The organism is Maribacter aquivivus (genome assembly GCF_900142175.1).
In the GTDB taxonomy this organism is placed as follows: Bacteria; Bacteroidota; Bacteroidia; order Flavobacteriales; family Flavobacteriaceae; genus Maribacter; species Maribacter aquivivus.
Window position 1 is genome coordinate 57,672 of record NZ_FQZX01000005.1, and the last position, 57,671, is coordinate 115,342.

The following is a 57,671-nucleotide window of genomic DNA, read 5'->3' on the forward strand; positions in this document are numbered from 1 at the left end:
AGTTTTGGTTTGCATTATGAGGGTAAAGATCGTTTTGTTGTTAGAAAAGAAATCTCTAAAGAATTAGAAGGTTTAGGTGTTCTTGTTAAGACCGAGACCCATATTAACAAAGTAGGTACTTCAGAAAGAACCAAGGCTGTTATTGAACCGAAATTGTCTGATCAGTGGTTTCTGAAAATGGAAGATTTGGCAAAACCGGCTTTAGAAGCAGTGATGGAGAGTGGTGATGTTAAGCTGCATCCAAAGAAATTTGAAAACACATACCGTCATTGGATGGAGAATGTGCGCGATTGGAATATTTCTCGACAATTATGGTGGGGACAACAAATACCTGCTTTTTATTTTGGAGATGGACAAGAAGATTTCGTTGTAGCGGCGAATCTCAAAGACGCATTAAAACTTGCTAAAGAGAAATCTGGAAATTCAAACTTACAAGAAAGTGATCTAAGACAAGATGCAGATGTGTTAGATACATGGTTTTCATCATGGTTATGGCCAATGAGTGTATTTGGTGGTATAATGGAGCCAGATAATGAAGAGATAAACTATTACTACCCAACAAATGATTTAGTTACTGGTCCGGATATTTTGTTTTTCTGGGTAGCTAGAATGATTGTTGCCGGATATGAATTTAGAGGCGAGAAACCTTTTGAAAATGTTTATTTCACCGGATTGGTTAGAGACAAGCAACGTAGAAAAATGTCTAAGTCGTTAGGTAATTCACCTGATGCTTTAAAGTTAATAGAAGATTACGGTGCAGATGGAGTTCGTGTTGGAATGCTAATGTCTGCCGCTGCAGGTAATGATTTAATGTTCGATGAAGATCTTTGTCAGCAAGGAAAGAACTTTGCCAATAAAATTTGGAATGGTTTCCGTTTGATAAAAGGATGGGAAATTGCAGATATTCCACAACCTGAAGCATCAAAACTTGGTTTGGAATGGTATGAGTCTAAATTGAATAAAACGTTATTAGAAATTGAAGATCACTTCAGTAAATTTAGAATTTCAGATGCGTTGATGTCTATTTACAAATTGGTTTGGGATGATTACAGTTCTTCATTATTAGAGATAATTAAACCAGCGTACCAACAACCAATAGACAAAACAACATTTGACAAGGTAATTCAATTGTTTGAACAGAACTTGAAACTGTTGCACCCATTTATGCCATTTTTAACAGAAGAAGTTTGGCAGCATATTGCAAAAAGAGACAAGAGCGAGGCATTGGTGATATCAAAATGGCCAACAGTAGGTAAGATTGATGAAGAACTTATAGCGCAATTTGATTTTGCTGCTGAGGTTATAGCAGGTGTAAGAACCATCAGAAAAAACAAGAATATTCCAATGAAAGAGTCGTTGGAATTATCAGTTCTAAATTCTGAAGAAGCAAGCAACCGTTGGGATGTTGTTATTTCTAAACTGACCAACATTTCAGAAATCAGTTATTTAGACGAGCAGCTAGAAGGTGCGCTAACGTTTCGTGTAAAAAGTAACGAATACTTTGTGCCTATGGAAGGTGCTATTGATGTAGAAGCTGAAATCATAAAAATAAAAGAAGAGCTGAAGTATACCAAAGGCTTCTTAATATCTGTTCAAAAGAAACTTTCTAATGAACGTTTTGTTAGTAATGCACCTGAAAAGGTAATTGCTATTGAACGCCAAAAATTGGCAGATGCTGAAGCTAAAATTGAAACTTTAGAGAAAAGTTTAGCTAGTTTAGGCTAACATTTCACTCTATAAAGTACGAAAGCCTCATTCCTATGTTATTAGGAGTGAGGCTTTTTCTATTGTTAAAAGTGTTTATGTAATCATGTTGTTTTCGTATTTTTAAATAGAACAAAAGAGCTATAAAAATGAAACCACTAAAGAAAGAAGATATCAAGCAAGAGGTATTTGACCTATATGATGCTTATGCCCATAATAAATTAGAACGTAGAGACTTTGTTCAGAAACTATCGGTATATGCCGTTGGTGGTCTCACAGTGCCTTCTTTAATGAGTTTTTTAATGCCTGATTATAAAAATACTTTTTTAGTGGCTAAAGACAATCCAGATTTAGATTCGGGTTTTATTACTTATGAATCTTCTAAAGGTGGCGGCGAAATAAAGGCATTACTTTCCAAGCCAAAATCTACAAAAGGTAAATTACCAGGCATTGTTGTGGTTCATGAAAATAGAGGCTTGAATCCGTATGTAGAAGATACAGCTAGAAGGGCAGCTTTGGCAGGTTTTATAACTATTGCACCAGATGCTTTGAGTCCGTTAGGTGGTTACCCAGGTAATGACGATGAAGGTCGTGCAATGCAGAAAACGCGAGATAGAGATGAAATGTTAGAAGATTTTATAGCAGCATTTGAATATTTAAAAAAACATGAAAGTTGTAGCGGTAAAGTAGGGGTTGTAGGTTTTTGTTTTGGAGGATGGATATCTAACATGATGGCAGTGAAAGTACCAGATTTGGCAGCTGCTGTTCCTTTTTATGGTGGTCAGCCAACAGAGGGCATAGAAGATATTAATGCACCTTTAATGTTGCAGTATGCGGGTTTAGACGAACGTGTAAACGCCGGATGGCCAGCTTATGAAAAGGCGTTGAATGAATTAGGTAAAGAGAATGTTGCCTATTTCTACCCAGAGGTAAACCATGGCTTTCATAATACATCTACACCAAGATATGATGAGCCTGCAGCGGAACTGGCTTGGTCACGTACTATTGGGTTTTTCAATGAGAAACTGGTGTAAATTACTGGTTATAAGTGTTTTTAATTGCGTGAAAGCTGATTGTTGTTCTGATTTTGAGCTAGTAATCAATTGATTTGAGTTAAGCATACAGAGGTAATCCCTTTAATTTTGTCATATAAACAATCTAAAAAAAAAAACACATTATGAGAAGTCTATTATGGTTAGTCGCAGTTATTTGTATAATTATATGGTTATTGGGAATGTTAGGTATTGTTCCTGGTCTTGCAACCGGTAGTTTAGTACACATTCTATTGGTGATTGCAGTTATTGTTATTCTTTACAATATCATATCAGGTAAGAAAGTCTTGTAAGTCAGGTTTAATAAACCATACATTAAAAAATATATGAACCCTTGATTAATTTTAAGGGTTTTTTTATGCTTTAATGTTATCTTTAATACTATGATTAGACCTTATGTACTTGCCGAAACCAACTGGGAGCATTTAAAAGATGAGCAAATAGAATTGGCAGTTCTGCCGTGGGGTGCTACAGAGGCGCATAATTATCATTTACCATATGGTACAGATAATTATCAGGCGCAAAGTATGGTTGAATCAGCTGCTAAAATCGCATGGGACAAAGGTAAGAAGGTGATAGTTTTGCCAACAATTCCTTATGGTGTAAACACAGGTCAGAGTGATATTTATTTAGATATGAATCTAAATCCGTCAACGCAATTGGCTATTCTTAAAGATTTGGTAACGGTGTTAAATAGACAAGGCATTAAAAAACTGTTGCTTTTTAATGGTCATGGGGGTAATAATTTTAAACCTATTGTTAGAGAGTTAGGCTTGTTGTTTCCTGATATGTTTATAAGCTTTTGCTTTTTTCCGCCAATGCTAGATAAATCTAAATATTTTCAAGAAGAAGGTGATCATGCAGATGAAATGGAAACAAGCTTGATGCTTTATTTAAGACCCGATTTGGTTCAGCCAAAAGAGAAGTGGGGTAGTGGTAGTGCTAAGTCATTTAAAATTGAAGCATTTAATGAAGGTTGGGCTTGGGCAGAAAGACAATGGTCTAAAGTAAGTAGTGATACAGGTATTGGTAATCCGGAGTTTGCTACTGCAGAAAAAGGAGAACGTTTTTTTAATGACGTTTGCCAAAAACTAAATGATTTGTTTTGTTCCCTTTGCGACGCCGACTTAAAAGATTTATATCATTAATTTTTAATGGCTACTAATTTATTTGAAGATGATGCTAGAGTGGCTTTTCTTCTTAGATTAATATCTAAATCAATTTTTAATGATATTAAAGCACTTAAAATAATGATGTTTTTAAAAATATACTGCCCTGCTAAGGTGAACACCAATTCGCCTTTGCCAAAAATTTCTTCAGGTAATAAGAATAGTGGACTAAATGTGAATAGTATATGAATTATAGCGATACCGATAAATAATCTAGGTTTCCAGTTTGCTATAAGAAAGATGCCTATCAAAGTTTCTCCTATAGCTAATGAAACCAAGCCTATCTGCGAGGGTAAAATTCCTAAAGTTAAAATACTAATTGTATCAGTGGCTAAATCTTCTGCCGGACTCAAGTGTGGAATAAATTTTATAAAGCCGAAAATTAGATACACAACACCGATAGAAATACGAAGAATATTGGTCTTTAACTTTTCTAATCTTTTCATCGAATGTTGGTCAATTGTTTACTAATTATTTTAAACCATATAGATACGACGTCAACTAATGTTTAGATAATCGATAATTATCATTTTAGTTCTTTGGCGACTAAATCAATATAAGATTGCATCGCTTTTTTCTTGCTCATGTTCTTTGCTTGAAACAATGCATTTGCTTTGAAAGCATTAATCAACGGAGTTTTACTACCGGGATTGTCAAAATTTGCATTGGCTATTTTGTAATAAGCATACAATTTCAAAAGTATATCTGCTGGGACCGGTTCGGTAAAGTTATTGACCAAAGCAACGGTTTCCTCAAATTCAATACGTAATTTCTTCATTTTCATTTGGGTCAACAAAAGTAGCTATACAAGTCTCTGCACCTTTAACCTTCTGGTTTAGCTTTACATTAATCTGGCAATCTAAGGGTAAAAATAAATCAACTCTAGAACCAAATTTTATAAACCCTGCGTCATCACCTTGTTGTACACTTTCCCCTTTTTCTGCGTAATTAACAATACGTCTAGCTAATGCGCCTGCTATTTGTCGATATAAAATTTCGCCAAATTTTGGAGTCTTTATAACTACAGTAGTTCTTTCGTTCTCTTCACTTGATTTAGGGTGCCATGCAACTAGGAATTTACCAGGGTGATATTTAGAAAAAATAATGCTACCACTAGCAGGGTATCTTGTTACGTGAACATTTACAGGAGACATAAAAATAGAAACTTGTCTTCTCTTTTCTTTAAAAAATTCTTTTTCAAAAACTTCTTCAATAACAACGACCTTGCCATCTACAGGAGACAGAATTTCGTTGAAATCTTTTGCAGTCACTCTTTTAGGGTTTCTAAAAAACTGAAGTATGATTATCAATAGTATTAAACCCAGTAATTGAATGGTCAGTTTTAACCAAGGTATATCAATGAAGAAATGAGCTAAGAGTACGCTGATTCCTACTAAACAAAAAGAAAACAATATTATTTTTTGTCCCTCTTTATGAAACATAACTAAATATATTTAAGGTTAAATATGCAAATGGAGCTGCAAAGACTAAACTATCTAAGCGATCTAACATGCCACCATGGCCTGGTAATATAGCGCCACTGTCTTTAACACCAGCTGCTCTTTTTAATTTCGACTCTATTAAATCGCCCAAGCTACCGGCAACAACAATAACAGTTGCAAGTATCATCCATTGAATTGGGCTAATTAAAGCTTCAAAGGTGGCCATTAAATATGCGGCTATTAGTGCAAATATAAAGCCTCCTAAGGTACCTTCAATGGTTTTCTTAGGAGAAACTGAAGGAAATAATTTTGTTCTACCTATGCTCTTACCTACTAAGTAAGCAAATGAATCATTTACCCATATTAGAATAAAGATACCCATGATTAACAATTTGGCAAATGCGTCGTTCTTATAAGGTATCATTGTTAGAAAGATGCATCCTCCTCCGATATAAAATAGACCAACTATAAACTTCATTGGCGTATTGAATTTTATTGGTTTTTTAGTGAAAAGGTTAATCAGAAGGTATATATCAACTACTATGGTAATCACCATTAAAATATTGATAATTTGTTGGTCTTTTACCAAATAAATAAAAGCCCACCATAGCGCCAAATACGCAGCAAAAATGTGATAGCCTTTTAAGTGTACCAATTTTTTATACTCGTATAAACAAGCCAAACCAAAAGTCATGAATAAAAAATCGAAAGCATCAGAACTTAAAAAGACTGCTGACAATAATAATATAATGTAGACAGCCCCCGTTAGTGACCTTCTTAAAATTTCTTTCATACTATAAATCTTCCAGAAGTAAAAGATAAAGATTTTTAGTACTACTACCATATGTTAGAAAATCATCTGAATTTTCTGCGGTAGCTTTAAAATGTTTTAATGTAGTGATATTGGCCGGTATTTTTTGACCATATTTTTTCTTAATGGTCTTTAGACCTTCTCCTATAGATTCTACCAGTTGACTGGTTGTAGCGAAAACTACAACATTACTAGGTAGCTCATTTACTTTTTTCTCATGTAGTTGATTAGAGCATACAAGAATACTTCCATTTTGAGCAATAAGATGCTCGCAAGTGGTAAAAAAAACTTCACTATCACGAGATTTATCTGTAAAAGTGATAGGCTCTTTTGAAAATTTTTGGGCTAGCCTTTCATTGAGAACAAAGAAAGGCTCACTCTCCCAATTATTTTCTGTAACAATATTTTGAATCGCTCTTGAAACTTCTACATCAGAATCGCAATATATAAACTTACCGCCATTTTGCTTAAAATGGATAGTAAATTTTTCATCAACAGGAATATTTAAATCTGGCATGTGGTCGCCACGCGTTTCCGCAGTTTCTTTCGAAACTTTCTTCTTACCACCACCAAATAAAATATCTAAAAACCCCATTTACGTTGTTGAAATAATTGCTAAACTAAAGTACTGCAATTTTATTTATTCTCTGTAATTTCTTCCTCTTCCGTTTTAGAATCTGTACCAGAGTCTGAATCTTTTAACTTTTCAAGATTTTTTTTATTTTCTAAGGCTAGGATATCTTTTTCAAAATTTCTTACACCAAATATTTTTTCTAAATCTTCTTTAAAGATAACTTCTTTCTCTAATAATCGTTCGGCCAAGGTCGTTAATTTGTCCTTATTGTCTGTAAGTACTTTAATAGCTCTTTGGTACTGCTCTTCTATTATTTTAGATATTTCAGCATCAATTTTTCTAGCGGTATCTTCACTGTAAGGTTTTGAAAAACCATAAGAATCTTGCCCAGCAGAATCATAATAAGTGATATTTCCTATTTCATCATTAAGACCATAAATAGTTACCATAGCTCTAGCTTGTTTAGTAACTTTTTCTAAATCACTTAATGCACCAGTAGATATTTTATTGAAAATAACTTTCTCTGCAGCTCTACCACCCATTGTTGCACACATTTCGTCCAACATTTGTTCTGGTCTAACTATTAAACGCTCTTCTGGTAAATACCATGCAGCACCTAAAGACTGTCCTCTTGGTACTATGGTCACCTTCACTAAAGGAGCAGCATGTTCAAGCATCCAACTAGTAGTTGCATGACCTGCTTCATGGTAAGCAATAGTTTCTTTCTCACCAGGTGTAATTATCTTATTTTTCTTTTCAAGGCCGCCAACTATTCTATCTACAGCATCTAAGAAATCTTGTTTAGAAACAGCCTTCTTCTCTTTTCTAGCGGCAATTAATGCAGCTTCATTACAAACATTGGCTATATCTGCACCAGAGAAACCAGGAGTTTGTCTTGCTAAAAATTCAGTATCTAAAGTTTCTGATGTTTTAATAGGTCTAAGGTGAACTTCAAATATTTCTTTACGTTCACGAATGTCTGGAAGATCAACATAAATTTGTCTATCAAATCTACCTGCACGCATTAATGCTTTATCCAATACATCTGCACGGTTGGTTGCTGCCAATACAATAACGTTTGTGTTGGTACCAAAACCATCCATCTCAGTTAATAATTGGTTCAATGTATTTTCACGCTCATCGTTAGAACCGGTAAAATTATTTTTACCTCTAGCTCTACCAATAGCATCAATCTCATCAATGAAGATAATTGCTGGCGATTTGTCTTTTGCTTGTTTGAAAAGGTCACGTACTCTAGAAGCACCAACACCTACGAACATTTCAACGAAATCTGAACCTGAAAGAGAAAAGAAAGGCACTTTAGCTTCACCTGCAACGGCTTTTGCTAAAAGGGTTTTACCTGTTCCTGGAGGGCCTACTAATAAGGCACCTTTAGGAATTTTACCACCTAATGAGGTGTATTTGTCTGGGTTTCTTAAGAAATCTACAATCTCTTCAACCTCTTCTTTTGCACCTTCTAAACCAGCAACATCTTTAAAAGATGTTCTAGTATCTGTTTTTTCATCAAATAATTTGGCTTTAGATTTACCTATATTAAATATTTGACCGCCAGCGCCGCCGCCGCCGCCGCCAGACATTCTACGCATTAAATATATCCATATACCAATGATTAGTACAAAAGGTAATAAGGATAGCAAGAAATCTAAAATGGCTGTAGATTCTTTACCAAATTCAATAATAGTATCTAAATTATTTTCTTTTTTGATTTCAGTTATTTCATTTTGAAATATTTGAAGATCACCATAGTCTAAAGTATACTGTGGTAAATTGCCTGAAGATGGAAGAAATGATTTTTCATTTAGATCTTTATGTACATCTTTAGCAATAGCTTCATCTTTTAAAAAGACCTTTGCTTGATTTGTATTCGTAATAATTAGAATCTTCTTTACATCACCATTTCTTAAGTACTGTTGTAATTCTGAAGTAGTCGTTTTATTGGTACTAGCTAAATCATCACTATTGAATAATTGAAATCCAATTAGTAAGACTGCTACTAATCCATAAATCCACCAAGAGCTAAATTTTGGTTTTTTCGGATTTGTTTTGTTTTCTTTTGCCATTTTAATTTTTTATTAGTTTACGCTACTTTCTATGGTTGTGAATTTTGCATCTCCCCATAAACCTTCTATATCATAGAATTCTCGTACTTGCTTTTGGAATACATGAACTACGACATTAACATAGTCCATTAATACCCACTCGGCATTGTCTTCGCCTTCTACGTGCCAAGGTTTATCTTGAATCGCTTTACTTACTGTTTTTTGGATAGAACCTACAATAGCATTTACATGCGTATTTGAAGTACCGTTACAAACTATGAAGTAATCGCAAACGGTATTCTCAATTTCTCTTAAATCTAATAGGTTAATGTTATGACCTTTTACTTCGTCAATTCCCTGAATTATTAATGCAATTAACTCATCTTGGCTAGTTTTACTTTCCTGCATTCAAAAATTTTAGTTTTTACAAAGTTATTATTTTTTTGTTCTTTTATGACTAGTTTTTAACAATAGATTATAGATTCACAATAAGAACAGTAAATGCAAATAATCAAACTTGATGCCACGCAATCTACAAACACCTATTTAAAGGAGTTGTCATTTGAAAAAGAATTGGAAGATTTTACTATAATTACAACTAAAGATCAAACTTCTGGTAGGGGTCAAATGAATGCAAAATGGGAGTCTGAGCCAGGTAAAAACCTAGCGTTCAGTGTATTGAAAAATAATATAGGTGTGCCTATTAAAGAGGTTTTTTTGGTAAGTGTTTGTGTGTCTCTAGCGATAATAGATGGTTTAAAACGTTTAGGAATACCTGATTTGAGTATAAAATGGCCTAACGACATTCTGTCAGGTAATAATAAAATAGGAGGCATTCTTATCGAAAATATTTTATCTGGCTCTAAAATAAAACGAAGTATAGTTGGTTTTGGCTTAAATGTGAATCAAGAAGTGTTTGAAAAAGCTCCGAATGCGTCTTCATTAAAAAATATTGTGGGTACTGTATTTGATCTTGATTCGGTATTTTATTCTTTAATAGAACAATTGCATAGCTATTTAAATAAGCCAATACAATCTTTAGAGAATGAATTGTACGCTCAATATCATTCTCAATTATTTAAAATAGGGGAGAGAAGTACTTTTAGGAACCAGAATGATACACTATTTACAGGAACAATAGAAAAAGTCTCTATCAGTGGTAAGCTTATAGTGAAACATGAAAATGGTGATTATGAGGAGTATGGGTTAAAAGAAATACAGCTTTTGTATTAAACAGCACCCAAATTGGTTGATAACGTATTTATAAAATTAGTGATAGGTTTTTTTATCATCATCGCCATCATAGCATTGAATTCACCTTTAAAACTTAAAACAACCTCACTTTTGCCGCTTTCTATTTCTATAATATCTGCAGTTAAGGTGAAAGGTAGTTTTTCACTAGCAGCACCTAAAACAATTTGGCTAAAAGGTGTCTGTTCTTTTTTCTCCAAAACAATTTCTGGCATTCCTTTTAAAGCAAAAAGAAATCTATTCTCGTTCAAAACTTCAAATTTGTCAATATTCTCTGGCATTAACTGTCTAAAATTAGGCAGGTCATTCAAAAAGTTGAAAGTATCTTCTGTACTTTTAGATACTTGTGTCTTTGGTGTTTCTATTAACATAACTATTTATTTGTCCATTTTGAAGGGTCTTTCCTCCATTCCATTAATGTAATTAACTGCTCTTCTTTAACGTAACCTGTATCAGATGCTTGTTCAATAAGATATTCGTAGCTACTTAAAGTGTGCAGCTCTGTATTTTTTTCTTTAAAGTTGTTTGCGGCGGTTTCAAAACCGTAAGTAAAAACGGCTAACATACCTTTTACTTTCGCATCAATAGCTCTTAAAGCATCTACAGCGTTTAAACTACTTTTACCAGTACTAATCAAATCTTCTATAACCACAACTGTTTGGTGTGCTTCTAAATGACCCTCTATCTGGTTTTGACGACCATGAGATTTAGGTTCAGGCCTTACATAAACGAAAGGTAAATTAAGTTTATCGGCTACTAGAGCTCCTATTCCTATTGCTCCTGTAGCAACCCCAACGATACAATCCGGCTTGCCATAAAGTTGTTCTACTTGCTTTGCCATTTCATCACGAATGTAGTTTCTGATGATAGGATAAGAGAGTAAAATTCTATTGTCGCAATATATTGGAGATTTCCAACCCGAAGCCCATGTAAAAGGATTTTCGGGTTTCAATTTTATTGCATTAATTTGCAAGAGAAGCTCTGCTGTTTTTTTTGCAGTGTTTTTGTCTAAAACCATGACGCAAATGTATAAAGTTTTTGTTAATGAATTGCCTTTGATTTTGACAAATAAACTCTCTGAAACCAGAAATGGGGAGTATTTTTCGTTAAATCAAGAATCTATTGAAGATGCAATAAGTTCATTGAGGAAAGGGAAGTTGAAAGAAGCGTTCATTTATCACCCTAACCACGATGAAATTTTAAAGAAGTTTACTAAAGAAATTCCTTTAGTCATTGCTGGTGGTGGCGTGGTTAAAAATAAGAAAGGAAAAGTACTTTTTATCTATAGAAACGATAAATGGGATTTGCCAAAAGGTAAGTTAGATAAGGGTGAGTCAATAGAAGAATGTGCCATTCGGGAAGTTGAGGAAGAAACTGGCGTAAGAAATCTTGTTATTGATAATTATATACGTACCACATATCACATTTTTAAACGTAACGGAGTCAATAAACTGAAGCAAGTATATTGGTATGCAATGAGCACCGATTTTGAAGGTAAATTAAAGCCTGAAAAAAAGGAAGGTATATTTAAGGTCAAATGGAAAGGACCAGCTAAAATCCAAAAAGCTCTTGAAAATTCTTACGTTAATATTAAAATTTTGTTTGGAGAAGATTAGGTTTTATTTTTTGATTCTATACACCGGATATTGTAAATGCGCCTTTTCATAAAGATCACTTTGTTTAAAAAGCCAGTCTAATTGCTTATACCAGTTTTCCTTGAAATCTGAATCAAGCATTTTTTTATCCTCAAACTTGGCTTTTAAAATAGAATCATTTTCTAACATCTTTAATGCGGTATCTTCAAACACATAAGGTGAGAACCCTTCTTTTTGCTGTAGTATGGTGTCAAAGAAATTCCAGTTAAAAAAGGAGTCAACTGCAGCGGGTTCTAATGTTTCTAAAAGATATCTAAAACCTGGTTGATTAGTCGGTATTATAATATCACCCGCGTGAAATTCTATAGTGCTATTTGTTGTATTTATGGTAGTATTATAATGCGGGTAGTGCCCCTCATAAGGCGATATATAAGTTTTGTAATCATTTATTTTATAAGATTCTACGGCAATTGTAGAATCTTTTTGAAGCGTGGTGTATGTAATTTTATTTAAATCTAATTTTTCAATCACATTTTGCCATTGTCTACCTAAAATATATGCTTCAGGAATTTTAACGGAATCTGATGGTGTATAATAATCTTGATAGGCAACTTCGGTTTCAATTGGCATATCTTGGTTGTACTTTAGTCTTTTTAAACCCGTAACGGCACTGATTATAGTATCTGCCTTGAAGCCTTTAAAAATATAATTAGAAACTTTGGTGGTATCAATTGTCCATGCCATGGGGTAATATTCCTCTTCGTCAAAAGATGATAAAGCGGCATCACGTAGATTTCTAATTTTACCACCATCTTTTTCAGTTATAGTAATCATTTTTTGCATCAATTCATAAGTACCCATAACACGCTTATCGTATGGTTTTAACATATGCGTCTCGACCATCATACCTACAGTATTAAATAGTGTAGTATAACCAGTAGAATATCTTGGGTGGTCTATAAATTGTTGAAATCCTTTTTCTGGGGGAGTATTGAATACATTCACGTACGGAGTAATATCCCAATTAGATTTCGCTAATGAATCTTGTAATTGTGGCATCAATGAATCATGAATATATTCACCTAATTTTCCGCCTAATTTATTATGCTGAGTAAAGAGATGGGTTAAGGTGTATTGGTAATCGGCACCATTGCTAACATGATTGTCTATAAATACATCAGGATTGATAAGATGAAATATTTCGGCAAAAGTAGCAGCGTTTTTGGTGTCGGTTTTAATGAAATCTCTATTGAGGTCATAATTTTTGGCATTACCTCTAAATCCGTATTCTAGGGGTCCGTTTTGGTTAGCTCTAGAAGTGCTATTTCTGTTTAATGCACCGCCAACGTTGTAAATAGGTATGGTAGCTATAATCGTCTCTTTCGGAGTTTCAATTTCGCTGCTTGCCAAATCGCGAAAAAGTAACATAGTAGCATCAATACCATCACTTTCACCTGGATGAATACCGTTGTTAATCAACATCATGGTATTGCTCTCGCCCAATTTTTTAAAATCAAAATCTCCCTTAGAACTATAGGTGACCACATGTAATGGTTTGCCACTATCAGTTGTGCCAATGGTTTGTATGTTTATTGTAGAGAACTCTTTTGACAGTTTAAGGTAAAAATCTATTACCTGTTCATAGGTCGCAGTTTCTGTCTTGTTCGAAGTTTCGAAAGGAGTGGGGAAATCGGTTTTGGTATCTTCAACTTTACTCTCGCATGAGAAAAATAAAAGAGCCAAAAAGAAAAGTGGTATATTTTTCATGTACAATCATTTAATGAGCTGATTAGTGCCAGTAATTGATTGTAAAAATAGGGATTACTTTATATTTTTAAGCCAGTTGAGTAATTTCTGCTATTTTATTTCTGTCGATTGGTTTTTGATTGAAAGTAATTAAATGGTGGCTTTTATTTTTAAAAAACTCCCATTGTTTATAATCACGTGGGTCTATTGATGATGTTACAATATTTATTCTAATAGTTTGGGTAATTGGAAGCTCAAGAAAGGCTTTTAGAAATTCCCATCCATCCATAATTGGCATGTTAATATCTAAAAATATTATCTGAGGTATTTGCTGGTTATTATTAAAAAAAGCTGTCATTGCATCTAATGCAATTTTACCATTGGCATAGGATTCAATAGTTTTGCATTCAACACTTGAAGCTATTAATTTACGTAAACCGAAGACCGTTATTGTGTCATCGTCAATAATAGTGATATCACTAATTTTTTTCATTAAAGAAAATTTTAAATTCTGTTCCTTTTCCAACTTTGCTCGTTACTTCTATTTTACCGTTCATAGCGTCTATTTGATTTTTTGTAAGGTATAGACCAATACCTCGCGCATCTTTATGATCGTGAAAGGTTTTGTACATTCCAAAAAGTTTTTCGCCGTATTTCTTCAAATCTATACCTAGCCCATTATCTGCAATGGTTAATATTGAATAACCTCCCTTTTTCTCTGCACTTAACGTCACAAGCGCTTCTCTATCTGGATGTTTGTATTTTACTGCGTTAGTGATGAAATTTGTTAATATGCTATCTAAATAAGCTGGTACCGATTTAATGTTGAAATTAGCCGGTATATTATTTTCAATTCTACCACTGTTAACTGAAATAAAAGGAGATAGATTATCGCATGCGTCTACTACCTTCTTATTTAAATTTATTTCTTTGATTTCTATATTTGTATTAGTATTTATTGAAACTACTTCATTTAAATTATCTAAGGTCTCTAACAAATTGTTCGAAGCTTTAGTAAGCATAGAAACAATACTTTTCTTTTCTTCTTCATCTTTTTCTGTTTCTAAAAAGTTTAATAGCATTGAAAAATTAGCTGAATGAGAACGAAGGTTATGCGAAACAATATGTGCAAAGTTTAAAAGCTTTTTATTCTGTACCGATGCAATGTTTATAATATTTCTAAGCTCTTTTTCTTTTTCTTTTAGTTTAGAAATATCTAGGCTAATACCCACAAGACCATATGCAATACCCTTATTATTTAACAATGGTATTTTAGAACTCAAAAAAGAAGTTTGTTTGCCATTAATAGTGGTTTTAACTGTTTCCTTTCCAATTACAGGTTTAAGAGTATTCATTACATTTAAGTCTTCTTCTCTAGACTTTTCTGCAGCATCATAAGGGTATAGTTCAAAATCACTTTTACCTAAAATTTCTTTTGGGTCATTAACTCCTAAATACTCACATTCTGCTTTGTTTATTAAAATTTTTCTAGATTCAGTATCTTTTATATAAACATTGACCGGTAAATTGTCAATTAATGTTCTTAATAGTTTTTCGTTATCAATAGTTTTAATATCAGCTTCTACCTGCTCGTGTATGTCTTGAAAAGTACCAATTAAACCAACTACTTTACCTTTGTTAAAGATAGGTTTACCGCCAGCCATAACCCACTTTTCTTTTCCGGTAGCGGTTATGATTTGAAGTTTTAAATTACTCCAAGATTTACCACTTTCCTGTGCTTCAAAAAGAGCCATTGATATAGCATTTCTACTATGACCTTCTTTATAATAAAAAAGAGCAGTTTCTATGTTGGGTTTAAAATCCGATGATACCTCGTGAATAGATTTTGTGGTAGAACACCAAAATAGTTGGTTGTCTTCCATATTATATTCCCACCTTCCAATTTTGGTGATTTCTGCTTGTTGTTGTAATAATAAATCTTTTTTATTGAGCTCTAGTTCATTATTAACGGCGTCAGTAATATTATTTAATTGAATAATTGCTCCTACAATATTCTCATTAGTATCATACCAAGGTGCATTGATCCATTCGAACCAAAGTTCATTGCTATTAGCATCTATGGTTTTATGAATACCCATAGGCTGAGGATTGCCTTTAAAACAATTGTCTAATACCATTTTCCATTTTTCACTTAAATTAGGAAAAACAGCAAATAAACTTCTAGAGTTAATACACTCGTCATTTTCATTAAAAATACTCGTCCACTTGTCAGATGTCTGAACAATGTTATAATTAGTGTCTACGAAAGCCGTTGGTGTAGGCAATTGTCTAATTAGGTACGAGGTATTAGATACCTGGGGAACTGTTATCATACCGATGTAATTTCTTACGAATGTAGTGGGATTGCTGTTTTTTAAAACATAATTGTTGTGAATGTTATCATTTACGTTGTAAAACAATCAATAATCTATTTATTCAATTAATTTTATTTTTTGTTGAAGTGAAACCTAAAAGTGGTTCCTTCATTTGGCTTACTCTCAACAGTTATATTTCCGTTCATAGCTTCCATTTGGTTTTTAGTAATGTATAGACCAATACCTCTAGAATCTTTATTTCTGTGAAAGGTTTTGTAAAGTCCAAATAACTGATTACCGTATTTTTCTAAATCAATACCCAAACCGTTATCTTCAACACTTAAAATAGTGTAGTTTTTGCTCTCTTCTATACTTAATATGATGATGGGTTTTTTATCAGGACTTCTATATTTAATAGAGTTGGTAATACAATTGGTTAAAATACTATTAAGATATGCAGGTAATGCCTTTACTTGAGTAGTCTCTGGTATTTCATTAATAATTTTTCCATATGTTTCTTTTAATAAGCCGGCCACGTTCTGTTCAACAACAAATAGGCTTTCATTTAAAGAAAGTAATTTTTTCTCCTCATTAATGCTAGACTTTACAGCAACAATCTCTCGAAGTCCTTTTATGGTTTCAGATAAATTATCAGAAGCGCTGAATAGCATATTCATGTATTTGTTACGCTGGTTTTTACCAGTCTCATCATTTAAAAAATTAAGTAAAAGTGAAAAATTTGTTGCATGTGTTTTTAGGTTATGAGATACCATGTGGGCAAAATTCAACAATTGCTCATTTTTCTCTCTTGCCGATGCAATGGTATTTTTTAAGTTCTTTTCTAATTTTGTTTGTGAGGTTATATTTTCAAAGGTGCATAACACACTTTTTATTCCAGAAGTACCTTCAACTAAAGTACCAGTCATCTTTATATTAATATTATGCTTTTTTTGGTTAGTGTAGGTGAACTTAACTGGTTTAAAAGAGCCATGTTCTTCTAGTTGAATTTTAAGTTCAGCACTTTTGCTTATGATATTGTCTTTAATAAATTTTTTAAAATTATGACCTATAAAATGTTCTTTGTTAAAAGAGGTAAGTTTTGTGAATTGTTCATTTACATCTAAAAGGTTGCCATTTTTAAAATCTACAATTGCTAGTCCAAAAGGCACCTTTTCAAATAGAGGATATTCAATTAATATGTTGTCATTAATCTCTGTATTTGGTTTGGTTTCATTTTTAATATGTTGAATAGTACCAATAATTCTAGTGCAATTACTCCCTTTAAATTTTGGTCTACCAATGGTATTTACCCATATTACTTCTCCGTCAGATTTTTTTAACTGTAATTTTTCATTCCAAGGTTTACCGGAATTAATTGCATCTGAAACTAGTTTTTTGATAATTTCTTGTGATTCTTCTACATAGAAATTAATAGAGTTTTCTAGTGTAGGTTTAAAATCTGAAGACAGCCCATAAATTTTGTTAACGATTGATGTCCAATTTAAAGTTTCATTTTGCACGTCATAATCCCAACTTCCAATTTTTGCGACCGAGCTTTTTTGATTTAAAATAAGTTTTGTCTTATTAAGTTCAATTTCAAGCTCTTGAGTCTTAGAAATAGATTCTACTTTAATAATTACACCTATAATGTTGCCGTAACCATCTTTCCAGGGGTTTAGATGCCAAACAGAATCTTTAGAAGAATACTTACAGTTTTTAGCATTATATTTAAACTTAATATCTCTTAAGCCCTCTAAGCTATATTTTAGTCTGGACATTAAATCTTGAGATAATTCAGGAAAAAGATCAAGAAAGTATTTCCCTTCAATATCATTCAAATTCAATTCAAAATTTGCTTGCCACCTAGGTGAAGCACTGATCAGTTTAAAATCTGTATCAATGATAACTATAGATGACGGAATCTGATTTATCCAATCTAAAGAAAAAGATGAATTATTTTGTGATTTAAACATAGGTGTGTTGAATTTTCCTACTAAATTATAGGAATATTCTAGTTTACGCTTAGCTTTTGTTGTGTTTTTACCTAAAAGTGTGGTTGAAGTGGCCTATATTGTTGTGAGGCCGATGAACTACATCTATTTTCTTACAGAATTGGGTACTAAACCCGTATAGTCACCACCGTTGCGTATTACGTCTCTTACAATAGATGAACTTATGTATGATTTGCCCGATGAGGTCAATAAAAACACGGTTTCTATCTCAGATAATTTACGGTTTGTATGTGCAATTGCCTTCTCAAATTCAAAATCACCAGGATTACGCAATCCCCTTAAAATAAAATTAGCGTCTTCTTTCTTACAAAAGTCAACTGTTAGTCCTACATATGATTTTACCGAAATAGAAGGCACATCTTTAAACGCTTCTTCTATGAATTGTATACGTTTCTCAAGACTGAACATATACTTTTTGTCGGCATTTTTACCGATTGCGATAATTATTTCATCGAATAGCGTTATGCCACGCATAATAATATCATGATGTCCCAATGTTAAGGGATCAAAAGAACCAGGAAAAATTGCGCGTCTCATAGGTGGGTTTTACGTTTTAAATATAGGTATTTTAAGCTAATGCCTCGGTAATTGCATACTCAAATAACATACCTAGCTCAATACCAGCTTCTTTAGCTTGTTGTGGCAATATACTCTCTGTGGTTAAACCAGGTGTAGTATTCATCTCTAATAAAAATGGTTCGTTGCCAATAAATATAAATTCACTTCTAGAAAAGCCCGTCATTTTTAGTACATCATATATTCTTTTCGATGCGATGGTTACTTTTTCTAATTGTTCAGGATTTATTCTTGCAGGAGTAATTTCTTGTGATTTACCTTCATATTTTGCTTGGTAGTCGAAGAAGTCATTTTCAGAAACAATTTCTGTAATCGGGAAAACCGTTGTTTTGCCATTTAGTTTTAGAACGCCCACAGATACTTCTGTACCGTCAAGAAAACCTTCAATAATAATTTCATCATCTTCTTTATAAGCAGTTTCTATAGCACCTTTTAGCTCCTCTGCTTTATAGACTTTAGTAATACCAAAACTACTACCAGACTTATTGGCCTTTACAAAACAAGGTAGCTTGACTTTATTTATTATTTCTGTTTCATTTATTTCATCGCCTAAGTTTAGATAATAAGAAGGTGCCGCTTTAATTCCGTAAGGTTTCAATACACTTAGCAAGTCTCTTTTATTGAAGGTAAGCGCTGCTTGATAAAAATCACAAGAAGTATGCTTTATTCCTAATAATTCAAAATATGCCTGCATGAGTCCGTCTTCACCAGGGGAACCATGAATGGCATTAAAAACACAATCAAATGTTATAGACGTATTGTTTAAAGGAATAGAGAAATCGTTTCTGTCAATAGGTGTTTCGTTACCGGCATCATCTACATAGACCCATTTGTTCTTAAAAATATGTATTCTGTAAAGATTAAATTTTTCTTTGTTCAAGTAATCATAGACCACATTTCCACTTTTAAGCGATATTTTATATTCACTAGAATACCCGCCCATTATAATTGCTATATTTTTTTTCATTTGTATGGTCTATTAAGAATGTAAAAGCAAAGATGAAGTATTGAAATAAAATAAAAAAGAAAACGAACAGCATTCATGCAAATTGAATTAATTTTTTAAGGTAAGATGTAACTATAAACCGAAGCTGCTAAAAGGTATGTGGGCATTTACTATATTTGTCGGGTCAAATAATATGTATGAAGAATTTTTTCAATTTTTTAAAAAGTAAGACTTTTTTAATTCAGCTTGGTCTTGCGTTGTTGGTATTGATAATTGTGATTTTTGTCACCTTAAGATACCTGAACAGTACCACCAATCATGGTGAGTTTGTAGTAGTGCCAGATTTTTCAAAAAAATCTGTCATGGATATGAGAAAATCTATTGAAGAAGCTGGGCTTAGGTATGAAGTACTTGATTCAGCAAATTACAATCCAGATTATCCTAGGTTTTCGATCATTGAGCAAAATCCTACGGCAGGTTCAAAAGTAAAGGAGAATAGAAAAATATATTTTACCGTTAATCCATCAGGATATAAAAAAGTAACCGTTCCTAAAATAATTCAAGTAACCAAGCGTAATGCCTCTTCTATGTTGAAGGCAGTGGGCTTAGATGTACAAAGGGTAACCTATGTAGATGAATTGGGTAAGGATATGGTATACCAAATAAAATTTAAGGGCAAGTATATTAAGCCTGGCGATAAGCTACCTAAAACTTCTAAAATAGAGCTGATTTGTGGTAATGGTAGTATTACAGAAAGAGCGGTAATTAAATCGGAATCTGAAGATTAGATGGAGGAGAATATTGTGCAACCAGAGAATGAAGATGGAGAGCTTTTTGAGCACCATAGGGTAGTAGCCTCAAAAGGGCAAGAGTCTTTACGTGTAGATAAATTTTTAATGAATTTCATTGAAAATGCTACAAGGAATAAAATACAACAAGCTGCAAAAGGCGGTCATGTTTGGGTTAATGATGAGATTGTAAAATCGAATTATAAAGTAAAAGCAGGCGATGAGGTGAAGGTGTTATTTGAACATCCACCACATGAGTTTCTTTTGGTGCCAGAAGATATTCCATTAGATATCGTCTATGAAGATGATGTTCTTATGGTAGTCAATAAACCTGCGGGTATGGTGGTTCACCCAGGGCACGGTAATTATTCGGGTACATTAATAAATGCCTTAATCTTTCATACCGATAATTTACCGGCAAATAGTAACGAGAGACCAGGTTTGGTACATCGTATAGATAAAGATACCTCTGGTTTATTAGTAGTAGCAAAGACCGAAGCTGCAATGACCCATTTGGCAAAACAATTTTTTGATAAAACTTCTGAACGAGAGTATGTAGCTTTAGTTTGGGGTAATGTAGAAGAAGACGAAGGTACTGTAGTTGGTCATGTAGGTAGAAACCCTAAAAACCGTCTACAGATGCATGTTTTTCCTGAAGGGGAAGAGGGTAAAGAGGCTGTTACCCATTTTAAGGTATTGGAAAGATTGGGCTATGTTACACTTGTGTCATGTAAATTAGAGACAGGTAGAACACATCAAATTCGTGTGCATATGAAGTACATAGGCCACACGTTATTTAATGATGAGCGTTATGGTGGTGAGAAAATTTTAAAAGGAACAACCTTTACAAAATACAAGCAATTTGTAGAGAACACTTTTAAATTATTACCAAGGCAAGCGTTACATGCAAAGACATTAGGTTTTGTACACCCAGTAACCGGTGAGCGTATGAGTTTTGATTCAGAAGTGCCAGAAGACATGACTAGTGCTATTGAAAAATGGCGTGGTTATACTAAGAACAGCACAGAATAAGTTTCTTCGATACCGCTATTTAAACTCTTTTTTATCTTTTGTAGGTCTTCCTATTTATCCTGTTTATTTTTGGGCATCTAAAATTGCACTATGAAAATTGTTATTTCTCCGGCTAAGTCATTGAATTACGAAAATGAGCTTCCGATGGCAAAATTTACTTCTCCAGAATTTATAGAAGATGCTGAAAAGCTGAATAAAATTCTGAAGAAAAAGAAGCCAGCAGCACTTTCAGAATTGATGTCTATTTCAGACAATTTAGCGCAGTTGAACTGGCAGCGTAATCAAGATTTTACAACACCGTTTACACCAGAGAATTCTAGGCCTGCAATTTATGCCTTTAGTGGTGATGTATATACGGGCTTAGATGCATATACCTTGTCTGAAGAAAAAATGGATAAGCTACAACAGACCCTAAGAATTTTATCTGGGCAATATGGTATTCTAAAACCCCTAGATTTAATGCAGCCTTATCGTTTAGAAATGGGTACTTCGTTAAAAATTGGTAGAAATAAAAACTTATATGAGTATTGGGGCAGTAAGCTAACGGATCATTTAAATGATGAAATGAGTGAGGGTGAGTTACTTGTTAATTTGGCAAGTAATGAATATTATAGTGCGCTACAACCAAAGAATATTAAAGCAGAAATTATCACTCCTATTTTTAAAGATTGGAAAAATGATAAATTGAAGATTATTAGCTTCTTTGCGAAGAAAGCCAGAGGTGCTATGGTGAGATATATTTTAGACTCAGAGGCAAAAACACTTACAGATATAAAAGGCTTTAATCTAGACGATTATGAATTTAGTCAAGAGCATACCTTAAAAGAAAATCAACCCGTATTCATCAGATAAAATATAATCTGCTCTTTTTCGTTCTTAGCTATATAAAATACGTCTATGAAAAGGGTTCTATTACTTTCTATAATTTGTGTTGTTGTACTGTTATCGTGTACAGATAGAGATGACGAGTTTAACTTAGTTAATATTCGTATTCTAAATAGTACAGAACTTTTGTTTACAGAAGTTCGTGTAGCAGATAAAGATACTGTTTATGAAAATGTAGAAGCTGGTAAGTTTTCTGAGTATATGGAATTTGAAACTGGTTATGCCAATACTACAATATCAATTCTAACAGATTCAACTAGTTTGAATTATACCCCTACAGAAGTATCTTCAGATTCATTGCCATTAGGTTTTTACACCTACGAGATTACTTTAGACGAAGAAAATCAAGTAGGGTTAACCCTAAGAATAGATGATTAAGATTATTTCTTTTTGCTAATTTTTATTTTTTCTTCTATAGTAGGTCTCTTTTTAATTTTACGTGGTCGTCTTGCTCCGTAAGAATTATTAGATATTTTTCCTTTTTTCGATTTCTTATCTCCTTTGCCCATATCTCGTTTTATTAGGTTTCTTTTAAAGTTAGTAATTTAGAAATCATTAGAGCATATAATATGCTCAAGAGAATAAAACTATAATGCAATACGTATTTAAGCATACACACCCTTACGAACCCTTTATTGACACTACTACTGAAAAACTAATAGTTGGTACTTTACCACCACCACGTTTTACAACAGGCGAGTTGAAGGAGGGCGATGTTAATTTTTGTTATGGTAGTAGAGATGGGCAATTGTGGCCAATTTTAGAAAAGATTTTTAATTTAAATCTTAAGTATGAAACAACAGCAAATGCAATAGAGCAGCGCAAAGTTTTTTTAAAATCTAGAGGTATAGGTGTTTGTGATATTGTAGCTTCAGCAGAACGCCAGAAAATAGATGCATCTGATATTGGAATGCAGAATGTAGTTTTAAGAAATGTATTATGTTACTTAGAAAAATATCCTAATGTAAATACACTACTTTTTACAGGAGGAAACAGCAAAAATGGTCCTGAATACTTTTTTAGAAAACATTTAAAAGAATACCAAGTATCATTACAACAGATTTCTAATGAAGTACCACGAATACATGAGTTTGTGCATCCAATTACAAAAACAATAATTAGAACAGTTTCTTTAATTGCACCTTCTGGAGCGGCAAATAGGGCGGTAGGTAGTCTTGAAAGTTATAAGAGAATTAAGAAAGAAAATCCTTCGTTTAATACGTTAGATTATAGAGTACTGCAGTATAAAGATTATTTCTAACCCGAAAAGATATTTTCAAAGCTTTTTGAAACTAAAAAGAGTCTTGCTTTTAAAACAAGACTCTTTTACGAGAACACTATATGAAAATGAAAATTTTTATTACTTATTTACACTGTAAAGATAGATAGCATATCACGTATTATGGAATATTTGTTGTCAATATGCATTATTTTGTGGTATACTTCTATGATTATGATATTTCACAAAAATCATTATCCAAATTCTCTAGGATTAGCGATATTTATATTCGAATTTTAGCAAGTTTGCCATAACGGTATGGCCCAAAGTTTTTAATATATGCAACAACAAGAAAGGTTGGCAGAATTTAAGAAATCTGTCCAAAATAAATTTAATGTCTATAACAGTCTGTTTTTAAATCTACCCTATAAGAATATTGAGAATGTGGGTATGTTGATTCCGTTATTGCTGAATCAATCTGAAAAGGGATTAAGTGATGGTCTTAATCCGAAAGAAATTCTAGAAAACTTTTTTGAGAACTTTGTAGAAATAAAATCAGAAAAAGAACAGATAGATTTTATGTTCCGTATAATTCAATACGTAGAACGTCAGGTAGTACTTTATGATAGTGTAGAAGATGCAGCATTCCCGAAGTTGCAAAAACATTCTAGTTCATTATCATTGAAAGATTATTTTCAGTTAGTTGAGAAAAATAATTCTTGGGATACTATTTGGGATAAGCTGAGTAATTTCAGTGCTAGAATAGTGCTAACAGCACACCCTACACAGTTTTACACACCTGCGGTTTTAGATATAATCACCAATCTTAGAACATTGATCTTAGAAGATAAAATAGATGAGATTGATGTTGGATTGCAACAGTTAGGACTTACCTCTTTAATAAACGCTAAGAAGCCTACACCTTTAGATGAAGCTAAAAACATTATTTATACATTAAGACATGTATACTATGACGCTATTGGTGAAATGTATGCATATATAAAAGGTAGTGTAGGATCAAAGGCATTTGAAAATCATGATATAGTAAAATTAGGTTTTTGGCCTGGTGGTGACCGTGATGGTAATCCGTTCGTAACGGCAGATATTACTAGAGATGTAATGAACGAACTTCGTTTAACTTTAATGAAGTGTTATTATAATGACTTAAAAGGGTTGGTTCATAAACTTACCTTCAAAGATGTACAAGAACCATTACAAAAGCTAAGATCTAATCTTTATACCGCTATGTTCGATAGTTCTAAAGATATTGGTTATGAAGATTTAATTATACCGTTAGAAGAAATTAGATTAATACTGATAGAAAAATATCAAAGCCTTTATTTAAAAGATTTAGAGCTTTTAATTGATAAAGTAAAAATCTTTAAAGTTCACTTTGCAACAATCGATATTCGTCAAGACCATAGTATGCATACTAAGGTGATAGTTGAGGTTTTGAAAAAGAATGGATTGATCAAAGAAGACCTTAGTGAATTATCTGAAGAAAAATTGATTGATATTCTTTTACATGAGAATTTGAATTTAGTTGCAGATGACTATGAAGAAGATATTGTAAAAGATACTGTTAAGAACATACTTCAACTACAGACCATACAAGATAAGAATGGTGAGGAAGGTTGTAATAGATACATCATTAGTAATTCTGAAGATGTCTTCTCTATTCTTTTCGTCTATGCATTGTTTAGATGGTGCGGTTGGGCAGGTAAGGATATTACTTTTGATATTGTACCATTATTTGAAACCATGAATGGTATGGATAATGCGCAGGCTACCATGCAATTTTTATTTAATTTACCAGAATATAAAGCACACATCAAGAATAGAAATGATAAGCAAACTATAATGCTTGGTTTTTCTGATGGTACAAAAGATGGTGGTTACTTAAAAGCGAACTGGTCTATTTTGAAAACTAAAGAAGAACTTTCAGAAGTTTGCGACGAACATGGCATAGCGGCTATTTTCTTTGATGGTAGAGGAGGACCACCAGCAAGAGGTGGTGGTAAAACACATCGTTTTTATGCAGCACAGACAAATAAAGTTGCGAATAACGAAATTCAACTTACCATTCAAGGACAAACCATTACTAGTACGTATGGTACAAAAGAACAGTTCATTTATAATAGTGAGCAGTTATTGACAGCAGGTTTGTCAAATACAATACTTGAAAAAGAAATTGTTATATCAGATTCAGATAGAGAACTGATAGAAGAATTATCTGAAATGAGTTTTAAAAAGTATGATGACTTAAAGCATCATGATAAGTTTATGCCATATTTAGAAAATATGAGTACGCTTAAGTATTATACAAAAGCTAATATTGGAAGTAGGCCAGGTAAAAGAGGAAATAAGGCTAAGTTGGAGTTGTCAGATTTACGTGCAATTTCTTTTGTAGGTTCATGGAGTCAATTAAAGCAAAACGTACCAGGATATTACGGTATTGGTACAGCTTTAAAAAACTTAGAAGATAGTGGAAGATTTGCAGAAGCTCAGAAGCTTTACAATGAGGTGCCATTCTTTCAAGCTTTAATGATGAATAGTATGATGAGTCTTTCTAAATGTTATTTTGAATTGACTAGTTATATGAAAGAGAATAAAGAATATGGTGCTTTTTGGGAGATTTTATTGGCAGAGTACCAGCTTTCTAAAGCAATGTTATTGAAATTATCTGGAATGGAAATTTTAATGCAAAAAGAAGCAATCTCAAGAGAGTCTATTAAGATTAGAGAGAATATTGTTTTACCGTTATTGGTTATACAACAATATGCACTTCAAAGAATAGGCGAGGGTACGGAGTATAAAGAGTTATATGAGAAAATTGTAACTCGTTCTCTATATGGTAATATTAATGCTAGTAGAAACTCGGCTTAATATTTTATAGTAAAATCAAAAAAGGCTCTGTAAGTTTAATTACAGAGCCTTTTTTATTGAATTCGTTTAGGTTTAATGCACTTTACGAACCACTTTTATATTGTTTGAAATATCAAAACAACCATTGAATTCATCAAATGTCCAGCCAGGTTCCATACCTGTTAATCCATCTTCATATCTAATATAGTAGATAAAACAAGTGCCTTCACCTGCGGCATTGAAATCAACCGATTTTAAATCTGCTAGCGTTGGTGGTAATCCAAGGATTTTACCAGATTCATCTGTTATGATCCAAGAACTATTTGCTCCAGAAGCATTTTCATTACTTAGAGAAATACCAGTTACAAAATCAGCGGTTTCATCAACAATAAATTCAAACGGACCTCCTGTAATTGTACCAGCTTCAGGTTTTGTTCTTACCACTGTCAATGGGTTAGATAGCGCAAAATTACCTGTAATGTTATTTGCATTCATATCTACTTCAAGACCTGTAATTTCACCTTCGTAACGGGCGTACCATATAAGACAAGTTCCAGCACCTGCTCCATCAAAGTTTACACCTTCTACAGCTTCAAGTGTTGGTGGTAGACCTAATATTTTTCCTTGGTCATCGGTAATGACCCAAGTGTTTTGGGTACCTGATGCGTTGGAGTTGTCTAGTGTAATACCATACACATTATCAACTTCACCGTCAACACAAAAGCTAAACGGACCTCCTTCTAAAGTACCTGCATTTACACCTTGGACTCTCTGAACTTCAATAGAGTTCGAAAGGTCAAAACATCCTTTTAAGTCTGCGGCATTATTGCCCATGGCAGCACCTTCTAAACCATCTTCATATCTTAAATACCAAATTAAACAAGTACCAACACCCGCAGCATCAAAGTTTACACCTTTAACAGCATCAATAGTTGGTGGAAGACCAAGAATATTCAATTCTTCATCTGTAATAACCCATGTGCTATTTGTTCCTGAAGCTTCAGAGGCATCTAGCATAATATTGGTTACATAATCAGCTTCACCATCTACATAGAATTTATATGGTCCACCAGTTAAAACTCCGGCTTCTGTTTTACTTCTAACCACTTCAATTGAATTAGATAAATTAAAATTACCCTGTAGGTCATTTGCATTCATATCAACAGCTAGTCCGTTCAATTCACCTTCATAGCGTAAATACCATATTAAGCAAGTGCCAGCTCCTGCTCCATCAAAATTCACCCCTTCTACTGCTTCCAATGTTGGTGGAAGACCTAAAATGTTACCTTGTTCATCCGTAATCACCCAGCTACTATTGCTGCCATTAGCTTCGGTGCTATCTAGTGTAATACCATACACATTATCAACTTCACCGTCAACACAAAAGTTAAATGGTCCGCCAGAAATAGTTCCTGCGTTTGCAGCATCTAAACGAGTAACTTGAATAGAATTAGACAAACTAAAACAGCCTTTAAGTTCTCCTGCATTCATACCTGCTTCAGCGCCAATTAACTCATCTTCATATCGTAAATACCAGATAAGACAAACACCCGCACCTGCCATGTCAAAATCAACTTCTTTTACAGCATCTAATGTAGGAGGTAATCCAAGAATATTTAGTTCATCATCGGTAATTACAAATGTACTATTGCTACCAATTGCATTTTCACTATCTAAAGAAATATCGGTAACGAAATCTGCTTTCCCATCTACAGTAAATTCATATGGTCCACCAGATAAAACACCTGCTATGGTTTCATTCCTTTGTACCTCAATGGAGTTCGATAAATCAAAAGAACCTTCAAAACCATTAGTGTTCAGACCCATTTCAAGTCCGGTTAGTCCTTCTTCATATCTTAGGTACCAAATAAAACAAGTACCTGCACCGGCAGCGTCAAAATCAACACCCTGTACTGCTTCTAAAGTTGGAGGAATACCAAGAATATTATTTTGGTCATCAGTAATTACCCATGTGCTGCTACTACCTGTAGTGCTTTCACTGTTAAGGGTTATGCCACTTACCATATCAGGTACACCATCTACACAAAAGGTAAAAGGTCCGCCAGCAATGTCACCAGATTCTGGTATGATTACGTTGGATACGGCATTGTCGTCATCTGAGCAACTTGCAAAAATTAGCAAAAGCATTAAAATTGATAAAAAGTTGAAATTTTTCATATGTTCTGTTTTTTTGGTTACAGACAAATGAATAAAAATCATATAACAAGGTAATCACAAGAATATCAACTTATTGTGATAACTCTTGTGATAGTTTCGTGATATTTATGAAGTATTACCTATTTTGACAGGTTTCACGGTAATATGTTGATTAGTTGAGAGTTGGTTGCTTTTACTTTATTATCTATCTAAAATATGGCTAGTAGTGATTTATAACCTTGCCAGCTACAAGTGCCATCGCTAATTGTAAAAGTTTCGTAATCATTATTGATGCTATAGGTGTCTATAGTCGTGCAACCACCTAATGGAATTTCTCTGAGTTGAAGTTCAAAATGAATGAGTTCATTAACATTGGATGGAGATAGAATTTTTCTTTTATTATTTAAGCTAGCAGTTAAAATGCCTTCTTTATTTAAAACAGTAATGGTTTGGCGTTTACCATGAAAACAACCAATAGATGTAATTTGAATGGTGTAATGTTCGCCATGTTGCAATGATTCAACCATGGTCGGCAATCGCTTTGTTGTGTATGTATAGTTTTCTGTCCTTTTAAAATCTTCTTTCGAAAAACTTGTAGTTAATATAAAAATAGAAAATAGGAATAGCCAAAGGTGATTTTTAAATATCATAATAGTCTTAATTCAATTATTATGCCGATAATTTTGCAGGTTGAAGGCAGAAGAATCGGCATTTATATAAAAGACTGTAAATAATTTCTAATGTGGCAGAATATTACATTTTAGAACTTAATAACGCATAAAATGTTTCGATACCATAAGCAATCTGACCAATTTTTAAATTCTCGTTCGGGCTGTGTTGATTGTTATCTGCGTTCACCATTGGTACAATAAATGCCGGAATCTTTAATTCATTGATAAAAGGAGAAATAGGAACCGTACCACCCATTATTCTTATTTGAACGGGCTTTTCTCCGAATTTAGTTTCCATGGTTTTTACAATGCTATTACCAAACGGATTATTCAAATCTGTACGGAAGGCATCTGTAACCGAACCTTCTTTAATGGTAACTATCTTATCATATTTTAGTCTGTCTTCCATAGTAGGCTCGGTACTCATCACATGAAAGCCTTGATTTTTAATATGCTCTTTTACTAATTTTTTAAGTCTGTTACCATCAGATTCAGGCACTAGCCTTAAGTCTAATTCTGCTGTAGCTGTAGCTGGTAAAATTGTTCTAGCTTGATCACCGATCCATCCAGAACCTAATCCGCGTATATTCAAAGAAGGGTATTGCAAAGCTTCTTGATAAAAGCTTCCTACCTTTTCAGGATTAGAAATTGCTAAATTTGTATTGATCTCTTCGATATTATCAGGTACACTTTTTAATATTTCTAATGTAGCTTCATCTAAGGTTATTCCGTCATAATATCCTTTAATCAAAACTCGACCATCAGCATCTTTCATAGTTGCTAAAAGTTGCGCTAATTGAAAACCAGGGTTTGGAGCGTAGTTTCCGTAATGCCCACTGTGTTGAGGTTTTATTGGACCGTGAGTTGTAATTGATAACGTAGTAATGCCTCTACAACCATAAACAACGGTAGGTTTACCAGAAACATGTACCGGACCATCATTAATAACTAAGAAGTCAGCTTTAAGTAAATCTTTATATGTACGTACAGCTTGCGGTAAAGGCGCACTACTTTTCTCTTCTTCACTATCTAAAATGACCTTTACATTATAAGGTATTTCAATACCGTCTTTTTTAAGTGCATCAATAGCATTTAAAAACATAACAATAGGTCCTTTATCGTCAGATGTTGATCTTCCAAAAAGTCTCCAGTCATAATTAATATCATCTTCTAAATCTGAAAATGCTTCTTTTTTCCAGCCATCACCGGTTTTAGATTTCAGTACTACTTTATAAGGGTCTGGTTGATCCCATTTTTTAGCATCAACAGATTGACCATCTAAATGCATGTAAAATAAGATGGTAGGTTTATTGTCATCCATCGGTAGGGCAGCAAAGAAAAGTGGTAAACCCTCTGTTTCTAATATGGTACTATTGAAGCCTCGTTCGGTAAATTTTTTTCTAAGCCAATATAGGTTAGTATCTATATCATCTGCGTTTAAGGCATCATTTGGTATAGCAACAAATTCTCTTAATTCTACAATAGCATTGGCAACTTTAGATTTAATAAGTATAGAGTCTTGTGAGTAGCCAGAATAAAGAGATATAATTAATAGAAGTGTAAGTGATTTTTTCATGTTCGTTCTCGTAGATATATTCTTTAAATGTAAGCAAAATGCGGGGAATTGAGCTCTATTTAGATTTTGGCAGTTGTTAAGGTTTTCTTTATACAAAATTATTATACTTAAAAATTAAGTATGATTGTTGTGTGTCATTTGTGGTAGCGATACTAAGTCAGTTAGTTATATATTTTTTGAACATAGATTTTAATAAAAAAGGTTGCCAACTTTGGCAACCTTTTTATTTTTTGATGTATTGAATAATACTAAATTGTTATTTAAGATATTAAATGTCAATAGAATTGATATTGTAGATTTATTTGCTCGCTTTTACGTTTACTATTTTAATAATAATAACACGGATTAAAAGTATATAAGGAAATCCATGTAATATAACATCAAACCAATCCATGAAGACCATTCCCTTAGCGCCATCAAAAATCCATTTCAGTTTACCCCAAATATGAGGTTCAGGAAAAAACGGAGCTAAACCTAAGGTAAGGCATAGTAGAATAATTAGTTTCCAATTGTTTATGAACTCTTTCAAATTAACGTATTAGTTTGGTGAACTCAGCAGTTTTATCAGTTCCATTAGCAGTCAAATGCTTAATAAAAGCAGAGCCTATTATAGCACCTTTAGCAGTTTTCGTAGCTTGTTGAAATGTTTCTTCATCTTTAATACCGAAACCTACTATTTGTGGGTTCTTTAAATTCATTGCCGCAATACGCTCAAAATAACTTTCTTGTTCTTGACCAAAGCCCGATTTTGAACCTGTAACACTAGCTGAGCTTACCATATAGATGAATCCGTTTGAAGCATCGTCAATTTGGCGAATACGAGTATCGCTCGTTTGTGGTGTAATTAGAAAAACATTTATGAGTCCGTATTTCTTAAAAATAGCTTCATAATCTTCTTGGTAAACATCTAACGGAAGGTCTGGTAAAATGAGTCCGTCAATACCAATCTCTTGACATTTTTTACAGAATGCCTCAACACCATATTGCAACATTGGGTTAAAATATCCCATGATAATTAAAGGGATAGAAACCGTTTTACGAATATCTTTTAATTGGTTGAAAAGTATTTCGGAGGTCATTCCATTTTTCAATGCAGCTGTTGAGCTTTCTTGAATAGTAGGTCCGTCTGCTAATGGGTCACTAAATGGTAGACCTATTTCAATCATATCAACCCCATTCTTTTCCAAATCTTGAATGATTTGTACGGTATCGTTCAATGCAGGGTAACCAGCGGTGAAATATATAGAAAGAAGCTTTTTGTCTTCTTGTAATTTTGTTGTAATTCTATTGCTCATAATAAGGTTATGCTAACTTAAAGTAATCAATATAAGTGTTCAAATCTTTATCTCCACGACCAGAAAGACTGATAACGACAACGTCATCTTTTTTGAATTTTTTATGTTCAAAAATTGCAAATGCATGTCCCGTTTCAATAGCGGGTATAATACCTTCTAATTGTGATAGTTCTAAACCTGCTGCCATAGCTTCATCATCAGTAGCTGAGTAAAATTCAGCACGACCAGATTTAAATAAATGTGAGTGCATTGGCCCTACGCCAGGATAATCTAATCCGGCAGAAATAGAGTAAGGTTCGGTAATTTGACCATCTGTGGTTTGCATCAACATGGTTTTGCAACCATGAATAATACCTACTTTACCAAGAGCAGATGTTGCTGCACTTTCACCAGAATTAACACCTTTACCAGCAGCTTCAACAGCAATAATGCCAACCTCAGGTTCATCTAAGAAGTGATAATAAGTACCAGCGGCATTACTTCCACCACCAATACAAGCCACTACATAATCAGGATTTTCTCGCCCTTCATGTTCTTTCAGTTGCCATTTTATCTCTTCAGATATTATAGATTGAAAACGAGTAACCATGTCTGGGTAAGGATGCGGACCAATTGCAGAACCAATAATGTAATGTGTATCTACAGGGTTATTGATCCAATCTCTAATAGCTTCGTTGGTAGCATCTTTTAATGTTCTACTCCCAGATTTTGCAGGTCGTACTTCAGCACCGAGCATTTTCATACGGGCAACATTAGGGGCTTGACGCGCAATATCAATTTCACCCATGTAAACGATACATTCCATGCCCATTAAAGCGCAAACAGTAGCTGTAGCCACACCATGTTGACCAGCACCAGTTTCAGCAATAATTCTAGTTTTACCCAATTTTTGCGCCATAAGAATTTGACCGACTGTATTATTGATCTTGTGGGCACCAGTATGGTTAAGGTCTTCTCTTTTTAGATATATTTTACATCCGTGCTTTTCAGAAAGACGTTTAGCAAAATATAGGGGAGAAGGTCTACCAACATAGTCTTTTAAAAGCTGATTAAATTCTTTCTGAAAAGAATCTTCATACATCAGTTTTAAATAATTCTGTCGTAGCTCTTCTACATTTGGGTACAACATTTCAGGTATAAAGGCACCACCAAATTCACCGTAGTATCCTTTTTCATCAGCATTATAATTCATAGCGCTTCTTTAAACTTTTGTAATTCTTCAATATTTTTTAATCCTGGTGCTATTTCAAAGCTGCTATTTACATCAATGGCAAAGCAGTATTTAGACTCAGGTGTTTTCATAAACTCATTAATCTTATCAAGATTATTTAAACCAATACCTCCACTTAAAAAATATGGTTTGGTAGAGGGGTAATTCTTTAGAACAGACCAGTCAAATGTATACCCATTACCACCAGGTAATTTTCCTTTAGTGTCAAAAAGGTAATAGTCGCACACATTTTCATATGGTTTCAATACATCAAAGTTAAATTCCTCTTTGATTGAGAAGACTTTTATGATGTCGACTTTATGATTTTGTTTTTTTAATTCAGATGCAATTTTAGTACAGTATTCCGGGGTTTCATGACCATGTAATTGTAAGCCTTGTAACTGATGTTTGCTTACCATATCAATAACATATTCAAGCTCAGCATCAACAAAAACTCCTACTTTACTTATGGAATGCGGAAGTTCAGGGATTTCACCTTCAAAAAACCGAGAAGAAGGTTCCCAGAAAATAAAGCCTAAATAGTCTGGTCGCAATTGCGCAACTTCAGGCGTATTCAGTTTCATTCCACAAATTTTAAGTTTCATTAGTTCTTTAGGTTTTTAATGAATTCAATAGCACTTTTACCGGGGTTGTCCGTTTTCATAAAATTTTCTCCAATTAAAAAGCCTTCATAACCATATGGTTTTAATTCTTTAATAGCATCTACAGAACTAATACCACTTTCAGAAACTTTTACAAAATCATCTGGTATCAGTTTTGATAACTTTTTACTTGTTTCTAAACTAACTTCAAAAGTCTTCAGATTTCTATTGTTTACACCTAGCATATCTAAACTGGGCATTATAGATTTATGAAGTTCTTCTTCGTTATGTACCTCTAATAATACATCTAAACCTAAACTTTTAGCCAACTCAGAATACGTTTTAATTTCTTGTCTTGTAAGTATGGCAGCGATGAGTAAAATAACATCGGCACCATTTGCTTTAGCTTCAATTATTTGATATTCGCTAATGATAAATTCTTTACGTAGTAATGGAAGATTGACCGATGCGCGTGCCAATATTAAATCTTCAATAGAACCACCAAAATATTTAATGTCGGTTAAAACACTCATGCCACATACGCCGGCTTTCTCGTAACCTTTAGCAACCTGACCTACGTTTGCATTTTGGTTGATACTTTCCTTGGACGGAGACCTACGTTTAAATTCAGAAATAATTCCCGTATCACTATTTCTTAGTGCTTGAGCCAAAGAGTTTGTTTTTCTTTCAAAAAGCACAGAAGCTTCATATTGAGAAACCGAAATAATTGATTTTTTCAATTCGACCTCTTTACGTTTGTCAGCTACTATTTTATCTAGAATGTTCATGCAATTTAATTTATTAATCCTATCTCTAAGTTTTTATTGTTGATTGGTTCTTTTAATAGATTTAAAATTGGCAACCTTGATCTTTTAATTAAAACCTGTTCTGGTTTTATGAATTCTATTAAATACTCACCAGGTTCCATAATGTCTATATTAAAAATTCTAATAGATCTTTGATTAAATAGATGCCATGATTTTACTTTTATGCAAACTCTTCTAAATTTTTTTATTTCTAATGTCTTTAAGTTTTTTAACATTATTAAAAAATCACCTAATTGAACATAAAATCCTCCAATAATATCAACTTTACAATCTCCTACAGTTAATATTACTACTTCACCCTTATTATGAATATTAATTTGTTTAAGCATAAAACATGAACTCCATTTAAATACTCAACTCTTGTATTTTCTTCAATGCTACCAATCCTTTTCCACTTAACAAAGATTCTTTGGCTTTTTCAAAACCTTGAAGTGGTGTCAAATCTTCTACCGTAGCAATAGCAATACCTGCATTGGCACAAACCACATTATTCTGAGCTTCGGTACCTCTGCCTTGTAAAACATTTAAAAATATTTGGGCAGAAGTGTCAATAGAATCTCCACCAACTATTTCACTTTGCTTTATTTGTTTTACACCAAAATCTGAAGGTTTAAGCATACTCTCTGTATGGTTAGATATAGTTTTGGTATTTCCTGTCAAGGAGATTTCATCATAACCATCTAATGCATGAAGTACGGTAAAATTTTTATCGGTCTTTTGATATAAATATCCGTACATACGAGCCAGTTCTAAGTTGAAAACACCTACCATTTGGTTCTTAGGAAACGCAGGATTCACCATAGGACCAAGCATGTTGAAGAATGTTTTAACACCTAAATCTTTACGAATAGGAGCCACATTTTTCATAGCTGGGTGAAATAGGGGAGCGTGTAAAACACAAATACCAGCTTCATCTATACATTTTTCTAGGAAGCCAGCTTCGTTACTGAATTTTATCCCTAGAAATTCCATCACATTACTACTACCACATTTAGAAGAAACTCCGTAGTTACCATGTTTTGTAACTTTTACGCCCGCACCAGCGGTAACGAAAGATGCTAAAGTTGAAATATTAAATGTGTCTTTTCCATCACCACCAGTACCACAAAGATCAATAGGATTATAAGCAGATAAATCTACAGCCAAACATAAATCTAACAGTGCATCTCTAAATCCCTCTAGCTCTTCTATAGTAATACTACGCATCATATATACGGTTAAAAATGCCGCAATTTGACTTGTATTGTAATCACCTTTAGCAATATTTACCAAAATGCGTTTCGCATCTTCTTTGGAAAGTATTTCGTGATTTATAAGTTTATTTAGTGTCTCTTTCATTCTCTTAGTTGTATTAAGTGAAACCTTAATGCTTATTATATGGTAATTAAGCTTAAGCCGTCAACCAATTTTCTAACATCTTTTTTCCTTGTGGAGTAAGCACGGATTCTGGGTGAAATTGTACCGCACGAACATCATAAGTTTTATGACGAAGCGACATTATTTGTCCGTTTTCATCTAAAGAAGTAGCTTCTAATACTTCTGGCAAATCAGGATTCACCACCCAAGAATGGTACCTGCCTACTTCAATCTCTTTAGGCAGGCCTTCAAAAATAGTATCATCTTTTATAATTTGTATTTTGGTTGCAATACCATGATACACTTCGTCTAAGTTTATTAGTGAACCACCAAAAACTTCGGCAATAGCTTGTTGTCCCAAACAAACACCGAATATACTTTTGGTAGGTGCATATTTTTCGATAATCTGTTTTAATAATCCAGCTTCATCAGGAATACCAGGACCTGGAGAAAGTACAATTTTATCAAAAGCATCAACCTCTTCTAGAGTAAGTTGGTCATTACGTTTTACAATAACCTCGCAACCTAATTCCTCTAAATAATGCACTAGGTTATAAGTGAAACTATCGTAATTATCTATAACTAATATTTTCTTCATCTTATATTTCTTCAGCTATTTCTAATGCCTTGGTCAAAGCGCCTAGTTTGTTATATGTTTCTTGTAGTTCGCTTTCTGGGTTTGATGCAGCTACCAATCCGGCGCCAGCCTGATAATGTAGTTTATGATTTTTACTTAAAAAAGTTCTGATCATGATGGCATGGTTGAAGTTTCCTGAGAAATCCATGAAACCGATAGCGCCACCATAATACCCACGACTCGTTTTTTCATATTTTTCAATAAGTTGCATTGCCATATGTTTTGGCGCGCCACTTAAGGTACCAGCAGGAAAAGTGTCAGCTACCACTTTCATGGTAGGTATATCACTTTTTTTCATTCCTGTAACCTTAGAAACTAAGTGAATTACATGAGAGAAGAACTGTACTTCTCTATAGTTTTCTACCTGTACTACGCTACCATTTCTACTAAGATCGTTACGAGCAAGATCTACTAACATTACATGCTCGCTGTTTTCCTTATCGTCGGTCTTTAATTCTTTTGCAAGTTGCGCATCTTTTTCATCGTTTCCGGTTCTTTTAAAAGTGCCAGCTATAGGGTGAATTTCAGCTTTACCATCGCTCACAATCAATTGCGCTTCGGGCGAGCTGCCGAATATTTTAAAATCTCCATAATCAAAATAGAATAGATATGGTGAAGGATTAACAGAACGTAACGCTCTATAGACATTAAACTCATCACCTTTAAAACCTTGAGAAAAACGACGACTTAACACCAATTGAAAAACATCGCCACGTTGACAATGTTTTTTGGCTAAAGCTACCTGTTCTCTATATTCTTCATCTTCTAAATTAGACTCTCTATTGCCTTCTATTTTAAAATTATAGGTAGCAAAATTCCTAATACTTAACAGTTGCTCTAATTCAGGAATATTATTCTCTGTGTTATAACAATGGGCAAAAAGATAAGCTTCATTCTTATAATGGTTTATAGCAATAATGTTTTGATATACCGCGTAGTAAATATCTGGAATATGAACTGAGTCATCTTTAACCGATATATCTACATCTTCAAAATACCGAACGGCATCGTAAGCCATATAGCCGAACAGACCATTATTTATGAATTTAAAGTCGTTAGTATCTGCCTTGAACGTTTTGCTGAACGTATCAATAATATCAACAACATTGGTGCTTGCCGTAATTTGAGTCTCTTCAACGGTACCATCGGGAAACTGCTTTGTAATAATCTCATTCTCTACTTTAATAGATGCAATTGGGTTGCAGCAGATGTACGAAAAGCTATTGTTATTAGCATGATAGTCACTACTCTCTAATAAAATACTATTAGGAAAGCGATCTCTAATTTTCAAATAAACACTTACCGGCGTCATGGTATCGGCAAGAATTTTTTTATGATATGTCTTAAATTGATAGGTCATAGGTACTTTTATAAAATAAAGAAGGCTTGTCGTGATGACAAGCCTTTATATAGTTTTACTACAATGATGCTTTGCTCACGATGTTTTTCGTAAGTTGTTCCACCACCAAGTATTTGCGATTAAATTTTTCATTGAGCATCAAATATAAAGAGGAATTTTAAACTATCAAACTTTACCTAGTCAAAAATAAAAATCCCTTTGAAATTTATCAAAGGGATTTTAAATTGTTGTAATTCGATTGTTTTAAAACGATTATAGTGCTAAATCTACTACCAAATCAAAATCATCGTAGATTGCTTTATCGCCAAGGTTATCAAAAAAGCTACCTGAACCATATTTAATATCAAATTTAGTTCTATCAACTTTTACAGTAGCAGTAGCTTTATTTTCAAACATAGAAACTACTAAGGTTACTGGCTTGGTAATACCTTTAATAGTTAAATCTCCGGTAACTGTATATGAGTTATCGTTCATAGCTTTAACTGATGTAAAAACCAATTTAGAGGTTGGGTTGCTTTCAACACCAAAAAAATCTGCAGACTGTAAATGACCTTCTAATTTTTCTTTTCCTTGTCCTGCTTCTAAGTCACTAACGCTAATTGAAGTCATATCAACGACAAATTCACCGCCAGTTAATTTTTTTCCGTTCATTTCTAAATGACCAGATTTTAGGTTGATGCTACCATTGTGTTCTCCAGTAACTTTGTAACCTTTCCAGGTAACAGTGCTTTCGCTAACTTTTATTTGTTTTTTCTCTCCATCAATTGGGGTAGATGCTGTTGCGCTAAATCCAAAAACGGCTACAAATGCTAAACTTAATAATGATTTTTTCATGTTTCTAATTTTAAATGATTGTGTTTAATTTATATATGTGTAATAATTTGTTCTTTAGAATATCTGACCTTAGGGTAATTTTGGGTGTCATCTTCAGACGATCTATAGCCAACAGCTAAAACTACTGCAGCATTTAAACCTTTGTCGGTAAGACCTAAAATTTCATTGTATTGCGCTTTGTCAAAACCTTCCATTGGGCAGGTATCGATTTCCATTTCGGCGGCTATAGTCATTAAATTACCTAATACGATATAGGCTTGGTTAGATGTCCAGGTGTTCTTATGAGCATCAGGTAAATCTAATAATGTAGATTTCATAGTTTGAGAAAAACCTTCAAGGTCATCTTTTGAAACTCCACGTATAGCCATAATATTAGCTATGTAGTCGTCGATCATAGTTTCATTAAATGTTGGTTTATTAGCAAGAACTATTAAATAAGATGCATCTGTTATTTGAGGCTGGTTATAAGAAGCTTTTCTTAAATTTTTTCGTACATCTGTATCTTTAATAACATAAATTTCATATGGTTGTAAACCATAAGAAGAGGCAGTTAATCTAGCAGCTTCTAAAAGAGTTTCTAAATCTTCTTTGCTTATCTTTTTTGAGCTATCGAATTTTTTGGTGGCATAACGCCAATTCAATTTATCTACTATTGGGTTCATTTATTTTTAACTTAAAATTTATTTAATAATTCATTTAGTTCATGTAATTCTGCATCGCTAAAGTTTTTAAGTATTTTCTTCTCAGCTTCAAAAAGTATTCCATCAATTTCATTTAGAAAATTTAAGCCAGCTTCAGTGATGACAATTTCAACCTTTCTTCTGTTTTTTAAACAGATTGTTCTGTTGACGAAATTTTTTAAAATTAGTTTATCGACTAATCGTGTAGTATTGCTCATTTTGGTAACCATTCTATCATTTATAGTAGAAAGATTGGCAGGTTTACCATTTTGACCTCTTAAAATTCTTAAAACATTAAACTGTTGTATAGAAATATCATAAGGTTTAAGAACCGCAGATACTTCCTCATCTAGCTTGTTTGCAACTAATGCTACATGTATTAATGTCCGTTTTGCCAACGGCATTTTTTTATTTGTTTTAATAATCTCTTCTACATTCATGTTGATACAATAATTGTATATACAAATGTATATCTATTTTTTGTTATTTTAACCTATGAGTTGATTAAATATTTGTTAAAAACATATAAGAGAATCAAATAAATAAAAATCGATTATTTTTACAGTATATAATTTATACTATGGCAGATTTATCACAACAAGATTGGGAAGAGCAATTAGAGAAGGATCCTAATGCAGTAATTCTCGATGTAAGAACAGAAGAAGAAATAGAAGCAGGTATAATTCCGAATTCTATAAATATTGATATTTACAAAGGTCAAGAGTTTGTAGCTGAGCTAGAGAAATTAGACAAAACAAAAAACTATTATGTTTACTGTAGGTCTGGCAATAGAAGTGGACAGGCTTGCGCGATAATGAATAGCTTAGGTTTTGACAAAGCTTTTAACCTTCAAGGTGGGTTTATGAACTGGGAAGGGGAGACCGCATAATTTTATTTCTTTCAGAAAATAGACCCGCTTAACGGCGGGTTTTTTATTTTTATAAAATGAAGGAAGATTTGCTTCATTTTATATGGAAGTATAAAAAGTATCCTGTTAACGGACTCATGTCTACATCTGGTGAAGCTGTACATGTGGTTAAGGCAGGTATGCATAACCATTTAAGTGGTCCAGATTTTTTTAATGCTCAAATAGAGTTAAATGGGCAATTATGGGCAGGTAATGTAGAGATTCATATAAAATCATCAGACTGGTATGCGCATCATCACCAAGATGATACTAATTATGACAATGTAATTTTACATGTAGTTTGGGAAGACGATATTGCCGTGTACAGAAAGGACGGGAGTGAGATTCCTACTTTATCTTTAAAAGAATATATACCCTTAGTGGTGCTAAATAACTATCAAAATCTTTTTGATAGTAAGAATTATAATTTCATTAATTGTGAAAACGAATTTAATGAGGTTGATGAATTTATAAAGAATAATTGGTTGGATCGTTTGTTTGTAGAACGGTTAGAGCAGAAATCTATCTTTATTAAAGAGCTATTAGATTATACGAACAATGACTGGGAGCAAGTCTTGTTCTTAATGCTTTTAAAAACTTTTGGGTCCAAAATAAATAGAGATACATTTATTGATATCGGTAAATCAATTGATTTTTCTATAATTAGAAAATTAAATAATAAACCACTTCAAATGGAAAGCTTGTTTTTAGGACAAGCAAATTTACTTGGTTCTATTATAGAAGACGATACATATTATAACCGGTTGACAAAGGAATATCAATATTTAAAACATAAGTTCAATTTAATTGCGGCATACAAGTCTCCAGAGTTTTTTAGGTTGAGACCATCAAATTTCCCCACAATTAGATTAGCTCAATTAAGTGCTATTTATTCTAAAAACAATAATTTATTTCATTTGTTGATTGAAAATGATGCCCCTAATTTTTCTGAAGTCTTAAAATCAGGAACAAGTGATTATTGGGAAACTCATTTTAATTTTGGTAAAATATCAAAAAAGAGTAAAAAGGGAATATCAAATTCATTTTTAAACCTTTTGATGATTAATACTATAATTCCGTTGAAGTTTGCGTACAGTCGATATAAGGGTGGTTTAGAGAACGAGAAGTTTCTAAAGATGATGTCAGAAATTAAAAAAGAAGAAAACAGTATTATAGCTAACTTTGGTAAATTGGGGACATCTATTAAAAGCGCAAAAGATTCTCAAACATATCTACAGCTTTATAATAATTATTGTTCAAAAGACAAATGTTTAGATTGTGCTATAGGGGCTTCTTTAATGAATATAAAAGTCTAATTTTATACCCCATGAACGTATTTTACAAATTACTGCACTATTTTCAGAAGCGAGGGTATGAGGTTTGTGGTAGAATTGCCGAACGATTAGGTATACGTGCTAGAGTTGTAAGAACATCGTTCATTTATCTCACTTTTGTAACTGTAGGCTTCGGGTTTGCACTTTACTTGTTTTTGGCTTTCTGGCTTAGAATAAAAGATTTGATTTATACGAAACGAAATTCTGTTTTTGATTTGTAATATATGATGCAATTATTTCGGTCTAAAATTTATTTGGCATTGGCGTTAATGCTAATGGTTTTGACATTTGGTGTGCTCGGTTATAGAATTGTTGCCGATTATTCTTGGGTCGATGCTTTTTATATGACCATAATTACGGTAACTACTGTAGGTTTTTCAGAGGTTAGACCAATGGGGCCTGAAGGCAAAATATTTACAATAATTCTTATTGTTACAAGTGTGTTTATAGTTGGTTTCGCTATATCAATCGTTACCGAATACTTACTCTCTAGAAATTCAGTAGAACTGTTAAAAAAGAAAAAAATGAAGAATGCCATCGCAAATTTAAATCAGCATGTAATCGTCTGTGGCTTTGGTCGAAATGGTATGCAAGCAGCAGAGAGGCTAAAAGCATATAAAAGACCATTTGTGGTTATAGAGAAAGATAAAGAGGTAATTGAACGATATGAAGAAGATGTTTTATTTATTGAAGGTGATGCAAATGATGATGATGTATTATTGGAAGCTGGTATTGAGAGGTCCAAGTATTTAATTGCCACCTTGCCAGATGATGCTGCAAATTTATTTGTTGTTTTGTCTGCAAGGCAAATGAAAAAAAATCTTTTTATCATTAGTAGAGCGTCATTAGTCAATTCTCAGAAGAAATTAATCTTGGCAGGTGCCAATAAAGTTATCATGCCAGATAAAATTGGAGGTGATCATATGGCGTCTTTGGTAGTTATGCCAGATCTTATCACATTTATGGATAAGCTTTCGATGGAAGGCGAACATACGACCAATTTAGAAGAAGTGGCTATTGAAGATTTTGCCAATCAGATAGACTGTAATTCATTGAGGGATCTAGATTTACGAAGAAAAACTGGGTGTACCATTATAGGTTACATTTCTCCTGATGGTGAGTATACCATAAACCCTGAAGCAGATATGAAACTACAGCCAAAAAGTAAGGTTATAGTATTAGGTAGACCTGAACAAATAAAGAAATTGAATGAAATGTTCAATATTGAATAATGATCTTTCTATCGTTTATATTTGATTGCATCCATTATTTTTAGGATATTGCTAGACTAACTAACTAATTCAAAATAAATTTTAAACTTATGAAGTATAAACTTCTAACCCTGTTTACCTTTTTATTTCCCTTTTTAATTTTTTCTCAAGAAGTAGGATTAGATCAACAAATAGATCAAGCCTTTAAGCCTATTTCAGATTTCTTCTCAGCAGTTATTTTCTTTAATGTATGGCACGATCCAGATATACCATTTGTATTGGTGTTATTGGTAGGTAGTGCTTTATTTTTTACTATATATTTTGGTTTCCCTAATATTAGATTTTTTGGTAAGGCCATTAATACTGTTCGTGGTAAATATGAAGATATTGAAAAGCATGGTGCACAAAATCTTTATGGTGAAGATGGTATTGCACAAGGTCAAGATTTATCAAATGTTGATATTGAAGACCATCTTGTAAGTATGGAAAATGATCTTGCCGTTAGTGGTGATATCATTGATACAATTAGAGATGAAAGTACTGATGGTGAGGTAAGTCATTTTCAAGCCTTGGCAACTGCAGTTTCAGGTACTGTAGGTAATGGTAACATAGCAGGTGTTGCTTTAGCAATTGCACTTGGTGGTCCAGGAGCTACTTTTTGGATGATTGTTTGTGGTCTTCTTGGTATGTCAACAAAATTTGTTGAATGTACGCTAGGTGTTCAGTATAGGGATGTAGGTGAAGATGGTACTGTTTATGGCGGACCTATGTACTACATAAGTAAAGGACTAAAAGAAAGAGGTTTTAAAACCTTAGGTAAAGTTGCTGCTGTAATTTTTGCAATTTTTTGTATTGGAGGTTCTTTTGGAGGTGGTAATGCAGCTCAATCTAACCAGGCTACAATTGTTATAAAAGAGCTTTTTAACTGGCAAAGTACTGCAGCCGGTGCAATAGTAGGTCTTGTGTTGGCTATTCTTGTTGGTGTAATTATTATTGGAGGTATAAAGCGTATTGCTCAAGTAACCGAAAAAGTGGTTCCATTTATGGCTATAATGTATGTTGTTGCTTGTTTATATATTATTTTAAGTAACTATACACTAGTAGATGACGCTATAGCTTTAATTGTTGACGAAGCATTTAAGCCAACTGCAATAGGTGTAGGTAGTCTTATAGGTGTATTGTTGGTAGGTTTTAAAAGAGCAGCATTCTCAAACGAGGCTGGTGCAGGTTCTGCTTCAATAGCACACTCTGCTGTTAGAACAAAATATTCTGCTTCTGAAGGTTTAGTAGCTTTATTAGAGCCGTTTATTGATACGGTAGTTATTTGCTCAATGACGGCAATAGTAATTATTATATTTAATTTTGGAGGAGCCTTCACTTATGGTGGTGATGGTTCTGGTTCAGTTTTAATTGATGGTGTAGCTTATGAAGGTGCCGGGATTACGGCAGTGGCGTTTGCTGAATACATTCCTTACTCAAACGTATTTTTGACTATAGCAGTGGTATTATTTGCCGTATCAACGATGATCTCTTGGTCTTATTACGGATTACAGTCTTGGAAATATTTATTTGGAAGAGGTAAAACGGCTGATATCGTTTATAAGTTGTTGTTTCTTACTTTTATTGTTATTGGAGCAGCTGCAAGTATGAAATCTATCTGGGATTTCTCAGATGCTATGATATTTGCAATGGTATTCCCTAATATGGTAGGTTTGTTCTTTTTATTCCCAGTAGTGAAAAAGCAATTGACTAGATATTTAGACGCTATCAAACTAAAATATGATGCCATAGATAACTAAGTTTTAATATGACTTCATTTAAATCCCACTTCAGGTTCAATAAACAAGAACGAAGTGGGATTTTCTTTTTATTATTTTTTATAATTAGCGTTCAGTTGGGGTATTATCTGTATCAATCTATTACAGAAAATCAATCTTCACCATTGAAGCATGATGCGGTTATCCAAGCTGAAATAGATTCCTTAAAAGCTATAAGTCTAAAAAAGGATACAGTTCATATGTATCCATTTAATCCAATTTCATTACCGATTTTAAAGGCTATACACTTGGTATGTCAGTTGAGGAAATAGATAGATTACATAATTTTAGAAAGAAAGATGAATTTGTAAATTCTACAATAGAATTTCAAAATGTCACAAAAGTTTCTGATTCATTACTTAATATGATTTCTCCATACTTTAAGTTTCCAGAGTGGACTCAAAACAGAAAAAGTAAAACTTCCAATGCATTAACCTCTAGTTATAAGTCTAAGAAAGTTATTTGGAAAGATTTGAATACAGCTACGGCAGAAGATTTAAAAAAGATTAGTGGAATAGGGGAGAAGTTATCAGCTAGAATAATAAAATTTAGAGACCGCTTGGGTGGCTTTATAATTGACGACCAATTGTTTGATGTTTATGGTCTTGAGGCAGATGTTGTTGAAAGAGCTTTAAAACAGTTTAAGGTAGTTGTGAAACCAGATATTGTAAAAATAAATGTAAATACAGCAACGGCAGAAGAATTGTCTAAATTGATATATCTGCAAAAACATGTCGCTGAGAGCATAGTAAATTATCGTAATCTCAACGGAAGTATCAATTCTTTGAACGAATTAGTAAAAATTGAAGAATTTCCGGCTGAGCGTATTAATAGAATTGCTTTATATTTGTCATTATAAAAAAAAACGCTATGCAAAGTATGTACTTCACAGAAGAACATCAACTATTTAGGAACAGCCTAAAAGATTTTTTACAGAAAGAAGTAGTTCCTCATATTGATAAATGGGAAGAAACTGGAACAATAGAAAGGTTCATTTGGAAGAAATTTGGCGATATGGGCTATTTCGGTCTTTTAACTCCTGAGGAAGATGGTGGTCTTGGTCTTGATCTTTTTTATACTATTATTTTTTTAGAAGAATTACAAAAGGTTAATTCTGGTGGTTTTGCAGCTGCAATGTGGGCGCATGCATACTTGGCAATGACACATTTAAATAAAGAAGCGAATTCTTTTTTAAAGGAAAAGTACTTGCGACCAAGCGTGGATGGAGATAAAATTGGTTGTCTTTGTATATCAGAACCTTTTGGAGGTAGCGATGTTGCTGCTATGAGAACCACTGCTGTAAAGCAAGGTGATCATTATGTGTTGAATGGGTCAAAAACATTTATTACCAATGGTGTATATGCTGATTACATGATTGTGGCGGCAAAAACAAATCCAGAGTTAGGTAATAAGGGTATCAGTATTTTCGCAGTAGATAGAAATAGTGAAGGCGTGACTGCAAATAAATTGAATAAACTAGGTTGGAGAGCATCAGATACTGCCGAGTTGGCATTTGATAATGTGAAAATTCCTGCAGAGAACCTTATGGGTGATGAAAACATGGGTTTTTCATATATAATGGAGCATTTCTCATTAGAAAGATTGATAATGGGTGTTAATGCTCATGCAAGGTCAGAACATGTTTTAGATTATGCTTTAAATTATATGTCAGAAAGAGAGGCTTTTGGTAAGTCTATCAATCAATTTCAGGCGTTAAGACATAGAGTCGTAGATCTTCACGCAGATATAGATATGTGTAAAGAGTATAACTATTCTGTAGCTTATCGCTTAGATAAGGGGCAGTATGTAGTTAAAGAAGCTACAATCTCTAAATTAAAATCAACAAAGGTTGCAGACGAGGTTGCTTATGAATGTTTACAATTTTTAGGTGGTTACGGTTATATTGAAGATTACCCAATGGCACGTAACTTTAGAGATAGTAGATTAGGGCCTATTGGTGGTGGAACATCAGAAATATTAAAAGAAATAATTTCTAAAATTATTATCGATAAGAAGGAATATAAGCCGGCTACGGTATAGTTATCTTAATTAAAATTTTAAAAATCAGTTTAAAGGTTGTCTGTTTCAATATAGTTGTTATATTTGCAGCCTTAATCACAAAAGAGAGGAGGTTTAGCCCATGTTAATAATACCAGTAAAAGAAGGAGAAAACATCGATAGAGCTTTAAAACGTTTCAAACGTAAGTTCGATAAGACAGGTACAATGAGACAGTTACGTAAGCGTCAACAGTTCAATAAGCCATCAGTTGTTCGTAGAGCACAGATACAAAAAGCAGAATACATTCAAGGTCTTAGAGATCAAGAAGAAATCTAAATTTTGTTTTATAAAATTAAAATCCCGCAATTTGCGGGATTTTTTTTGTTCAAATTTCAACAGACCTAAAACTTTGATACCTTTAGATTATGTTTTTAACAGAGTTTATTTCTTATCTAACCTTAGAGAAAAATTATTCTAAGCATACTACAAAGGCTTACGAGAATGATATTCTTGAATTTAGTGCTTTCTGTTTATCTAATTATGATATAAGCGATATTGATACTGTAGAGTATAGTGTTGTGCGATTTTGGGTTGTTGATTTATCTGAAAGAAAAATTAACAATAGATCTATTAATAGAAAAATAGCGTCATTAAAAGCTTATTTCAAGTTTCTTCAAAAAATTGAGGTAACTGAAATTAATCCATTGAGTAAGCATAGAGCATTGAAAACTGCAAAGAAAGTTGAGATTCCTTTTTCTGAGGTAGAAATGGAAAATGTGCTTTCGCAAATAGAATATACAGAAGATTTTGAGGGTATAAGAGATGAGTTGTTAATACATGTTCTGTATGTTACTGGTATGCGTAGGGCAGAGGTTATTGCCTTGAAAGTGTCAGATGTAGATTTTGAAACAATGACAATAAAAGTCTTAGGTAAGCGAAATAAAGAGAGAATTGTGCCTATGCTAGCTGAAACCAAAGAAAAATTTACACAATATTTATTAGATCGTAAAAGATTGAATGTGGTGGTCGACGATAAATTTATGTTCTTAACGAAATCAGGCAATAAATTGTATGAAACCCTTGTTTATAGATTAATAAAAAAGTACTTTAGAGAGGTGTCCTCAAAGGTAAAGACGAGTCCGCATATTCTTAGGCACACCTTTGCAACGCATCTTTTGAATAAGGGAGCAGATTTAAATGCTGTTAAAGAGTTGTTGGGTCATTCTAGTTTGGCGTCTACACAGGTGTATACCCATAACAGTATAGCAGAGTTGAAAAAGGTTCATGCAAAGGCTCATCCTAGGGGGAACAAATAATTATTGTAAAATCAGGCTAAATTCTTAAAGCCATAAATTTTCTGACTATGAAAGTAAATACGCAATCGGTAAATTTTAATGCAGACGATAAGTTGATTAATTTCCTTCAAAATAGACTTGATAAGGTGGAAACCTTTTATTCTAAGGTAATTAGCTCAGATGTTTATATGAAAGTGGAGAATACTAGTGCTAAAGAAAATAAAATAGTTGAGATTAAGATTACGGTTCCTAGAGATAAATTTGTAGTAAAAAAACAATGTAAATCATTTGAAGAGGCTGTAGACTCAGCTTGTAGTTCGCTGGAACGTAGGCTAATAAAACAAAAAGAGAAAATAAGATTACAAGCTTGATAAAAATTTTTCAAAATTTGTTTTGAATAAACAAAAAATACTATACATTTGCAGTCCGTTAGAAATAGCGGGCTTTTTTATGACAGAAATAGTTGTGAAATAAGCCGATGTAGCTCAGCTGGCTAGAGCAGCTGATTTGTAATCAGCAGGTCGTGGGTTCGAGTCCCTCCATCGGCTCTAAAGTTCTTTAAAATATTAGTTTGAGGGGAGATACTCAAGCGGCCAACGAGGGCAGACTGTAAATCTGCTGACTACGTCTTCGCAGGTTCGAATCCTGCTCTCCCCACAAAACTATTTTCTAGAGGATTTTATTGAAATATTGTAATATTATAAGCGGGAGTAGCTCAGTTGGTAGAGCGTCAGCCTTCCAAGCTGAATGTCGCCGGTTCGAACCCGGTCTCCCGCTCTATAAATTTGACAGTAATGTCATCCCTGCGAAGGCAGGAATCTATCTTTTGGGTGGGTTCAACACTTTACGCCGGTGTAGCTCAGGGGTAGAGCGTTTCCTTGGTAAGGAAGAGGTCACGAGTTCAATTCTCGTCATTGGCTCAATTAAGGTATAAATTTGTACACTAATATAAACTAAGAATAAAATACATTAAACATGGCAAAGGAAACTTTCGATCGTTCCAAACCGCACTTAAATATAGGTACTATTGGACACGTGGATCACGGTAAAACTACATTGACTGCTGCTATTACTACTGTTTTGGCAAATGCAGGTCTTTCTGAATTGAGAAGTTTCGATTCTATCGATAACGCTCCTGAGGAAAAAGAAAGAGGTATTACAATTAACACATCTCACGTAGAGTATTCTACAGCTAATCGTCACTACGCACACGTTGACTGTCCTGGTCACGCGGATTATGTGAAGAACATGGTTACTGGTGCTGCTCAAATGGATGGTGCTATATTAGTTGTTGCTGCTACAGATGGTCCTATGCCACAAACTCGTGAGCACATCTTATTAGGTCGTCAGGTAGGTATTCCTAGAATGGTTGTATTCATGAATAAAGTGGATATGGTTGATGATGAGGAGTTAATCGAGCTTGTTGAGATGGAAGTAAGAGAATTACTTTCTTTCTATGAGTATGATGGTGATAATGGACCTGTAATCGCTGGTTCTGCATTAGGTGCATTGAACGGTGAGCAAAAATGGGTTGACACGGTAATGGAATTGATGGAAGCTGTTGATAGCTGGATCGAATTACCTAAGAGAGATGTTGAAAAAGATTTCTTAATGCCTGTTGAAGATGTATTTACAATTACTGGTCGTGGTACTGTTGCAACTGGTCGTATTGAAACTGGTGTAGCAAATACAGGTGATCCAGTTGAGATTATCGGTATGGGAGCTGAGAAATTGACTTCTACTGTTACTGGTGTTGAAATGTTCCGTAAGATTTTGGATAGAGGTGAGGCTGGTGATAACGTAGGTATCTTGTTAAGAGGTGTTGAAAAATCTCAAATTAGCCGTGGAATGGTAATCTGTAAGCCAGGTTCTGTTAAGCCACACGCTAAGTTTGAAGCTGAGGTTTATGTATTGAAAAAAGAAGAAGGTGGTCGTCATACACCATTTCATAATAACTATCGTCCACAGTTCTATGTAAGAACTACAGATGTAACTGGTAACATTGCACTTCCTTCAGGAGTTGAAATGGTAATGCCAGGTGATAACCTTACAATTACAGTAGAGCTTATTCAGCCTATTGCTTTGAGTATCGGTCTACGTTTCGCTATCCGTGAAGGTGGTAGAACAGTAGGTGCAGGTCAGGTAACTAAGATTATAGATTAATTTTAATCTAAAAGAGTATTGTGTTTAAGGGTGTCTTGCTCAAGCGGGACACCTTTACATGCAAATAATAGAATAGGTGATTTAATAATTGCTATTCATACGGGTGTAGCTCAGTTGGTAGAGCACTGGTCTCCAAAACCAGGTGTCGGGAGTTCGAGTCTCTCCTCCCGTGCCACAATAGAATTTGGAATATAGGTATCCTATTTGTTGAAATTGTAAAAAGAATTTAAATGTTCACATATATAAAAGAATCCGTTGAAGAGTTAAGGAATAATGTTACTCTTCCGTCACGTGCAGAATCATCTAACTTGATGGTTATTGTAGCTGTGTTTTCTATCCTTTTTGCTTTGGCAACTTGGGGAGTAGATACGGTCTTTAGTAAAGTGATTAAATCTTATTTCAACTTCGTTTTAAACTAGATAGGACTATGTCGGAAGTATTGGATAAAAAATGGTACGTTGTAAGAGCTGTCAGTGGTCAAGAGAATAAGATCAAAGGATACATTGAAAGTGAAGTAGAGCGTCATGGTTTCTCTGACTATTTAGAAGATGTTCTTGTTCCTACTGAAAAGGTTATTCAGATTAGAAATGGCAAGAAGATAAATAAAGAAAGAGTTTATTTTCCTGGTTATATCATGATCAAAGCCAATTTAGGTGGTGAAATGGTACATATTATTAGATCTATAACTAATGTTATAGGTTTTTTAGGGGAAACTAAAGGAGGGGATCCTGTTCCTTTGAGGAAAAATGAAGTAAATAGAATGCTTGGTAAGGTAGATGAGCTAGCTGTTAATACAGATAGTGTTGCTATCCCATTTGTGTTTGGTGAAACGGTAAAAGTAATTGATGGTCCTTTCAATGGCTTCAATGGTACTGTTGAGAAGATAAATGAAGAAAAACGTAAGCTTGAGGTTATGGTGAAAATTTTCGGAAGAAAAACACCTCTAGAGCTTAGTTACATGCAAGTAGAGAAAGTATAAGTATTAGATTAAGTGTTACATACATATAATTAAAGTAGTGTTGCTTCCGTAAACACACTTTCAATTTAATTTTAAACAATGGCAAAAGAAATAGGTAAAGTAGTTAAACTACAAGTTAAGGGAGGTGCAGCGAATCCATCGCCACCGGTTGGACCTGCCTTAGGAGCTGCTGGTGTTAACATTATGGAATTCTGTAAGCAGTTTAATGCTCGTACACAGGATAAACCAGGTAAAATATTACCAGTTGTTATCACCGTTTACAAGGATAAGTCTTTCGACTTCGTTGTAAAAACTCCACCGGCGGCAATTCAGCTATTGGAAGCGGCTAAGATTAAAAAAGGATCTGGCGAACCTAACAGAGTAAAATTAGGTAGTGTTACCTGGGACCAAATCAAGGCAATTGCCGAAGATAAAATGGTTGACCTTAACGCATTTACAGTAGAATCTGCTATGAGTATGATAGCTGGTACTGCACGTTCTATGGGTATGAAGGTAGCAGGAAAGAAACCTTTTTAAAATCTTAAAAGTAATTAAATGGCAAAGTTAACTAAGAAGCAAAAAGAAGCGCATTCTAAAATAGAGAAAGATAAATTATACTCTGTTACTGAAGCTTCAGCTTTAATTAAAGAGATAACCAATACAAAATTTGACGCATCTGTAGATTTAGCGGTTCGTTTGGGTGTAGATCCAAGAAAAGCTAATCAAATGGTTCGTGGTGTGGTAACATTACCTCATGGAACTGGTAAAGATGTTAAGGTTTTGGCTTTGGTGACACCAGACAAAGAAGCGGAGGCTCAAGAAGCAGGCGCTGATTATGTTGGGTTAGATGAGTATTTGGAGAAAATAAAAGGCGGTTGGACAGATGTTGATGTTATCATCACTATGCCAAGTGTAATGGGTAAATTAGGTCCTTTAGGTCGTGTATTAGGACCAAGAGGTTTAATGCCCAATCCAAAAACAGGAACTGTAACTATGGATGTGGCAAAAGCTGTATCTGAAGTAAAGGCAGGTAAAATAGATTTTAAAGTTGATAAAACTGGTATCGTACACGCTGCGATAGGTAAGGCTTCTTTTTCTGCTGATAAAATAGCGGATAATGCTAATGAGTTGTTAGACACTTTGAATAAGATGAAGCCAACTGCGTCTAAGGGTGTTTACATGAAATCAATTTTCATGTCTAGCACAATGAGTCCTAGTTTGCAATTAGATCCAAAGTCAGTTTAATAGCTGGTAGTTAAAAATTAAAAGTATGACAAGAGAAGAAAAAGCAACGGTTATAAAAGATTTGACTACGCAGTTGGCAGATAGCACCACAATTTATGTGGCTGATATTTCAGGTTTAGATGCAGGTACAACTTCTGATTTAAGAAGAGCTTGTTTCAAGGCTAATATTAGACTAGCTGTAGTTAAGAATACATTGCTTGCAAAAGCAATGGAAGCTTCTGAGAAAGAATTTGGTGAATTACCAGAGACATTAAAAGGGAATACATCTCTTATGTTTTCTGATGTAGCCAATGCCCCTGCAAAATTGATAAAGAATTTTAGAAAAAAATCTAAGAAACCTTTATTGAAGGGAGCTTTTGTTGAAGAGGCAATTTACATAGGTGATGAAAACTTGGATGCTTTAGTTAGCATTAAGTCTAAGGAAGAAATGATTGGCGAAATTATTGGATTGTTACAATCTCCAGCCAAGAATGTTATTTCTGGTCTTAAATCTGGTGGTGGAAAAATCGCTGGTATCCTTAAAACATTATCTGAAAGATAAGTACGCACAATAAACTAAGTATATTTTAAAAATTTTATTAAACGATAGAAAATGGCAGATTTAAAAGATTTCGCAGAACAATTAGTTAACTTAACAGTTAAAGAAGTAAACGAGTTAGCTGATATATTAAAAGATGAATACGGTATTGAGCCTGCAGCAGCAGCAGTAGCAGTAGCTGCCGGTGGTGGTGGTGAAGCTGGTGAAGCAGCAGAAGAGAAAACTGAATTTGATGTAATTTTGAAAGCAGCAGGTGCTTCTAAATTAGCAGTTGTTAAATTGGTTAAAGAATTAACTGGTTTAGGTTTGAAAGATGCGAAAGATATCGTTGATAGCGCACCAAAAGCTGTTAAAGAAGCTGTTTCTAAAGATGAAGCAGAAGGTATCAAAAAATCATTGGAAGAAGCTGGAGCAGAAGTTGAGCTTAAATAATAGCAACAACCATATTACTTTTGGTTTAGGTCTTTGCGCTTTTTGCGTTTAGACCTAAGCCATTTTATAGAATTAGGTATATTAAGAGGTATACTACTCATTTAGTACTCACGATCAAAACACTGTCCGTAGATGTTCACAAATAATACTGAAAGAATAAGCTTCGCTTCCGCAAGAAACACACCGGATTACCCGGATTTCTTAGATATTCAGATTAAATCTTTCCAAGACTTTTTTCAACTAGAGACTAAATCAGATGAAAGAGGGAATGAAGGTCTTTATAACACCTTCATGGAAAACTTTCCAATCACTGATACTAGAAATCAGTTTGTATTGGAATTTTTAGATTATTTCATAGATCCACCAAGATATTCTATTCAAGAATGTATCGAACGTGGTCTTACTTACAGCGTTCCTTTAAAAGCACGTTTAAAATTGTATTGTACGGATCCTGAACATGAGGATTTCGAAACAATTGTACAAGATGTGTATTTAGGTACGATTCCTTATATGACACCAAGTGGTACTTTCGTTATCAATGGTGCAGAAAGGGTTGTTGTTTCTCAGTTACACCGTTCTCCTGGGGTATTCTTTGGACAGTCTTTCCATGCAAATGGAACAAAATTATATTCTGCAAGAGTAATACCTTTTAAAGGTTCTTGGATAGAATTTGCTACCGATATTAATGGCGTTATGTATGCTTATATCGATAGAAAGAAAAAATTACCGGTTACTACATTGTTTAGGGCTATTGGCTTTGAGCGTGATAAAGATATATTAGAGATTTTCGACCTATCGGAAGAAGTAAAGGTTTCTAATGCCGGACTTAAAAAAGTACTTGGTCGTAAGTTAGCGGCTAGAGTTTTGAACACTTGGCATGAAGATTTTGTTGATGAGGATACTGGTGAGGTAGTCTCTATTGAACGTAATGAAATTGTTCTAGATCGTGATACTATTCTAGAGAAAGAACATATTGCAGAAATTATTGATGCAGATGTAAAGACTGTTCTTTTGCATAAAGAAAATAATGCGCAATCTGATTACGCAATTATCCATAATACATTACAAAAAGATCCAACGAACTCTGAAAAAGAAGCCGTTGAACACATCTATCGTCAATTACGTAACGCTGAGCCGCCAGATGAGGAAACAGCACGTGGTATTATTGATAAATTATTCTTTTCTGATCAACGTTACAACTTAGGTGAAGTTGGTCGTTATAGAATGAATAAGAAATTACAGTTAGATATTGGAATGGACAAGCAAGTCTTGACTAAAATAGATATCATTACTATAATTAAGTATTTAATTGAGTTAATTAACTCAAAAGCAGAGATTGATGATATTGACCACTTATCTAACCGTCGTGTTAGAACTGTTGGGGAACAATTATCTTCTCAGTTTGGTGTTGGTCTTGCACGTATGGCAAGAACAATTCGTGAGCGTATGAATGTTCGTGATAACGAAGTATTTACACCTATAGATTTGATTAATGCCAAGACATTGTCTTCTGTTATTAATTCTTTCTTTGGTACAAATCAGTTATCTCAGTTTATGGATCAAACTAATCCATTAGCAGAGATTACGCACAAGAGAAGACTATCGGCTTTAGGTCCAGGTGGTTTATCTAGAGAGCGTGCTGGTTTCGAAGTACGTGATGTTCACTATACACACTATGGTCGTTTATGTCCTATTGAAACTCCAGAAGGTCCAAACATTGGTTTGATTTCTTCATTATCTGTGTTTGCGAAAGTAAACCCAATGGGCTTCTTAGAGACACCTTATAGAAAAGTTACTGATTCTGTTGTTGATTATAAGAACTTTACTTATTTAAGTGCAGAGGAAGAAGAAGGAATGAAAATTGCGCAAGCAAACATTCCAATGAAAGAAGATGGTACTATTGATGCTGAAAAGGTTATTGCTAGAGAAGAAGGTGATTTCCCTGTTGTAGATCCATCAGAAATTCAATACACTGATGTTGCTCCTAATCAAATTGCTTCTATTTCTGCATCTTTAATTCCTTTCTTGGAACATGATGATGCGAACAGGGCTTTGATGGGGTCTAACATGATGCGTCAGGCAGTTCCTTTATTGAAACCACAATCACCAATTGTTGGTACAGGTTTGGAACGCCAAGTGGCTTCAGATTCTAGAGTATTGATCAATGCAGAAGGTGATGGGGTTATTGAGTATGTAGATGCTCAAAAAGTCACTATCAAATATGATAGAACTGATAACGAAAGATTAATCAGTTTTGAAGAAGATAGCAAAACATATTTCTTAGTTAAATTTAGAAAAACTAACCAAGGAACGAACATTAACCTAAAACCTATTGTACAAAAAGGGGATAGAGTTAAGAAAGGACAAGTTCTTTGTGAAGGTTATGCAACTGAAAAAGGAGAGTTGGCACTAGGTAGAAACTTAGTTGTAGCTTTTATGCCTTGGAAAGGGTATAACTTTGAGGATGCAATTGTGATTTCTGAAAAAGTTGTTCGTGAAGATATATTTACATCTATTCATGTTGATGAATATTCTTTAGATGTTAGAGATACTAAATTAGGGGCGGAAGAGCTTACACATGATATACCAAACGTTTCTGAAGAGGCTACCAAAGACCTTGATGAAAATGGTATGATTAGAATTGGTGCAGAGGTTAAGCCTGGAGATATTCTAATTGGTAAGATTACTCCTAAAGGTGAATCTGATCCAACTCCTGAAGAAAAATTATTACGTGCTATTTTTGGTGACAAAGCTGGTGATGTAAAAGATGCTTCTTTAAAAGCTTCACCTTCTTTAAGAGGTGTTGTTATTGATAAGAAATTATTTTCTAGATCTGTAAAGGATAAGAGAAAACGTTCAGAGGATAAAGAAGAGCTTTCTAAATTAGAGTTAGAGTACGAAGTAAAATTCCAAGAATTGAAAGATGTTCTTGTTGAGAAATTATTTACCATTGTAAATGGTAAAACTTCTCAAGGTGTTCTTAATGATTTAGGTGAAGAAGTATTACCTAAGGGGAAGAAGTATACAATGAAGATGTTAAATTCTGTTGATGATTTCGCTCACTTAGTTGGTGGAAGCTGGACTACAGATAACGATACAAATTCATTAGTAGCAGATTTACTTCATAATTATAAAATTAAACTTAACGATTTACAAGGTAACTTGAGAAGAGATAAGTTTACAATATCTGTTGGTGATGAATTACCAGCTGGTATTATGAAGTTGGCTAAAGTTTATATTGCTAAGAAGCGTAAGCTGAAAGTTGGTGATAAGATGGCGGGTAGACACGGTAACAAAGGTATTGTGTCTAGAATAGTACGTCATGAAGACATGCCATTCTTAGAAGATGGAACTCCTGTTGATATCGTTCTTAATCCACTGGGTGTACCTTCTCGTATGAACATTGGTCAGATTTATGAAACTGTATTAGGTTGGGCTGGTCTTAAACTTGGTAGAAAGTATGCAACACCAATTTTTGATGGTGCTACTTTAGATCAAATTAATGCTTACACTGATGAAGCAGGTATTCCAAGGTTTGGACATACATACTTATATGATGGTGGAACTGGACAACGTTTTGATCAACCAGCAACAGTTGGTGTAATCTATATGTTGAAACTTGGACACATGGTAGATGATAAGATGCATGCTCGTTCAATAGGACCATACTCTTTAATTACACAACAACCATTGGGTGGTAAAGCTCAGTTTGGTGGTCAGCGTTTTGGAGAGATGGAAGTTTGGGCACTAGAGGCATATGGTGCATCTGCAACTTTACGTGAGATTTTAACGGTTAAATCTGATGATGTTATCGGAAGAGCTAAAACCTATGAATCTATTGTTAAAGGCGAAACAATGCCAGAGCCTGGTTTACCAGAATCTTTCAACGTTTTAATGCACGAACTTAAGGGATTAGGTTTGGATATTAGACTTGAGGAATAGTTCAATATTTTATATTGAAGAACTATTAAGTAAAACAAATTAAAACATTATCAGCACGCTATTATGGCTAGAATAAAAGATAATAACCCAGTAAAAAGGTTTGATAAAATTTCAATAGGATTAGCTTCGCCAGAATCTATTTTGGCAGAGTCTAGAGGAGAAGTTTTAAAGCCTGAAACAATTAACTATAGAACTCACAAACCAGAACGCGATGGTTTGTTCTGTGAGCGTATTTTTGGTCCTGTAAAGGATTATGAATGTGCTTGTGGTAAATATAAACGTATACGTTACCGTGGTATCGTATGTGACCGTTGTGGTGTAGAGGTTACTGAGAAGAAAGTACGTAGAGACCGTGTAGGTCATATTAACTTGGTAGTACCAGTTGCTCATATTTGGTATTTCCGTTCTTTACCGAACAAAATAGGATACTTATTAGGTTTGCCATCTAAGAAATTAGATATGATTATTTACTACGAGCGTTATGTAGTAATTCAACCAGGTATAGCTAAAGGTCCTGAAGGTGAGGAGATTCAGAAAATGGATTTCTTGACTGAAGAAGAGTATTTGAATATTATTGATACTA

62 protein-coding genes and 5 tRNA genes (2 of these 67 cut by a window edge) are annotated in these 57,671 nt (G+C 33.7%); 36 read left to right on the plus strand and 31 right to left on the minus strand.

Translation table 11 applies throughout. The features are described from left to right. The 4 genes from BUC31_RS19065 to BUC31_RS19075 all read left to right on the plus strand — a co-directional run. A protein-coding gene (locus tag BUC31_RS19065) for a valine--tRNA ligase (RefSeq protein WP_073247262.1) crosses the window boundary here: on the plus strand, positions 1-1,725 show its 3' portion. Its footprint begins 906 nt before the window's first position; 1,725 of the gene's 2,631 nt are visible here — the last part of the coding sequence; the start codon falls outside the window, past its left edge; the stop codon is at positions 1,723-1,725. Between the two features lie 128 nt (positions 1,726-1,853). Next, positions 1,854-2,738, plus strand: coding sequence for a dienelactone hydrolase family protein (locus BUC31_RS19070; RefSeq protein WP_073247264.1), 885 nt, complete (start codon positions 1,854-1,856; stop codon positions 2,736-2,738). A gap of 143 nt (positions 2,739-2,881) precedes the next feature. Further along, on the plus strand, positions 2,882-3,049 hold the full coding sequence (locus BUC31_RS20185; protein WP_027067903.1) for a lmo0937 family membrane protein: 168 nt from the start codon (positions 2,882-2,884) through the stop codon (positions 3,047-3,049). 90 nt (positions 3,050-3,139) lie between these two features. Beyond that, positions 3,140-3,904 carry a creatininase family protein gene (locus tag BUC31_RS19075; RefSeq protein WP_211573891.1) on the plus strand — a complete coding sequence of 255 codons (765 nt, stop codon included), beginning with the start codon at positions 3,140-3,142 and terminating at the stop codon, positions 3,902-3,904. Here the strand turns inward: BUC31_RS19075 and BUC31_RS19080 are convergent. The 7 genes from BUC31_RS19080 to rsfS all read right to left on the minus strand — a co-directional run bounded on the left by BUC31_RS19080 (position 3,901) and on the right by rsfS (position 9,220). Further along, the gene (locus tag BUC31_RS19080) at positions 3,901-4,371 is read right to left on the minus strand and encodes a hypothetical protein (protein ID WP_073247266.1); all 471 of its coding nucleotides are present in this window, start codon (positions 4,369-4,371) and stop codon (positions 3,901-3,903) included. The genes BUC31_RS19075 and BUC31_RS19080 overlap by 4 nt on opposite strands. Positions 4,372-4,451: 80 nt before the next feature. Then, positions 4,452-4,709: an acyl-CoA-binding protein gene (locus tag BUC31_RS19085; protein WP_073247267.1), complete on the minus strand. Its 258-nt coding sequence runs from the start codon at positions 4,707-4,709 to the stop codon at positions 4,452-4,454. After that, positions 4,684-5,367 (minus strand): phosphatidylserine decarboxylase family protein, encoded by a 684-nt coding sequence (locus BUC31_RS19090; protein ID WP_073247269.1) that lies wholly within the window; start codon positions 5,365-5,367, stop codon positions 4,684-4,686. Before BUC31_RS19090 ends, BUC31_RS19085 begins: the two co-directional genes overlap by 26 nt. Then, positions 5,357-6,160 (minus strand): phosphatidate cytidylyltransferase, encoded by an 804-nt coding sequence (locus BUC31_RS19095; RefSeq protein ID WP_073247271.1) that lies wholly within the window; start codon positions 6,158-6,160, stop codon positions 5,357-5,359. The genes BUC31_RS19090 and BUC31_RS19095 overlap by 11 nt, the downstream gene beginning before the upstream one ends. A 1-nt stretch (position 6,161) precedes the next feature. Beyond that, positions 6,162-6,773 carry an LUD domain-containing protein gene (locus tag BUC31_RS19100; RefSeq protein WP_073247273.1) on the minus strand — a complete coding sequence of 204 codons (612 nt, stop codon included), beginning with the start codon at positions 6,771-6,773 and terminating at the stop codon, positions 6,162-6,164. A gap of 41 nt (positions 6,774-6,814) precedes the next feature. Beyond that, positions 6,815-8,833 (minus strand): ATP-dependent zinc metalloprotease FtsH, encoded by a 2,019-nt coding sequence (ftsH, locus tag BUC31_RS19105; protein ID WP_073247275.1) that lies wholly within the window; start codon positions 8,831-8,833, stop codon positions 6,815-6,817. Positions 8,834-8,845: 12 nt separating this feature from the next. Next, entirely contained in the window at positions 8,846-9,220 is a 375-nt protein-coding gene (rsfS, locus tag BUC31_RS19110; RefSeq protein ID WP_073247277.1) for a ribosome silencing factor, read from the minus strand. 93 nt (positions 9,221-9,313) lie between these two features. Here rsfS and BUC31_RS19115 point away from each other — a divergent pair, with 93 nt between their 5' ends. Continuing rightward, complete coding sequence (locus BUC31_RS19115) at positions 9,314-10,045, plus strand: biotin--[acetyl-CoA-carboxylase] ligase (RefSeq protein ID WP_073247279.1); 732 nt, start codon at positions 9,314-9,316, stop codon at positions 10,043-10,045. Here the strand turns inward: BUC31_RS19115 and BUC31_RS19120 are convergent. Both BUC31_RS19120 and pyrE read right to left on the minus strand, forming a co-directional pair. After that, a complete protein-coding gene (locus tag BUC31_RS19120; RefSeq protein ID WP_073247281.1) occupies positions 10,042-10,434 on the minus strand; it encodes an orotate phosphoribosyltransferase in 393 nt (130 codons plus the stop codon). The two genes, BUC31_RS19115 and BUC31_RS19120, sit on opposite strands and share 4 nt — an antisense overlap. Before the next feature lie 2 nt (positions 10,435-10,436). Next, positions 10,437-11,081 carry an orotate phosphoribosyltransferase gene (pyrE, locus tag BUC31_RS19125; protein WP_073247283.1) on the minus strand — a complete coding sequence of 215 codons (645 nt, stop codon included), beginning with the start codon at positions 11,079-11,081 and terminating at the stop codon, positions 10,437-10,439. A gap of 7 nt (positions 11,082-11,088) precedes the next feature. Between pyrE and BUC31_RS19130 the strand changes: the two genes are divergently transcribed. Next, positions 11,089-11,679, plus strand: coding sequence for an NUDIX hydrolase (locus BUC31_RS19130; RefSeq protein ID WP_073247379.1), 591 nt, complete (start codon positions 11,089-11,091; stop codon positions 11,677-11,679). 3 nt (positions 11,680-11,682) lie between these two features. Here BUC31_RS19130 and BUC31_RS19135 read toward each other — a convergent pair whose 3' ends face one another. The 6 genes from BUC31_RS19135 to BUC31_RS19160 form a co-directional block, all read right to left on the minus strand. Then, on the minus strand, positions 11,683-13,425 hold the full coding sequence (locus BUC31_RS19135; protein WP_073247284.1) for a M14 family metallopeptidase: 1,743 nt from the start codon (positions 13,423-13,425) through the stop codon (positions 11,683-11,685). Between the two features lie 67 nt (positions 13,426-13,492). Further along, positions 13,493-13,897 carry a response regulator gene (locus tag BUC31_RS19140; RefSeq protein ID WP_073247286.1) on the minus strand — a complete coding sequence of 135 codons (405 nt, stop codon included), beginning with the start codon at positions 13,895-13,897 and terminating at the stop codon, positions 13,493-13,495. After that, positions 13,884-15,737 (minus strand): PAS domain S-box protein, encoded by a 1,854-nt coding sequence (locus BUC31_RS19145; protein ID WP_073247287.1) that lies wholly within the window; start codon positions 15,735-15,737, stop codon positions 13,884-13,886. The genes BUC31_RS19140 and BUC31_RS19145 overlap by 14 nt, the downstream gene beginning before the upstream one ends. Before the next feature lie 113 nt (positions 15,738-15,850). Further along, positions 15,851-17,692 (minus strand): PAS domain S-box protein, encoded by a 1,842-nt coding sequence (locus BUC31_RS19150; protein ID WP_073247289.1) that lies wholly within the window; start codon positions 17,690-17,692, stop codon positions 15,851-15,853. Positions 17,693-17,815: 123 nt separating this feature from the next. Next, positions 17,816-18,268 (minus strand): pantetheine-phosphate adenylyltransferase, encoded by a 453-nt coding sequence (gene coaD / locus BUC31_RS19155; RefSeq protein WP_073247291.1) that lies wholly within the window; start codon positions 18,266-18,268, stop codon positions 17,816-17,818. A gap of 31 nt (positions 18,269-18,299) precedes the next feature. Then, entirely contained in the window at positions 18,300-19,274 is a 975-nt protein-coding gene (locus tag BUC31_RS19160) for a D-alanine--D-alanine ligase (protein ID WP_073247292.1), read from the minus strand. Between the two features lie 176 nt (positions 19,275-19,450). On the opposite strand from BUC31_RS19160, the gene BUC31_RS19165 reads away from it, so the two are divergent. The 4 genes from BUC31_RS19165 to BUC31_RS19180 all read left to right on the plus strand — a co-directional run bounded on the left by BUC31_RS19165 (position 19,451) and on the right by BUC31_RS19180 (position 22,336). Further along, entirely contained in the window at positions 19,451-20,041 is a 591-nt protein-coding gene (locus tag BUC31_RS19165) for a PASTA domain-containing protein (protein WP_073247294.1), read from the plus strand. After that, a complete protein-coding gene (locus BUC31_RS19170; protein WP_073247296.1) occupies positions 20,042-21,073 on the plus strand; it encodes an RluA family pseudouridine synthase in 1,032 nt (343 codons plus the stop codon). A 90-nt stretch (positions 21,074-21,163) separates the two neighbouring features. Continuing rightward, entirely contained in the window at positions 21,164-21,925 is a 762-nt protein-coding gene (gene yaaA, locus BUC31_RS19175) for a peroxide stress protein YaaA (RefSeq protein ID WP_073247298.1), read from the plus strand. A gap of 45 nt (positions 21,926-21,970) precedes the next feature. Next, the gene (locus BUC31_RS19180; protein WP_073247300.1) at positions 21,971-22,336 is read left to right on the plus strand and encodes a hypothetical protein; all 366 of its coding nucleotides are present in this window, start codon (positions 21,971-21,973) and stop codon (positions 22,334-22,336) included. A gap of 2 nt (positions 22,337-22,338) precedes the next feature. Here the strand turns inward: BUC31_RS19180 and BUC31_RS19185 are convergent, their stop codons facing one another. After that, positions 22,339-22,467, minus strand: coding sequence for a 30S ribosomal protein THX (locus BUC31_RS19185; RefSeq protein ID WP_073247302.1), 129 nt, complete (start codon positions 22,465-22,467; stop codon positions 22,339-22,341). Between the two features lie 83 nt (positions 22,468-22,550). Between BUC31_RS19185 and BUC31_RS19190 the strand changes: the two genes are divergently transcribed. Together BUC31_RS19190 and BUC31_RS19195 are read left to right on the plus strand one after the other, a co-directional pair. Next, on the plus strand, positions 22,551-23,219 hold the full coding sequence (locus BUC31_RS19190; protein WP_073247304.1) for a uracil-DNA glycosylase family protein: 669 nt from the start codon (positions 22,551-22,553) through the stop codon (positions 23,217-23,219). A 297-nt stretch (positions 23,220-23,516) separates the two neighbouring features. After that, entirely contained in the window at positions 23,517-26,063 is a 2,547-nt protein-coding gene (locus BUC31_RS19195; RefSeq protein ID WP_073247306.1) for a phosphoenolpyruvate carboxylase, read from the plus strand. Positions 26,064-26,135: 72 nt separating this feature from the next. Here the strand turns inward: BUC31_RS19195 and BUC31_RS19200 are convergent, their stop codons facing one another. From BUC31_RS19200 to BUC31_RS19270, 15 genes are all read right to left on the minus strand, one after another. Continuing rightward, on the minus strand, positions 26,136-28,220 hold the full coding sequence (locus BUC31_RS19200) for a hypothetical protein (protein ID WP_244534079.1): 2,085 nt from the start codon (positions 28,218-28,220) through the stop codon (positions 26,136-26,138). 188 nt (positions 28,221-28,408) lie between these two features. Further along, a complete protein-coding gene (locus BUC31_RS19205; protein ID WP_073247307.1) occupies positions 28,409-28,849 on the minus strand; it encodes a hypothetical protein in 441 nt (146 codons plus the stop codon). 103 nt (positions 28,850-28,952) lie between these two features. Then, positions 28,953-30,446 carry a M20/M25/M40 family metallo-hydrolase gene (locus tag BUC31_RS19210; RefSeq protein WP_073247309.1) on the minus strand — a complete coding sequence of 498 codons (1,494 nt, stop codon included), beginning with the start codon at positions 30,444-30,446 and terminating at the stop codon, positions 28,953-28,955. Between the two features lie 298 nt (positions 30,447-30,744). Further along, a complete protein-coding gene (locus BUC31_RS19215; RefSeq protein ID WP_073247311.1) occupies positions 30,745-30,975 on the minus strand; it encodes a hypothetical protein in 231 nt (76 codons plus the stop codon). A gap of 1 nt (position 30,976) precedes the next feature. Beyond that, on the minus strand, positions 30,977-31,741 hold the full coding sequence (gene trpA, locus BUC31_RS19220) for a tryptophan synthase subunit alpha (RefSeq protein WP_073247313.1): 765 nt from the start codon (positions 31,739-31,741) through the stop codon (positions 30,977-30,979). A 7-nt stretch (positions 31,742-31,748) separates the two neighbouring features. After that, positions 31,749-32,933 carry a tryptophan synthase subunit beta gene (trpB, locus tag BUC31_RS19225; RefSeq protein ID WP_073247315.1) on the minus strand — a complete coding sequence of 395 codons (1,185 nt, stop codon included), beginning with the start codon at positions 32,931-32,933 and terminating at the stop codon, positions 31,749-31,751. After that, the gene (locus BUC31_RS19230) at positions 32,930-33,556 is read right to left on the minus strand and encodes a phosphoribosylanthranilate isomerase (protein WP_073247317.1); all 627 of its coding nucleotides are present in this window, start codon (positions 33,554-33,556) and stop codon (positions 32,930-32,932) included. Before BUC31_RS19230 ends, trpB begins: the two co-directional genes overlap by 4 nt. Then, positions 33,556-34,341 (minus strand): indole-3-glycerol phosphate synthase TrpC, encoded by a 786-nt coding sequence (gene trpC / locus BUC31_RS19235; RefSeq protein WP_073247318.1) that lies wholly within the window; start codon positions 34,339-34,341, stop codon positions 33,556-33,558. The genes BUC31_RS19230 and trpC overlap by 1 nt, the downstream gene beginning before the upstream one ends. A gap of 5 nt (positions 34,342-34,346) precedes the next feature. Further along, complete coding sequence (locus BUC31_RS19240; protein ID WP_073247320.1) at positions 34,347-34,709, minus strand: hypothetical protein; 363 nt, start codon at positions 34,707-34,709, stop codon at positions 34,347-34,349. Positions 34,710-34,725: 16 nt separating this feature from the next. Then, complete coding sequence (gene trpD, locus BUC31_RS19245; protein ID WP_073247322.1) at positions 34,726-35,718, minus strand: anthranilate phosphoribosyltransferase; 993 nt, start codon at positions 35,716-35,718, stop codon at positions 34,726-34,728. A 52-nt stretch (positions 35,719-35,770) separates the two neighbouring features. Beyond that, entirely contained in the window at positions 35,771-36,334 is a 564-nt protein-coding gene (locus BUC31_RS19250) for an anthranilate synthase component II (protein ID WP_073247324.1), read from the minus strand. 1 nt (position 36,335) lies between these two features. Beyond that, positions 36,336-37,733, minus strand: a complete 1,398-nt coding sequence (locus BUC31_RS19255) for an anthranilate synthase component I family protein (RefSeq protein ID WP_073247326.1) — start codon at positions 37,731-37,733, stop codon at positions 36,336-36,338. A gap of 252 nt (positions 37,734-37,985) precedes the next feature. After that, positions 37,986-38,567, minus strand: a complete 582-nt coding sequence (locus BUC31_RS19260) for a YceI family protein (protein ID WP_170861985.1) — start codon at positions 38,565-38,567, stop codon at positions 37,986-37,988. Between the two features lie 29 nt (positions 38,568-38,596). Continuing rightward, a complete protein-coding gene (locus BUC31_RS19265; protein WP_073247330.1) occupies positions 38,597-39,229 on the minus strand; it encodes an NAD(P)H-dependent oxidoreductase in 633 nt (210 codons plus the stop codon). A gap of 11 nt (positions 39,230-39,240) precedes the next feature. Continuing rightward, a complete protein-coding gene (locus BUC31_RS19270; protein ID WP_073247332.1) occupies positions 39,241-39,687 on the minus strand; it encodes a MarR family winged helix-turn-helix transcriptional regulator in 447 nt (148 codons plus the stop codon). Positions 39,688-39,827: 140 nt separating this feature from the next. Here BUC31_RS19270 and BUC31_RS19275 point away from each other — a divergent pair, with 140 nt between their 5' ends. From BUC31_RS19275 to rpoC, 24 genes are all read left to right on the plus strand, one after another. Then, the gene (locus BUC31_RS19275) at positions 39,828-40,136 is read left to right on the plus strand and encodes a rhodanese-like domain-containing protein (protein WP_073247335.1); all 309 of its coding nucleotides are present in this window, start codon (positions 39,828-39,830) and stop codon (positions 40,134-40,136) included. A gap of 56 nt (positions 40,137-40,192) precedes the next feature. Then, positions 40,193-41,470 carry a DUF2851 family protein gene (locus BUC31_RS19280; protein WP_073247337.1) on the plus strand — a complete coding sequence of 426 codons (1,278 nt, stop codon included), beginning with the start codon at positions 40,193-40,195 and terminating at the stop codon, positions 41,468-41,470. An 11-nt stretch (positions 41,471-41,481) separates the two neighbouring features. Further along, entirely contained in the window at positions 41,482-41,709 is a 228-nt protein-coding gene (locus BUC31_RS19285; RefSeq protein ID WP_073247339.1) for a PspC domain-containing protein, read from the plus strand. 3 nt (positions 41,710-41,712) lie between these two features. Then, complete coding sequence (locus tag BUC31_RS19290) at positions 41,713-42,720, plus strand: potassium channel family protein (protein WP_073247340.1); 1,008 nt, start codon at positions 41,713-41,715, stop codon at positions 42,718-42,720. 89 nt (positions 42,721-42,809) lie between these two features. After that, on the plus strand, positions 42,810-44,498 hold the full coding sequence (locus tag BUC31_RS19295; protein WP_073247342.1) for an alanine/glycine:cation symporter family protein: 1,689 nt from the start codon (positions 42,810-42,812) through the stop codon (positions 44,496-44,498). Positions 44,499-44,769: 271 nt separating this feature from the next. Next, a complete protein-coding gene (locus tag BUC31_RS19300; RefSeq protein ID WP_244534080.1) occupies positions 44,770-45,375 on the plus strand; it encodes a ComEA family DNA-binding protein in 606 nt (201 codons plus the stop codon). A gap of 11 nt (positions 45,376-45,386) precedes the next feature. Then, entirely contained in the window at positions 45,387-46,556 is a 1,170-nt protein-coding gene (locus BUC31_RS19305) for an acyl-CoA dehydrogenase family protein (RefSeq protein ID WP_073247344.1), read from the plus strand. Between the two features lie 100 nt (positions 46,557-46,656). Continuing rightward, entirely contained in the window at positions 46,657-46,851 is a 195-nt protein-coding gene (rpsU, locus tag BUC31_RS19310) for a 30S ribosomal protein S21 (protein WP_027067859.1), read from the plus strand. An 89-nt stretch (positions 46,852-46,940) separates the two neighbouring features. After that, positions 46,941-47,831: a tyrosine-type recombinase/integrase gene (locus BUC31_RS19315; protein ID WP_073247345.1), complete on the plus strand. Its 891-nt coding sequence runs from the start codon at positions 46,941-46,943 to the stop codon at positions 47,829-47,831. A gap of 47 nt (positions 47,832-47,878) precedes the next feature. Further along, positions 47,879-48,181 (plus strand): ribosome hibernation-promoting factor, HPF/YfiA family, encoded by a 303-nt coding sequence (gene hpf / locus BUC31_RS19320; protein WP_073247347.1) that lies wholly within the window; start codon positions 47,879-47,881, stop codon positions 48,179-48,181. Positions 48,182-48,284: 103 nt separating this feature from the next. Continuing rightward, a tRNA-Thr gene (locus tag BUC31_RS19325) sits at positions 48,285-48,358 on the plus strand. A gap of 27 nt (positions 48,359-48,385) precedes the next feature. After that, positions 48,386-48,467 (plus strand) — tRNA-Tyr (locus BUC31_RS19330). Positions 48,468-48,514: 47 nt separating this feature from the next. Further along, a tRNA-Gly gene (locus tag BUC31_RS19335) sits at positions 48,515-48,587 on the plus strand. 71 nt (positions 48,588-48,658) lie between these two features. Next, positions 48,659-48,730: transfer RNA gene (locus tag BUC31_RS19340), tRNA-Thr, on the plus strand. A gap of 55 nt (positions 48,731-48,785) precedes the next feature. Further along, entirely contained in the window at positions 48,786-49,973 is a 1,188-nt protein-coding gene (tuf, locus tag BUC31_RS19345) for an elongation factor Tu (protein ID WP_073247349.1), read from the plus strand. A gap of 99 nt (positions 49,974-50,072) precedes the next feature. Then, a tRNA-Trp gene (locus tag BUC31_RS19350) sits at positions 50,073-50,148 on the plus strand. Between the two features lie 55 nt (positions 50,149-50,203). After that, positions 50,204-50,392 carry a preprotein translocase subunit SecE gene (secE, locus tag BUC31_RS19355; protein ID WP_036155945.1) on the plus strand — a complete coding sequence of 63 codons (189 nt, stop codon included), beginning with the start codon at positions 50,204-50,206 and terminating at the stop codon, positions 50,390-50,392. 8 nt (positions 50,393-50,400) lie between these two features. Beyond that, positions 50,401-50,952 carry a transcription termination/antitermination protein NusG gene (gene nusG, locus BUC31_RS19360; RefSeq protein WP_073247351.1) on the plus strand — a complete coding sequence of 184 codons (552 nt, stop codon included), beginning with the start codon at positions 50,401-50,403 and terminating at the stop codon, positions 50,950-50,952. A gap of 78 nt (positions 50,953-51,030) precedes the next feature. Continuing rightward, entirely contained in the window at positions 51,031-51,468 is a 438-nt protein-coding gene (rplK, locus tag BUC31_RS19365; protein WP_027067854.1) for a 50S ribosomal protein L11, read from the plus strand. 18 nt (positions 51,469-51,486) lie between these two features. After that, positions 51,487-52,176 (plus strand): 50S ribosomal protein L1, encoded by a 690-nt coding sequence (gene rplA / locus BUC31_RS19370; protein WP_073247353.1) that lies wholly within the window; start codon positions 51,487-51,489, stop codon positions 52,174-52,176. 25 nt (positions 52,177-52,201) lie between these two features. After that, positions 52,202-52,717 (plus strand): 50S ribosomal protein L10, encoded by a 516-nt coding sequence (gene rplJ, locus BUC31_RS19375; protein WP_073247354.1) that lies wholly within the window; start codon positions 52,202-52,204, stop codon positions 52,715-52,717. Positions 52,718-52,768: 51 nt separating this feature from the next. Continuing rightward, complete coding sequence (rplL, locus tag BUC31_RS19380; RefSeq protein WP_073247357.1) at positions 52,769-53,146, plus strand: 50S ribosomal protein L7/L12; 378 nt, start codon at positions 52,769-52,771, stop codon at positions 53,144-53,146. 132 nt (positions 53,147-53,278) lie between these two features. Further along, complete coding sequence (gene rpoB / locus BUC31_RS19385) at positions 53,279-57,088, plus strand: DNA-directed RNA polymerase subunit beta (RefSeq protein WP_073247359.1); 3,810 nt, start codon at positions 53,279-53,281, stop codon at positions 57,086-57,088. 63 nt (positions 57,089-57,151) lie between these two features. After that, on the plus strand, positions 57,152-57,671 hold the start of the coding sequence (gene rpoC, locus BUC31_RS19390) for a DNA-directed RNA polymerase subunit beta' (protein WP_073247361.1). The gene runs 3,779 nt beyond the window's last position; only the first 520 of its 4,299 coding nucleotides appear in the window; its start codon is at positions 57,152-57,154; the stop codon falls past the right edge of the window.

Coding starts and splice junctions, on each gene's coding strand:
- BUC31_RS19070 (WP_073247264.1), top strand. CDS start 1,854: ATGAAACCACTAAAGAAAGAAGATATCAAGCAAGAGGTATTTGACCTA.
- BUC31_RS20185 (WP_027067903.1), top strand. CDS start 2,882: ATGAGAAGTCTATTATGGTTAGTCGCAGTTATTTGTATAATTATATGG.
- BUC31_RS19075 (WP_211573891.1), top strand. CDS start 3,140: ATGATTAGACCTTATGTACTTGCCGAAACCAACTGGGAGCATTTAAAA.
- BUC31_RS19080 (WP_073247266.1), bottom strand. CDS start 4,371: ATGAAAAGATTAGAAAAGTTAAAGACCAATATTCTTCGTATTTCTATC.
- BUC31_RS19085 (WP_073247267.1), bottom strand. CDS start 4,709: ATGAAAATGAAGAAATTACGTATTGAATTTGAGGAAACCGTTGCTTTG.
- BUC31_RS19090 (WP_073247269.1), bottom strand. CDS start 5,367: ATGTTTCATAAAGAGGGACAAAAAATAATATTGTTTTCTTTTTGTTTA.
- BUC31_RS19095 (WP_073247271.1), bottom strand. CDS start 6,160: ATGAAAGAAATTTTAAGAAGGTCACTAACGGGGGCTGTCTACATTATA.
- BUC31_RS19100 (WP_073247273.1), bottom strand. CDS start 6,773: ATGGGGTTTTTAGATATTTTATTTGGTGGTGGTAAGAAGAAAGTTTCG.
- ftsH (WP_073247275.1), bottom strand. CDS start 8,833: ATGGCAAAAGAAAACAAAACAAATCCGAAAAAACCAAAATTTAGCTCT.
- rsfS (WP_073247277.1), bottom strand. CDS start 9,220: ATGCAGGAAAGTAAAACTAGCCAAGATGAGTTAATTGCATTAATAATT.
- BUC31_RS19115 (WP_073247279.1), top strand. CDS start 9,314: ATGCAAATAATCAAACTTGATGCCACGCAATCTACAAACACCTATTTA.
- BUC31_RS19120 (WP_073247281.1), bottom strand. CDS start 10,434: ATGTTAATAGAAACACCAAAGACACAAGTATCTAAAAGTACAGAAGAT.
- pyrE (WP_073247283.1), bottom strand. CDS start 11,081: ATGGTTTTAGACAAAAACACTGCAAAAAAAACAGCAGAGCTTCTCTTG.
- BUC31_RS19130 (WP_073247379.1), top strand. CDS start 11,089: ATGTATAAAGTTTTTGTTAATGAATTGCCTTTGATTTTGACAAATAAA.
- BUC31_RS19135 (WP_073247284.1), bottom strand. CDS start 13,425: ATGAAAAATATACCACTTTTCTTTTTGGCTCTTTTATTTTTCTCATGC.
- BUC31_RS19140 (WP_073247286.1), bottom strand. CDS start 13,897: ATGAAAAAAATTAGTGATATCACTATTATTGACGATGACACAATAACG.
- BUC31_RS19145 (WP_073247287.1), bottom strand. CDS start 15,737: ATGATAACAGTTCCCCAGGTATCTAATACCTCGTACCTAATTAGACAA.
- BUC31_RS19150 (WP_073247289.1), bottom strand. CDS start 17,692: ATGTTTAAATCACAAAATAATTCATCTTTTTCTTTAGATTGGATAAAT.
- coaD (WP_073247291.1), bottom strand. CDS start 18,268: ATGAGACGCGCAATTTTTCCTGGTTCTTTTGATCCCTTAACATTGGGA.
- BUC31_RS19160 (WP_073247292.1), bottom strand. CDS start 19,274: ATGAAAAAAAATATAGCAATTATAATGGGCGGGTATTCTAGTGAATAT.
- BUC31_RS19165 (WP_073247294.1), top strand. CDS start 19,451: ATGAAGAATTTTTTCAATTTTTTAAAAAGTAAGACTTTTTTAATTCAG.
- BUC31_RS19170 (WP_073247296.1), top strand. CDS start 20,042: ATGGAGGAGAATATTGTGCAACCAGAGAATGAAGATGGAGAGCTTTTT.
- yaaA (WP_073247298.1), top strand. CDS start 21,164: ATGAAAATTGTTATTTCTCCGGCTAAGTCATTGAATTACGAAAATGAG.
- BUC31_RS19180 (WP_073247300.1), top strand. CDS start 21,971: ATGAAAAGGGTTCTATTACTTTCTATAATTTGTGTTGTTGTACTGTTA.
- BUC31_RS19185 (WP_073247302.1), bottom strand. CDS start 22,467: ATGGGCAAAGGAGATAAGAAATCGAAAAAAGGAAAAATATCTAATAAT.
- BUC31_RS19190 (WP_073247304.1), top strand. CDS start 22,551: ATGCAATACGTATTTAAGCATACACACCCTTACGAACCCTTTATTGAC.
- BUC31_RS19195 (WP_073247306.1), top strand. CDS start 23,517: ATGCAACAACAAGAAAGGTTGGCAGAATTTAAGAAATCTGTCCAAAAT.
- BUC31_RS19200 (WP_244534079.1), bottom strand. CDS start 28,220: ATGAAAAATTTCAACTTTTTATCAATTTTAATGCTTTTGCTAATTTTT.
- BUC31_RS19205 (WP_073247307.1), bottom strand. CDS start 28,849: ATGATATTTAAAAATCACCTTTGGCTATTCCTATTTTCTATTTTTATA.
- BUC31_RS19210 (WP_073247309.1), bottom strand. CDS start 30,446: ATGAAAAAATCACTTACACTTCTATTAATTATATCTCTTTATTCTGGC.
- trpA (WP_073247313.1), bottom strand. CDS start 31,741: ATGAGCAATAGAATTACAACAAAATTACAAGAAGACAAAAAGCTTCTT.
- trpB (WP_073247315.1), bottom strand. CDS start 32,933: ATGAATTATAATGCTGATGAAAAAGGATACTACGGTGAATTTGGTGGT.
- BUC31_RS19230 (WP_073247317.1), bottom strand. CDS start 33,556: ATGAAACTTAAAATTTGTGGAATGAAACTGAATACGCCTGAAGTTGCG.
- trpC (WP_073247318.1), bottom strand. CDS start 34,341: ATGAACATTCTAGATAAAATAGTAGCTGACAAACGTAAAGAGGTCGAA.
- BUC31_RS19240 (WP_073247320.1), bottom strand. CDS start 34,709: ATGCTTAAACAAATTAATATTCATAATAAGGGTGAAGTAGTAATATTA.
- trpD (WP_073247322.1), bottom strand. CDS start 35,718: ATGAAAGAGACACTAAATAAACTTATAAATCACGAAATACTTTCCAAA.
- BUC31_RS19250 (WP_073247324.1), bottom strand. CDS start 36,334: ATGAAGAAAATATTAGTTATAGATAATTACGATAGTTTCACTTATAAC.
- BUC31_RS19255 (WP_073247326.1), bottom strand. CDS start 37,733: ATGACCTATCAATTTAAGACATATCATAAAAAAATTCTTGCCGATACC.
- BUC31_RS19260 (WP_170861985.1), bottom strand. CDS start 38,567: ATGAAAAAATCATTATTAAGTTTAGCATTTGTAGCCGTTTTTGGATTT.
- BUC31_RS19265 (WP_073247330.1), bottom strand. CDS start 39,229: ATGAACCCAATAGTAGATAAATTGAATTGGCGTTATGCCACCAAAAAA.
- BUC31_RS19270 (WP_073247332.1), bottom strand. CDS start 39,687: ATGAATGTAGAAGAGATTATTAAAACAAATAAAAAAATGCCGTTGGCA.
- BUC31_RS19275 (WP_073247335.1), top strand. CDS start 39,828: ATGGCAGATTTATCACAACAAGATTGGGAAGAGCAATTAGAGAAGGAT.
- BUC31_RS19280 (WP_073247337.1), top strand. CDS start 40,193: ATGAAGGAAGATTTGCTTCATTTTATATGGAAGTATAAAAAGTATCCT.
- BUC31_RS19285 (WP_073247339.1), top strand. CDS start 41,482: ATGAACGTATTTTACAAATTACTGCACTATTTTCAGAAGCGAGGGTAT.
- BUC31_RS19290 (WP_073247340.1), top strand. CDS start 41,713: ATGATGCAATTATTTCGGTCTAAAATTTATTTGGCATTGGCGTTAATG.
- BUC31_RS19295 (WP_073247342.1), top strand. CDS start 42,810: ATGAAGTATAAACTTCTAACCCTGTTTACCTTTTTATTTCCCTTTTTA.
- BUC31_RS19300 (WP_244534080.1), top strand. CDS start 44,770: ATGTCAGTTGAGGAAATAGATAGATTACATAATTTTAGAAAGAAAGAT.
- BUC31_RS19305 (WP_073247344.1), top strand. CDS start 45,387: ATGCAAAGTATGTACTTCACAGAAGAACATCAACTATTTAGGAACAGC.
- rpsU (WP_027067859.1), top strand. CDS start 46,657: ATGTTAATAATACCAGTAAAAGAAGGAGAAAACATCGATAGAGCTTTA.
- BUC31_RS19315 (WP_073247345.1), top strand. CDS start 46,941: ATGTTTTTAACAGAGTTTATTTCTTATCTAACCTTAGAGAAAAATTAT.
- hpf (WP_073247347.1), top strand. CDS start 47,879: ATGAAAGTAAATACGCAATCGGTAAATTTTAATGCAGACGATAAGTTG.
- tuf (WP_073247349.1), top strand. CDS start 48,786: ATGGCAAAGGAAACTTTCGATCGTTCCAAACCGCACTTAAATATAGGT.
- secE (WP_036155945.1), top strand. CDS start 50,204: ATGTTCACATATATAAAAGAATCCGTTGAAGAGTTAAGGAATAATGTT.
- nusG (WP_073247351.1), top strand. CDS start 50,401: ATGTCGGAAGTATTGGATAAAAAATGGTACGTTGTAAGAGCTGTCAGT.
- rplK (WP_027067854.1), top strand. CDS start 51,031: ATGGCAAAAGAAATAGGTAAAGTAGTTAAACTACAAGTTAAGGGAGGT.
- rplA (WP_073247353.1), top strand. CDS start 51,487: ATGGCAAAGTTAACTAAGAAGCAAAAAGAAGCGCATTCTAAAATAGAG.
- rplJ (WP_073247354.1), top strand. CDS start 52,202: ATGACAAGAGAAGAAAAAGCAACGGTTATAAAAGATTTGACTACGCAG.
- rplL (WP_073247357.1), top strand. CDS start 52,769: ATGGCAGATTTAAAAGATTTCGCAGAACAATTAGTTAACTTAACAGTT.
- rpoB (WP_073247359.1), top strand. CDS start 53,279: ATGTTCACAAATAATACTGAAAGAATAAGCTTCGCTTCCGCAAGAAAC.